The organism is Planococcus sp. APC 3906 (assembly GCF_030407685.1).
Classification (GTDB): Bacteria; Bacillota; Bacilli; order Bacillales_A; family Planococcaceae; genus Planococcus; species Planococcus koreensis.
Genome location: NZ_JASDCW010000002.1, coordinates 1 through 55,832, shown reverse-complemented (window position 1 = coordinate 55,832; position 55,832 = coordinate 1). Strand labels below are relative to the sequence as shown.

Below are 55,832 nucleotides of genomic sequence, written 5' to 3'. Positions count from 1 at the left end.
CATTCCGCTATCGCTGCCGTCTTTGTCAGCCACTGCTATCTTCCTGTTCGTGATGCATTGGAATGACCTGTTGTATCCCTTGCTGTTCATTACGGACAATGCGTATAAAACCTTGCCTCTTGCATTGCTTGAGTTCCAAGGCCAGTATTCGACAAACTACCCGATGCTGTTCACCGGCGTCATCATCGCCTCTGCACCGATGGTCATAGCCTACGTCTTCCTGCAGCGTTTCTTCGTTGCCGGCATGACGGCTGGAGCAGTAAAAGGCTAATCAAAGATGACAATAGAAAAAGACAATGCCTGGTGCGAATTCTCACCAGGCATTGTCTTTTTTTCGCTTCTTACCAGAAAGCAGGTTTCGCCACCATCAGCCACAGCATCAATCCCAGCAAAAGAACGTAAAGCCAAATTGAGCGGTTCAACTCGCGCAGCAATGCCCCGCGGTTGGCGCCTGGCTCCTCGAATTTCCGCAGCACCGGTTTAAAGGCCCGTGCCAGAAAGAAAATGGAACCGGCCATCACAGCGAGCGTCAAAGCAATCCAGGAATCTGTCCACGCCCAACCGCTTTGCCAGATGAGCAAGGCGCCGGTAGCCACCAGCACATGCCCGGCATGTTTGACGAGCCGGACAGCTGATCTGAAAGTGGCAATCTGCGAGCTTAGGACAACGTCTTCCGCGCCGCCCATCCGCTTCACCAGCGGAAGCAGCACAAAAAACGGGCCAATCGACAAAATCGCACTGAATATATGGAGATATAAAACTACGGTATACATATTATCTATTTCTGCAGCTCTTTAAATTCATGGACCCAGACGCCCATTTCAGGAAGCCATGGCATCCCCGGATGGAATTTCAAAATCGATTGCTTGTAGTCTTCAACGCTATCAAAGCCTTCCTGGCGCGCTTTCTCCTCGTTCAAATCGCCCAGCGTTTCCGCATAAACCCGTTCCACTGTGAATTCGCGCCCTTCCAGCACCATCACTTCTCCGATATCGGCGTAGCGGCCATTGCGCCGCGTAGCTGTTTTGGAGCCCGCCAGCACTTTTTGCACATCTTTTTCATTTGTTACCAAGCGTTCAATGCTGCAGGTTTTTGGCGGCAACCCGCCTTTTGTATGATCAGACATCTTTTATTCCACCTTCCATTCGTTCTTTTTCATTATATACGTTCTAGCCCAGCAACAGGCATTCCCACACAAAACATCCCATATTTCAAACTGCAAAAGCAATAAAAAAGCCGCCGGTTTCCCCGGCAGCTTGCCAGCTGGAACTTCCAGCCCTTTCACTTTTTCTTAATAGGCAAAAATATGCTTGCCGATTCTTTTGATCGTCGGGCGTGAATAAATCCATGAATCTGTAACACCGGCAGGATTGTAATAATATGTCGCGCCGCCGGACGGATCGGATCCCAACATCGCAGCCCGCGCCGCTTTATAAGCTGTTGAGTTCGGGTTCATCCGGTATTGGCCGTCGCTCACTGCGGTAAACGCATTGCGCTGAAAAACGACATTGTATGTAGAGTTCGGGAACTTGCTTGAAGACACCCGGTTCAAAACAACAGCTGCCACAGCCACTTGGCCAGTATAGCTTTCCCCACGCGCTTCCCCGTAGACTGTACGCGCCAACATTTCCACTTCTTTCAATTCACTGCGTGTCATCGGGCCGGTAAAGCCGGTTGCCGGAACGCCAAAATCACGTTGAAAACGAATGACCGCGTTTTTAGTAATAGAACCGTAGTACCCGGTCGGATTCGTATTGAAATACCCAAGTTTCTTGAGCTGGCTTTGCAAGGCAGACACTTCCTTGCCGCTCACTCCCGTATGCAAATCTGGCGCATGTGCTTCTGCTTCTGTTTGAGAAAAACTTAAAAAGAATACGGTCAATAGTCCAAATACAAGCTTCTTGAAGATCTTCATGTTTTCTCTCCCTTCTATTTAGGGAATAGTTAGACAATCCCTTCCATTCAGTATAAAGATTGACAGTAAAGGAAGAAACCCGACAGACCTACTTGATTTCAAACATATGGAACGTTCTAAAGTCGTACGATTACTTGCCAAGGGACAATTTTCTACCATTTTCGCAATATTTATATGAGAAAAGCCTTAAGTCCAGCTTTATTAAAAAGGAATCGCTCTGCTTTAAAGCGAATACCTTATGACACACGAATGTTCCAAGGAGGCAATGCCATGTTCATTCCACAGCCTTTTGATGAATTTCTTGAAGTGAGATACGAACGGATCACCGACACGAGCGTTAAAGTGACGTTGTCCATAAAGCCGGTTTTTACTGCCAGTTCCGGATTCATACGCGGCGGCATTATTTCTACGCTCGCCGACGCAGCGCTCCGCAACGCTGTTTCGCCCGATGAAAACGGCCGTCCGAAAGTCGCTGCTGTAGATGTGAATGTAACGTTTTTAAAGAAATCGAAATCCGCGATGCTGATCGCGCGTGCATTTGCCGTAAAAGAAGGCGCGAATCTCACTCACGCGGATTGCATCATCCACGATGAGCACGATCAAGTGATTGCCAAAGCGAAAGCGATTTTGTTCAATCATTAAAAAAATCCGAAAGCGCGAAGCTTTCGGATTTTCAATCATGCATCATTTCCTGACAAGGTGCAGTTGGGCGAATTGGCCGGTTTGTTTTGCGCTCAATAACGTGAACTCCGTTTCCATGTCCATCGGCCGGAACAGCGGAATGCCGTCGCCGATCAGCACCGGGGCATACGAGATGATCAATTCATCGATGAGCCGCTCTTTCAGAAAAGCGTGCAGCAATTGGCTTCCGCCAATGACCCAGATGCCTTTTCCGGGTTCTTTCCGAAGACGCTCCACAAAGGCTGGAATCGCTTCATCGGTAAAAGTGGCATGCTCATCAGAATCAGGAGCCGATTTGGAAAATACATATGATTTTTTATCGGTGTATGGATAGTTTCCGTTCTCATGCTCCATCACCCACTCATACGTACGGCGCCCCATAACAACAGTATCGATTGTTTCCATATACTCTCCATACCCAGCGTCCCCATCCATTTCCACTTTGAACAGCCAGTCCAGCGAATCACTTTTTGTCGCAATATAACCGTCCAGGCTCGCCGCAATGTAACAGCTGACTTTCCGTTTGCTTGTCATCCCGTTGCCTCCTTATCTTTTTCAATCTCAATCACTTGCTTCTATTTTGACGCTTTCCCTTTTTATAATCAATGGCTTCCGCCCTGGTCTTTTGGTAAAGTGTAAGAAATCCACTCTGAGGGAGGCTCTCACATGAAAAAGATTGTCATTGTATCGGATACGCACATTCCCGTCCGCGCCAAAAAGCTGCCGCAGGCACTGGTCGCTGAATGTGAAACAGCGGATTTCATCATTCATGCAGGCGATTGGCAGACGATGGATGTTTTTCATGAATTGTCGGCTTATGCCAACACAGACGGCGTCACGGGAAACGTTGACCCCTGGGACATCCTTGACCGCTTCGGCAAGAAGAAGATTTTCGATATTGAAGGTTTGAAAATCGGCGTCATCCACGGCGACGGCATCCGCAATACGACGGAACAGCGGGCGTTTGAGGCATTTGCTGACGACAATGTCGACATCATCGTCTTCGGCCATTCCCATATCCCCGTCATGCGCGATGCAGGCGGCGTGACGCTTTTCAATCCCGGTTCCCCTACGGATAAGCGGCGCCAACCCCAGTACTCGTTCGGCCTGCTGGAAATCGGCGACTCCTGGCAGCTCCGCCATGTATTCTTTGATAAAGAACAATAAGAAAAGTGGACTGGGCATCGCCCAATCCACTTTTTTATTTGTTTTCTCTTTTCAGCACAAAACCGAGTTTGCTTAAAGCCATTTCGAGGTTCGCTTCAATAATTTCGCCTTTTAAAGCTGCAGCAAAATGCGGCACTTTCAACGCCATAAATGGCTGGATGCCCGTAATTACCGGAGCGACGCCAATGATTTTCAGCGCACTGACAAGCATCAGTAAATACTTGCCCACTTCCGAGTTGAGTTGTGTGACGCCGGAAACATCGATGATTAAATACTCCATTTCTGCCCCGCATTTCTCCAGCACATCCTCAATGATCGCCTGCGCACGCCGTGGCGTGATATGGCCGATTATTGGCAGGATGGAAACGCCTTTCGTCACAGGCACAAGCGGAGAAGAAAGCGACTGGATTTGTTCGTTTGCTTTTTCAAGCTCCAATACATACGTCAAAAGTGCTGACATCATTTCAAAAGATTGTTGATGTTCTTCTGTAAAGTCGAAGGGCTGGTTATCCAATCCGCAAATCGTGCCATAGATGTCGCCATTTTCATAATAAACCGGAATCCCCATGAAAGAACCGTTATTGAATTGCGAAGCGATCTTGAGCTTTCCAGCAACTTCGCTTTTCGAGATATCGCCAATCTTCAATGGCTCATCGCCATAATTGACACTCAGACTGCAAAAAGTCTGTTCAAAAGGCGTAGAGCTCCCTTCTTGCACCAACTCTTCCCTGGTGTTGACCGCTTTGATGATTTTATTGGTAACGCCGTCGTTTTTCGCAATGAATAAGGTATTGATGTTCATTTGCTTGCTGAGCATATGCAAGATGTGTTCAGCAGCCTCGTCAAAATTTTGGAAGCTCCTCAGTTTTTTCATATCTTTCAAAGACATTTTTTCTTCCTCCTTCATGAGGCCGGCATGCATATACCGTTTTAGATTCTTTTTTAAACATACTATTTGTTTCTGGGATTTGCAAATTGATGCAGGATGCTTCAGGCGGCCAAAGAAAAGGTTCAGGAGTTTCCACAAGCGGGTATAGCCTAACATACCCTTTTAAAGGAGCTGAAGCGGATGAATGCGAAAGAAGATAGCTTGGAAATCGACTTGCTGCACCAGACAGATACAATCATCGAGTTTAAATGGACCCATACCGGCGACACATGCAAAGTGAAAAGAGATGCCGAAACCATCTACACGGGCACGGGAAATTCTTTTCAGGACACCGGCTTGGAGCCGGGGGAACTTTACACATACACAATCGAACGGCTCGATGCTGCTGGAACCGCCAAAGAACGGATTAAAATGCGGACTTCTACCGAAAATCGCTCTGAGGACTGCAACAACCTCCTCGAGCGGGCCGCAGTTACCGCCATTGTTTCCAAAGCAAAAATTTCATTGGCCTGGAGCGCTATCGAAGGGCTTCAGGAATTCGAAATTTATCGGGATGGGGAATTGATTGGCACTGTCGAAAAAAGCCAATTCTCCGATTACAGTGCTTCGAAAGACATTGGGCACACGTATCAGGTAAACGCCAAACGCCCTCTTGAAAAATCGGAATCCACATTCAGCGGCGAAAAATCGCTGGCTGCCCGCGTTTTCGGCATGCTCAATATTAAGTCTTCACAAGAGGAAGCAGCTATGGAAAAGTTCGGAATAACCTTTGAGTTAACTTCTGCCGACTATCTCTTATCGGGTTCACCGACAACCGATGTGGAAGACCAGAACCTGAAATGGGATTTCCGCTATAGCACCTTTTTGCCAGATGATTATTTGCTAAACCCCAACCTCCTGTCATTCAACCGCTATTTTTCAGGCGACGATCGGGGATTTGATGCCGACTCCTCCCATTACCGGACGCAAGTGAATTTCAACATCGACTTGAAAGAAAGCGACGCTGCGCTCAAATTCACGAAAGATGTCGGCATCAGCATCGCCTATGATTGGCGCAAGAAATTCCGGAAGGCAGATGTGGCTTCTGCTGAGGATGTCTATTTGGAGACAGTGGAAGAAGACGAACGCAACGTCACATTGCAATTGCACCATAGTGTCGGCAACCCGCTGACTCCATCTCCCAATATTGACTATGACGTTGCGGCAAGGTTTTACCGCGATGGCCATTACGACATTGCCGGGATGCACGATCAGGCGCCGAACCACGAAGTTTATCTGCGCAATAGCGGCGATAGCAACTGGAAGGAAATTCATCAGGCGGAAAGCAAAGGCCTTGCATGGATGTCCGACACTATTGCCAGCCAGTATTGGCGCATATTGAATTTTCATTGAACCTAATTGTATATGGCATAAAAAAAGAGCCGAAGCGCAATGCGCCTCGGCTCTTTGTCATTTATCCAAGAATCGTTTGCGGATATGCGGCGGCGGCAGCATGCAGCTATCAAGCTTGCCGAATACTTTATAACGGTTTTTGGCAATCACATCGTACGCTGCGTCTCCAATGAAACGCGGGAACGGCTTCAAGTAATAAGCGAGTTTCCACAGGCCCGTCAAATGATTGGAAATCATTAATGCGCCTTCCGATTTCACATAAGCCTGTCCGTCTTTAATGAGCACCAAGCTATCTACATCAGCTGGTACTTCGTGCTTTCTGCTCAGCTCTTTGCCGATATCGCTCTGCAATGAGGCGAATTGATAATAGCCTGCAGGATCGTGATTTATGATGAATTGAACGCTGGAGTCGCAGAAATTGCAATCTCCATCGAATAAAATAATCGCATGTTCCATTATTTTTTCCTCCTTCATTAAAAAACCCACATACATGGCCGGACCGGTTTTTCCGGTTCCAGCCTATATAGCTATTAAATAACCTCTTTTGCCCCTGCTCAAACACTATTCCCTTGCCACAGTCCCTTGATTGAAGAATAGTCTCCAGCCTGATGCCCTCTTTTTCCAGACCGAACTGCGCAGTGTTTCTCGCCCGCTCTGTTCGTTGACAATCTTATACGTCGTCAACACCGCTTCCGGTCCGAGCTCATGCAGCTGAAAATCGGAGATTGTCAATGGATCCGTAGACAATGCATGGTCACCCTCGATATCGGCCCGGTAGATCATGTATCCGGAACTGCCGATTTCAAAAAATTCATCATCCAGCACCGCCCCGATTTTCTCTTTGGAACTCCGCACTTCAGGCTTCAGGTGGCTGCATTCGAGGCGGTAAATCTGTTGTTTTAACTCTTCCATTTGGACACTCCCTTTAACGGCATTTCCTTAACTTTAGGCAACTGCCTGCCGCCAGTCAAGAAGACGCTAAAAAGAACATCCCCGCTTCTGCAAGCGGGGATCGATTTATTGTTTTTTCTCGTCATCGTAGAATTCGTCCATGTGTTTGCCAGGCTGGTCTTGCGGGCCGTCGGAAGAACCGAAATCTTCGACATCCTCAAAACTGTCATCGTAATCGCGCAGCCGGCTGTCGTCTTTTTTTGCTGGCCGGGAAGTTGAACTGCCCATGGCATCTTCTTCTGGCGGCCGTGTCGTCATATCCAAATTATGCTGGGCATGGTCGATACACGTCAATGCCGTCGGCAAAGCTTCAAGCCGCTCAAACGGAATGTCCTTTCCGCATACAGCGCATTTTCCGTAAGTCCCTGTTTGTATTGCAGCAAGTGCGTCGTATGTTTCGTCCAGTTCTTCTTGCTTGAACTGATTGATCGCCATTCCGCGTTCCTGGTCGAACAAGTCCGTCGCATTGTCTGCCGGGTGGTTATCGTAATTGGAAAGCTCGGTGCGCTCGAATTCCTCTTTATGTTCGATGCGCCCCTCAAGTTTATTTTTTTGTTCTATCAATATTGCCTGCATTTGTTTTAACTGTTCGTCTGTCATCATTATTCCTCCTCAAAAAGCTGCTTGTTCTGTATATTGCCTTTTTCAGCAAAATCAAACCTGGCGGGGGTTTCCCCGCCGGCAATTCATGATTTCAAGCTGCCGGCTGAAAAATGGATTTGACAGCATTCTGAAAGTCTTTTACTATGAGTGAAGCTATTGAAAATTCATAAGCCGGCAACGGGAGAGGTTCATAGCATTTCACCCTCTATAAAAAACTATGGATCGACGAATTCAGCCGTCTACAGACGCAACCGGCTTTTTCTTGTTCCTTATTTTATAGGCCTCTCTCAAGCCCACACACTTGAAGGAGGCCTTTTCATATGGCAGGACGCAACGAAGAGACATTGGATCACCTAGCACTTCTCGGCAATCAAAACACGAAATACAAATTCGAGTACGATCCGGATATCCTGGAAGCAATCGATAATCTGCATACCCGCGATTATTTCGTGAAATTCAATTGCCCGGAATTCACATCGCTATGCCCGCAAACCGGACAGCCTGATTTTGCGACAATTTACTTAAGCTTTATCCCTGATAAAAAATTGGTGGAGAGCAAATCGCTGAAACTGTATTTATTCAGCTTCCGCAACCACGGCGACTTCCATGAAGATGTCGTCAACATCATCATGAACGACTTGATCAAGCTGCTCGATCCCCGCTATATCGAAGTTTGGGGCAAGTTCACGCCGCGCGGCGGCTTGTCGATCGATCCTTATACGAATTACGGAAAACCGGAAACGAAATACGAAGAAATGGCTTCCTACCGCATGATGAACCACGACATGAACCCGGAAACAATCACCAATAGATAATAAAAATCGCCTGCATGAGCTACATGCAGGCGATTTTTCGTGTATATATCCAATTAAAGGCTTCTCCGCTTTTCATCAAATTTTTTGGGGAGTCTTTTTTGCCGGCTTTTTGGTGCCGACTTTTGCAGGCACTAAGAGAAAGTCAGCCACAATCGGCAAATGATCCGATACATCGGTATGCATGATTGCGCTTTGAATCACTTCAAGCTGGGAACAAGAGAAAATATAATCGATTCGCGTCGCCGGTTTAAAGATTTCCCCGGTTTCTTCATTTGTATAAGGGGCGGGATACGTATACGCATCCCCTCTTTTCATCTTCAAAAAAGCGTCCGAATAATGGCTGTGAAGTTTTTGGATATGGGGATGCTGCGGCGGCGCATTAAAATCACCAAGCACGATGCGCGGCAATTGGCGCCTGCCCGAAATATTCAGCAGCTCCCCAATATTGACTTTAAGTTCTTCTTCTTTTAAAGCGAGGTGCGTATTAAAGACATGGATATGCTTGCCTTTCACTTCCACGACCGCTTCCAGGATTCCGCGCTGCTCGTTTGTGCCAAAATCACTTTTGACAGGTGTCAGGGAATGATTTTCCGAGTATTTGATCGGGTATTTGCTAAGAATGGCATTACCGTATTGGCGGCGCGGCTGGTCGGCTGCTGCCGGTTCGATGTCCAAGTTCGCTCCGAATGCAGCATGCATCCCAAGCCTTTCGCTGAGCCAGTCCACTTGGTCCATAAACGAGCTGCGGTCCGAGAAGAACCGGTCCACTTCCTGTAATCCAATAACGTGGGCGCATGAGTCTTCTATGATCGAAGCTGTTTTTTCCAAATCCACAATACCGTCCATACCCAAGCCATGAGCAATATTGAATGACATGACTTTCACCGAAATATTCGCTTCCATTCTTCCTGCGTGCATACAAACATCTCCTTTAGAATCAGGCAATTCACCGGCAAGCACCCGAGTTAAAGTTATTGTAGCAGGTGATTGTTGCGTATTAATATCGCACATGTTAAGGATTGTAAAGAAAGTGTAAAAGGCAGCTCCGGGAAAAATCGGAACTGCCTTTTGCGTTTGGTTATTGGTGAAATCCGACGTATACATGAATGGCATCGCGCAGGAATTCGGCTGCTCCCGGGCGGACCTTCTCGTAATAGGCTGAAAAACGCGGATCATCGACATACATCTGCGCAAGTCCGGCATGTGCTTCTTTGCTATAAGCGGGCCAAGTGAAGTCCAGCCATTCTTTATGCAATGCAGCCGCTTCCTGAGCTGCTGCGCCCGAAGCATTGCCGGCTTCCATGGCTTCCGCGAGTTTGGCCAGCAGCCTCTTTTCCGTCGCCATGAATTCTTCGTACTGCGCTTCACTCATATTGAACATTTTGGCATTCGACTGGGCAACGACATCATCGCCGTAAGCCTCCCGTACTTCCTTGCCGTAGCGCTGCTCATTGTCCTCAATCATTTCTTTCTTGAAGCCTTCGAATTTTTCGTTGTCGCTCATGCTAATGGTCCCTTCCTTTGCGGATATTGTTCCCTCCACAGTATTGATCAGGCGGTCGAGCTGCGCGCGCCGCTCAAGGAGCTGGCGGCGGTGCGCTTGCAAAGCTGCGGTCCCGTCGAATGACGGATTGTTGACGATTTCTTTGATGCTTCCGAGATCCATCCCGAGTGCACGGTAAAAAAGGATTTGCTGAAGCTTATCCACTTCCCTGCCGCCATAGATCCGGTAGCCCGCGGAGTTTTTCCGCGCAGGCTCAAGCAATCCGATTTCATCGTAATACCGCAATGTCCTTGTACTGACACCCGCTATATGCGCGAGTTTTTTGATTGTGTACTCCATCTGCCCACCTCCTGATGGATCTACTTTACACCTTGACGCAACGGCAAGGTCAAGCCGCAAATTCAAGTTAATTGCTGTTCCGCAAATTCTTTATAGAGCGCATGCGATGCAGCCAATTCCTCGTGTGTGCCCGTTCCGGTAACACGCCCTTTTTCAATAAAGACAATCTTGTCAGCGTCGACAATCGTCGACAATCGATGGGCAATGACAAATGTCGTGCGCCCTTCCATCAAACGGCTGAGCGCTTGCTGGACAATGCCTTCTGACTGGCTGTCAAGGCTCGCTGTCGCTTCATCCATCATGAGGATTTTAGGATCCCGTAAAAAGGCGCGCGCGATGGCGACCCGTTGGCGCTGGCCGCCTGATAATTTAACCCCTCTTTCGCCGACTTCTGTGTCGAGTCCATCCGGGAATTCCATGATAAAGCCTTCCGCATAAGCCATGCGGGAAACACGCCATAACTCTTCATCAGGAATCTTTTCCGCTTCAGGCAGGCCGTAAGTCAGGTTCGCCCTTATCGTGCCACCCATCATGGCGCTTTCCTGCGAAACGTAGCCGATTTGGCTGCGCCACGATGCCAGCGAAATGCTGCTGATGCCCACACCGCCGATGGTGATTTCACCGGCAGCCGGTTCATAATAGCGTTCAAGCAAACTGAACACCGTCGTTTTGCCGCCTCCGCTTGGCCCTGCAAAAGCGATCATCTCGCCCGGCTGCGCTTCAAAAGAAATATCCGCGAGCACCGCTTCTCCTGTTTCATAAGAAAAACTGATGTTTTCGGCACGCAAGGTTTTTCCGGCGATGTCCATATTGCTGCCGCCCTGCGCTTCTTCTAGCGGCACTTCCAAGATGCCTATGATGCGTTCTGTCGCACCTTTCGCTTTTTGCAATTCCGTAAAGAAACGCGCGAACGTCGCAAGCGGCACAATGATTTGGAACAAATACAGCAGGAACGCGACAAGCGATCCCGTCGACATGGACCCTTCTGCTACACGGATTCCGCCGTAGCCCAAAATCATGACAATGACCAGCATGACTGCCAAGTACATGAGCGGCGCAATCCATGCATATATTTTCGCTTCTTTCATGCCGATTGCGTACAAGCCGGCAATCCCCTGCAAGCCTCTCTTTTCTTCAACTTGTTCAGCGGTTGATGATTTCATTAAACGGATTTCACTTAAAGTTTGCTGGACATGGCCGGTGAATTGCGCCGTTTCATCCTGCAGGCTGCGGGAAATCTTCGCCATGCGCCGGCCAAGCGGAATCATGATCGCCACTGTCATCGGCACTGATACCATCATCAATAACGTCATTTTCCAGTCCAGCACAGCTAAGATAACGACTGCGCCGATAATGGAAATGATGCCCGTGACAAATTGCGGGAAATGGTCGGTAATCAGATTTCGCACAATGCCGGTATCATTGACCACACGGCTCACTGTCTCGCCGCTCGATTGCTGGTCAAAATAGCTGACGCGCAAACGGATCAAATGGACCCACATGCGCTCCCGCAATCCCGCAACGATGCGCTGGCCCACTTTGCTCAATAAATAAATCGAGACGCCGTTAATAATGGCCTGCAGGATAAATGCCGCCCCGATGCCGATCATCAGCGGCACACTCAGTGAATCGAGCGAGAAACCGTCCACCAAATCTCTGGTCAATAACGGCACGGCCAATCCGACCAGCGTCGTCACTAAACTGGCGGCCAGCCCGAACGCCAACGCCCCTTTTGGAATCTTTAGCGACAGCAACAAGGATAAAAACGGCTTTAAGCCGATTGTTTTCTCTTTTTCTTTCATCAATTAAAACTCCATTCCATCCTTTTAATCCGCACCGATTCTTCCCTATTAAGCAGCTGTGATTTTCCGGTCTTTCGGCAACGCCATTCCCGCCAAGCCCATAATCGGCAAAAAGGACACAACGACCATCGTTTCATATATCCCGATGGCGTCCATCAAGACGCCAATCGCTACGCCGCCGATCGCTCCCATGCCGAAAGCCAGTCCGACCGTCAGCCCAGACATTGTCCCTATCTTGCTGGGCACCAATTCTTGCGCGTAAACGACTGTTACCGAGAAGCTCAGCATAATGAAAAACCCGATAAATGCCAGCAGCACAACAACGAACCCTACCGATACATAAGGCAAAACAAGTGCAAGCGGAATCGGCACCAACAGCGATAAGACAATGACATTCTTGCGTCCGATGCGGTCCGCCAAAGGCCCTCCAAAAAAGGTCCCTGCCGCTCCCAATGCCAGGAACAGGAATATGTAAAGTTGGCCCTTCTGAATCGTCAATCCGTATTGTTCTATCAAATGGAAAATATAAAAGCTTGTTATGTTCGTCACATAGAACGAACGCGCGAAAATGATGATAAGCAGCAGCGCCAATGCAACGCCAACCTGCTTTTTTGACAGCTCCGGCAGTGACGACAACAGCGCTTTCCTGCCATTGCCTGCCCGTTGACGCGCCAGTTCCGCTTTGTACCACATCGAAATGCGCGACAGGATGAAAATCCCAAGCGCCGCCACAAAAAGGAACAACGCCGCTCCTTGCTGGCCGAGCGGCACCAAGATAAATGCGCTGATCAACGGCGCCAGCGCCTGCCCCGAGTTGCCGCCCACCTGGTAAATCGATTGCGACAAGCCGCGGCGATGCCCCGCCGCCATGAACGACACGCGGGATCCTTCCGGGTGAAACACCGCAGACCCCAAGCCGAGGAACATCACGGACACCACAATCATCCAATATTCCGGCGCGAACGCCAGCCCCGCCATACCCAGGAACGAACTTGCCATACCGAACGGCAGCGCGAAAGGCATCGGTTTTTTATCGCTGATAAATCCGACAACCGGCTGCAGCACGGACGCGACCATATTTAGCGCAAACGCAATCAGTCCAAGCTGTGTGAAGGTCAGGCCAAGGTCCGCCTCCAGAATCGGAAACATCGCCGGAATGACCGCCTGCAGCGAATCATTTAAAAGATGGCACGCCCCCATCGCGAACATGACAGGGTATACCGGATTCCCCAACACGGGGGATGTCGCTATCTTCGCCATAAACCTGCCTCCTCTCCGAAATCCTAATCACTTTCATTATAGAATATTTCCCCGCACCAAGACATTTCCAACAATGGGCTTTTTTCTCGTTGGAAAAACTTCATTTATATATTATTTATCAAGTTGCTAAGTGAGCCGATATTCCGCAAAAAAGTCCCGCTAAAACATGTGCTCCTGCATCGCTGCGCTAGCTTCGAGACATGAAAGTACGTTGTAGCGCAATGAAAAGATATAAAAGAAATGAAAAACACCCGCAGACTCGTGTCTGCAGGTGTTTTAAACAGCCTTTGCTTGCTGCCAGTCTTCAAGGCGTCGGTCCAGCACGAAATTTCCGAACGGGATGAAAGCGACTGCCACTGCAGCCACTGAAAAACGGAATGGCCATTTGAAGACGAACGTCATATAGGCGATCATCACACAGTAAAGCGTGAACAGCCCTCCGTGGACGGCGCCGACTACACTGACAGCCTCCGGAAAACCAAAGAAATATTTTAACGGCATGGCCAAAAACAATAAGATCAACAATGAACTTCCTTCAAGCAAACCCATGAACCGGAATTTGCCCAATGCATTTTTTATCATCTTTTCCCCTCGCTATCTATTTTTTCATTATAGAAGGGACAGAGGGATGGAGACAAGCAGGAGAACAGCAAAAGGCGTTTTTTAGCCGTCCACCCTTCAACATTCCGCCACATTTCCCGTTAGCCCAATTTCACGAACAAGACTTTCAGGTAATCGCCTTCTTTGAACTCTTTGCGCACCCGGAAATCTTTCGGCAATGTGAACTCTTCGACGATCTTGTATGATTTGCCTTCTTCTTTGAATGCTTTTTCGATAAAGCCTTTGAATTTCTGCATGCCGAACGATGCGCTATTCGTCGATGCCACGATGACGCCCTTGTCTTCAGTGATGGCGATGGCTTCCCGCATCAGGTGCGTATAGTCTTTCGATGTGCTGAACGTGTATTTTTTCGAACGCGCAAAGCTTGGCGGATCGAGGACGACCAAGTCGAATTTCATTTCTTTGCGCTTGGCGTATTTAAAGTAATTGAAGACGTCCATCACCAGGATGTCCTGGCTTTCGTAATCGATGCCGTTGACGCTGAATTGCTCAATGGTTTTGCTGTTGCTGCGCTTCGCCAAATCGACGCTCGTCGTCTTCATGGCACCGCCGAGTGCAGCTGCCACCGAGAATGCCCCTGTGTACGAGAACGTATTCAACACCGTCTTGCCTTTCGCGTAGCGCTCTTTGATGGCGTTGCGGACATCGCGCTGGTCCAAGAAAATGCCGGTCATTGCACCATCGTTCAAGTAAATCGCGAAGTTGATGCTGTTTTCTTTGACGATCAGCGGGAATTCGCCGCGTTCGCCCGCTACGAAATCATCTTCTTCGATGTATTGCCCTTTCGCATCAAAGCGTTTTTTTTGGTAAATCCCTTTGCAATCCGCCACATTCTGCAGCGCCGCAATCACTTCGTCTTTAAACGAGTAAACACCTTCGCTGTACCAGCTGACAAGGTAAAAACCGCCGTAATAGTCGATCGACAAGCCGCCGAAGCCATCGCCTTCGCCGTTGAAGACACGGAATGCTGTCGTGTCGGGATCATCGTAAAAGCTTTTGCGCTCCGCGATGGCCGCGGCCAGCGTCCGTTCGATAAACCCTTGGCTGATGGCTTCGTCTTTATTGCGCGTCAATACCCAGCCGTAGCCCTTATTTTGTTTGCCATAATAGCCTTTTGCCAGGAACTTATCATTCTTATCCACCAAATTGACAATGGTGCCTTCTGTTTCAAGCACATCCACATTTTCAAGCGCTTCTTTCGCAATCAGCGGATAGCCCCTTTGGAACTCTGCTTTCGCTTTATCATTCACTTTGATCGTAAGTTCTTGTCTCATCATCACTCATCCTATTCTTTAAAATCGATTCTCTTCTCTTCAGTGTATTACAATCACGCGGCTAATCATACCGCAGTCTGGAATGCCCTACTGCAAGATCGGAAGCAGTAAAGCGATATATTGCATAAAGCATATTTAACATTTCCACAAATTGGTGTATACTTTTAGTATTAACAGCAAGAGAAAGGGTGCACCTGCAATGCCGATTCCAGTAAATCACGCAAAACCGATTCGTATGACTGCGAAAGAAAACGCGTACAACCAATTACAGCAATGGATTATTGATGGCACTTTACAGCCTGGTGAAAAGCTGGTTGATACGGAACTTGCCCAAGCGCTGAATTTAAGCAGGACCCCCATCCGCGAAGCGCTTCAATTATTGGAAGTCCAGGGGTTCGTGGAAATGTTCCCCGGCAAGGCGACCCGTGTGACAAGCGTTGACAAGGAAGACCTGAAAACCTTGCTGCCGCCGCTTTCTGCGCTGCAGGCCTTGGCTGCCGAATTGGCAATCCCCCGCCTCGACAGCGAATTGATCGATCTGCTTACCGAAACGAATCAGCGTTTTGCTGATGCCATAAAAGCGCGGGATAATTTCTCGGCATTGAAAATCGACCAGGAATTCCACCAGCACATCGTTGATGCAGCCGGAAACCCTTATGTCGATACCATCCTTGGCCGTCTGCAAGCCCATGTCCGCAGACAGTTTTTCCACCATTCATTGATTTTGACCCAGCAATCGGTCGAAGAACACAGCGAAATCATCGCGGCATTAAAAGAACAGGACGCTGAAAAAGTGTGCCTGCTGATGAAAGCCAATTGGAATCGCACAATCGATGAGCTGTCGTTATAGGTTTCTGATGCCATTGAAAAAAGCTGTCCCCTGCGCGCTAAGCGCGGGAGACAGCTTTTTTGATATGGAAGCCAGCCCGATTTTTCGGATCAGCCTATATCCGGGCAATTATGCTTCATTGCGCGCCGTTTGAACACGGACGCCTTTCCGGCTTCGAGCAATGACGGTAAATATGGCAATAGCAACCAGTGCTGGTACAAGCCAGCCAAGCCCATCAGTGTAAAGTGGCAATGATGCAGCATAGAAATCGATGATCGATTGCAGCCAAGCAGGATTGGCAATGCCAAGTGACGCAGTCAGCGTCTTCAATCCATCGATGATTGCGATAAAGAATGTTACTGCCATAGCGCCAACGTAGACGATCCGGTCATGCTTGAACACCGGCGACAGGAACGCCAAGATGATTAAAACAATCGCCAATGGATACAAGAACATCAATACAGGAATGGAATAGGCGATGATATTCGAAAGGCCTGCGTTTGCCACTACTAAAGAGAAGACAGAGAAAATGACCACATAAACTTTGTAGCTGATTCTCGGCATCAATTTATGGAAGTATTCCGCATTAGCAACGGTCAAGCCGATAGCAGTCGTCAGACAGGCAAGCGTAATGATGACCGCAAGCAAAAGCGTACCGAATGTTCCGAAGTAATGGGAGGATGCTCCACTTAATACGGGGCCGCCTGTTTCAAAAAGCCCTAAAGTGCTTGTGCTGGTTGAGCCTAGATAAGCGATTCCAGCATAAACGACTGCCAAAAGACCAGCAGCGACCACTCCGCTTTTCAGCGTTGCGGATAAAATCCCTTTTGGCGAAGTAACACCCAATTTACGGACAGTAGCGATGACGATAATGCCGAATACCAAAGAGGCCAAGGCATCCATCGTGTTATAGCCTTCTGTGAATCCTTTTAGGAAAGCGCCGCTTGCGTAGGCTTCCTGTGGAGCCGCTGCTTTGCCCATCGGGTTTACAATTGCCATGATCAATAGTGCAGCCAGCGTAATAAGAATTGCCGGCGACAGGAATTTGCCGATGCTATCGACCAATTTCGAAGGATTCAGGGACAATAACAGTGAAAGCCCAAAGAAAATCACTGTAAAAACCGGTAATCCGATCGATGCGAAGTCTCCGCCAACGAAAGGAGCAATGCCAATTTCATACGATACGGCGCCTGTTCTCGGAAGTGCAAAGAACGGTCCGATCGTTAAATACAAAAGTGCTGTAAAGATGACGCCGAATACGGGATGCACACGGCTTGAAAGGTCTTGCAAATCACTGCTTTTCGAATAGCCGATCGCTAAAATTCCAAGGAGCGGCAAGCCGACGCCTGTAATCAAGAAGCCCAGAATGGCCCATGCGACTTCAGAGCCTGCAGCTTGTCCAAGTTGGGCCGGAAAAATCAAGTTCCCTGCACCAAAAAATAATGCAAACAACATCATTCCAATTACAGCATACGCGCTAAACGATAACTTTTTATCCATTTCCTTTTTTCCTCCTAAGCATTAAGCTATTCATTTTCTATGACAAAAGAAATTTTAAGATAATATTTCGACTCACTAATCTTTGTATGCAATATATCGCATAAAGTCATAATACAATATCTAAAGAAAAATGCAACATAATTTACTTTAAATTTTCAAAAAAACAGTTAATTTCGTAAACTTGTTGATGGAACTCATTTTTTCGGAATAGCTTTTCTCAAAAAAAGGAAATCTTGCAGGAATTTAGAAATCGCCGCAAAAAAACCCGGGCGCAAATGCCCGGGTGTCCACATCTTATAAAAACCTTAGCCAAATCATGTCACATTGCCGCTAAGGTACACTTCTTCGAATGGCTGAACGATGACAAAGCCTTCTCCTGTAAATTCCATCTGAATCGACTCCCCGCTTCCGCGCCCAAGAAATGTCCGCAGCGAAACATCGGTGCGGAACTCAGGCGTCAAATTGCCTGACCAGGCAACAGTAGCGTTCGGATCGGTCAGCACCGGCTCTCCCGGACGCACAAGCAGCGTCAATGGCTCATAATGGGAAGTGATCGCCACCCGCCCTTTGCCCTTCAATGTCACATTGAACAAGCCGCCGGCCATGACGCCAGCCATTTTCCGCATCATCTTGATTTCCCACTGAATGCCCGGTTCGAAAGCCAGCAAATCATTGCCGTTGACCGTAATGGCTTCATCGTTCAATTCAAAAATTGTGATTTTTTTCCCTTTGTCCGCCAGATACAGCCGGCCGCGGCCGACAGCTTTCATCAACGAAGTTCCTTCACCGGTCAATGCTTTTTTGAACATCGTGCCGACGCCGTGCTCAAGAACACCTTCACGCTCGAACTTGATTTGTCCGGTATAAGAAATCATCGAACCTGCTTTTGCCCACACCATATCTGCTAAATTCACTTCCAGGATGCGTGGTGTTTCCAGCTCGAAATAATCGTTTTCCCGTTCGTCTTGCTTGGTCAGCCGGATAAATTCATCAATCGTATAATTCGCCATATGCCATTTCCCCTTTCCGTCTATAGTATCTATCTACGGATGCTGCATCTTGAAGGTTTCATTAATCTATCTGCAGTGTTTCTCGGATTGCGCAAATCTTATGCCCCGCTTCCGTGTGAAAATGTTGTAGAATAACTAATTATGGAAAGAAGCTCGTTTTGTTTTGCCAATTTTACCGGAAGGCGCGATGTTCAATGAAATTTTTGATAACCTTTACGCAGCTGATCGTATTATACGGATTTTACGTCGCTGGCGAATGGCTGCGGGATTTTTTCAATTTGCCGCTTCCTGGCAGCATCGTCGGCTTCTTGCTGCTTTTTATCGCATTACTCCTGAAAATTTATCCGCTGCGGTGGATCGAATCCGGCGCTCAATTCCTTCTCGCTTTTTTATCCTTGTATTTTATCCCGGCCACGGTCGGTGTTATGCAGTACGGCGATTTGTTTACAGGCAAAGGCCTATGGCTGATTGCCATTGCGATGTTCAGTACATTGATGACAATGGGCGTATCCGCTGTCCTCAGCCAATGGGCTTCCCGGCGGCGTACTGACGAAAGGAGCTTGTGACGCTTATGAATCTTGTCCTGTTGTCGTTGCTGTTCGCCGCATTGACCATTGCAGCCTACTTGTTTTTGAACACTCTTTACCTGAAATACCGCTGGACGCTGCTGACGCCCGTGTTGACGACGACCGCGGCGCTGATCGTCATCCTATTGCTGTTTGACATCCCTTACGAGCGCTATATGCTCGGCGGACAGTGGATTGGCGCACTGCTCGGACCCGCTGTAGTGGCACTTGCAGTCCCTCTTTACAAGCAGCGGAAACTATTGGCGCAAAACTTGGCGCCCATCATGCTCGGTGTATCAGCAGGCGCATTGGTCGGCATGCTCAGCGGTGCGCTGCTGGCAAAAGTGATGGGCTTTTCCGCCGAAATGATTTTAACGATTCTGCCAAAATCGATTACTACACCAGTTGCCATGCAGCTCGCAGATTCGCTTGGCGGAATCCCGTCGTTGGCGGCGGTATTTGTCATGGCTGCCGGATTCACCGGCATCCTCACGGGTCCTTGGCTCTTGAAAACGCTCCGCATCGATTCAGCCATCGGGCGCGGCATCGGCCTTGGCACATCCGCCCACGGGCTTGGCACCGCAAAAGCTTTTGAATACGGCGTCGAAGACGCCTCGATGAGCTCAGTAGCGATGACATTGAGTGCAGTCGTCGGTTCATTTGTCGGCCCGGCGATTGTCTGGCTATTGTTTATGTAAACAACAGAACCCCCATGCGCAGCTGGCGCATGGGGGGTTGTTATGGCAAATTCAATTGCCAGGAGACGCCGAAACGGTCGATCAGCCAGCCGAATTTCCGGCTGAACGGATAGTCGCCGAGCGGCATCAATTCTTCACCGCCTTCAGACAGCTGGCTGAAGGCGCGATCAATTTCCCTCTCGCTGTCGCATGTTACATAGAGTGAAATGGCAGGCGTAAAACTGAAATCATGCTTGATCGTGCTGTCAATGCACAAAAGGACTTGGTCGGCGAGCCTGAATTGGGCCAGCATCACCGAACCATCTTCGTTATACGTAACATTGTCGATAGCGGAATCCTCAAACACCGCCGTATAATATTTCATCGCTTCCTCCGCTTGCCCAGTAAACATTAGAAAAGTGGTGACTTTCGGGAGTTGACGTTCCAATGCGATCCTCTCCTTTACGATTGGCTGATGTCTCTTTTATTGAAGCCCATAAATCCAATGATTAAAAGTACGGCAGCGGCAGCGGCCAATGCGCTTAGAATGCCCCAATCCACGGCTTCAACCGGCACTTGCGCGACATAGCCGTAAGGCGTCAGCTTTTGCACCCAATCCGGGAATTGAAACAGCTCGCCAAAATAAATGGCAATAAAAGAAAATGCGATGTAAAGCCACATCAAACCGGTGAACCTCGGCGCCCAGCCGAGCAATAACACTGCTATGCCGACCATCACCCATGCCGCCGGCAAATAAGCCAGCGCAGCCTTCATGAACATCGCGAGCCGAAGATCTTCCTCGATGACCGAAATGCCGACTCCGCCAAGGCCGAGGCCAGCGAGCCCCAAGATCACGAAGCTTGCCAACACCGCAAGCAGCACATAGCTGCCAAGCAGCCGATTTTTCGATACGGCCTTGCTCAGGATGTGCTCCAACCGCCCATTGGTTTCTTCCCCTTTCACTTTCAGCACCGCCATCAGCACAGGAATCGTCCCGAGTATGGCCATAACCGACATCAGCACCGGGATGAATTGTTCGGTAATGGAAAATCCGGATTGCTGGACGATCAGCTGCTGCATCAAATCGATGTCTTCAAAGAAAGATTCCATGTCGCCGAGCACCGAGCCATAGGAGGCGCCAATCAGCAGCAACCCTGCGGCCCATGCGATGAGTCCCGTCCGCTGAAGCCGGAATGCCAGGCCGAACGGGTTCGCCAGCCCCTTGGAAGCATGCGCCCGCCCTGCACGCACCGGCAAAAAGCCGGAGCCGAGGTCACGCACCGAATTCAAATACAGCGCCAGCAGCGCGAGCGCCAACGCCGCGCCGGCCGTCAAGAAAATGGGCCACCAATAATTAGTGACATAGGCTTCCGTGCGGAGAATCCAGCCGAGCGGTGAAAACAGCGACAGCGTTCCGCCTGACAGATCCCCGATTGCGCGGATGATATAAGCCAGCAGCAATGCCGTAATCGACAAGCCGACAGTGCCCCTCGAACTCTGGGAGAGCTGGGCGAAAACAGCCGCTAGTGCAGCGAATACCATGCCGGCCGATCCCAGCGCAAAACCATAGACGAAAGACCCTTCGGCATCGATGCTGTCAATGTTCAGCGCCATCAATGAAAGCGCGGTCAATACCGATAACAGAACATTCACGCCGAATAGCACGAGCAGCACCGACAGCAAATTCGACAGCCGACCGACCGGCAGCGACCGGATCATTTCCAGCCGGCCATCTTCTTCGTCCGCGCGCGTATGGCGGGACAGCAGAAGGATATTCATGAGCCCGACCACCACAGCCGTCATCAGCAGCATTTCATGGCTCAGCATCGCCCCGATTGTGTAATTATCCAAACCATAGCCCGGGCCGACCATCGCCGTCATCGCCGGATTGCGCATCGTCTCCGCCATCGCCTGCCGTTCCGCATCATTCTGGTATAAACCGGTGAACGCAAAAGCGATGATGCACGTCATCGCGATGAATGACAACAGCCATAAAGGCAGCCGCAGGCGGTCGCGCTGGACGATAAAACGCATCAAAGCGCTTGTGCCTTGCACTAACCCTTTGTCCATTAGCCCCCGCCCCCCGGATGATCGGCTTTTTCATAATGCCGAATGAACAACTCCTCCAATGTCGGCGGGGAACTGTCCATCCGCGTAATGCCAAAAGCGCTGATATGGCGCATGATGGCGTCAAGCTCTTCCGTGTCCGCCTGAAACGATACCGCGCCGTCTTCGTCCGTGACGCCGCTGACGCCTTTCAACTCCCGCAAACCGGCAATCGGCACTTTCGTCTCGACTTGGACGATGGTGCCGGTCAGGTGCCGGAGCTCTTTCAATGTTCCTGTTTCGATGATTTTCCCTTGCTGGATGATTGCCACCTTGTCGCAGATCTTTTCCACTTCTGACAAGATGTGGCTCGACAAGAGCACGCTTTTGCCTTTTGCTTTCACTTCCATAATATAATCCTGGAAAACCCGTTCCATCAGCGGATCCAATCCGGAAGTCGGCTCATCCAAAATATAAAGGTCCGCATCCATGCACAGCGCAGCGACCAGCGCCACTTTCTGCCGATTGCCTTTGGAATAGGCATGGCATTTCTTGCGCGGGTCCAGATCGAATCGGCGGATCAGCTCTTCCCGCTTGCCGTCCGGTTTGCCGCCGCGCAATTTGATGAACAAATCGATGACTTCCCCGCCGGTCAGATTTGGCCATAAATTGACGTCCCCGGCACATAGGCGACCCGCTTATGGATTTCCAATGCATCTTTCCAGGCATCCAGACCGAAGATTTCCGCCTTCCCTTCGGTTGCTTGGAGAATGCCGAGAAGCACGCGCAGCGTCGTCGACTTTCCTGATCCGTTCGGACCGATAAAACCGAAAACCTCGCCCGCCTCCACTTCCAAATCAACTCCGTCAAGCGCCTTGAAATCTCCGAACATCTTCGTTAAACCACTTGTTTTCAACATCGCCATGTACGCCACTCCGTTCTGGCCATTTCACTCCAGCCCTTTGCTCTTATGGAATTAATTCGATGCATTGCCAGCCATCCCCTGCAATTGAATTGAAAGAATAATTAAACTTATCGGGAAGTTGCAAGAATACTTTGCCCCCTTTCGTTTATAATGCTATGTTTTTAAAGGATTACATTTCAAGGAGGGACCAAACGATGAAGCATTTATTGAAAAAACAGGGTTGGGCTTTGCTAGCAGGCACATTATCCCTTTCACTTTTAGCAGGCTGCGGATCTTCTGGCAGCGACAGCGGTTCTGAAGAAGCCAAAACGGCGTGGGACGAAATCAAAGAAGAAGGCACATTGACGGTTGCCACTTCCGGCACATTGTTCCCGACTTCTTACCGCGAAGAAGGCACCGACAAATTGACTGGCTTCGAAGTTGAAGTCGTGCGCGAAATCGCTGAACGCCTCGAGCTTGAAGTCGAATTCTCGGAGCTCGGCTTCGATGAAATGCTGACGTCTGTGCAAACAGGCCAAGTCGACCTAGCAGCGAATGACATTGAAGCAACGGAAGACCGCAAAGAGAAATTCGCTTTCTCGACGCCATTCAAATTTTCATACGGCACAGCGATTGTCCGCAAAGATGATTTGTCGGGCATCAAGACATTGGAAGATTTAAAAGGCAAAAAAGCGGCTGGCGCTTCCACGTCGGTCTATATGGAAACGGCCCGTTCTTATGGCGCTGAAGAAGTGGTTTACGACAACGCGACGAACGAAGTGTATTTGCGCGACGTCGCCATCGGACGCACGGACGTTATCTTGAACGATTATTATTTGCAGACATTGGCTTTGGCGGCTTTCCCGGAATTGAACATCACCATCCACCCCGACATCAAGTACAGCCCGTCGGAAGTGAGCATGGTCATGAACAAAGACAACGAAGAATTGGTTGAAAACGTCAACGGCGCTATCGAAGAAATGCTGGAAGACGGCACGATTGCCGAAATTTCAAAAGAATTTTTCAACGGCGCTGACGCAACACAGAAAATCGATATCGAAGAATAAAGAAGGAAGCTGTCCGCGGTTGCGGATAGCTTCTTTTTGCCTTTAACGGCGTCTTCCTCCAATGAATCTCCGCATTCCCTTCCATTCATCACTGCAAAGCCATATAATTGAAAAAAGTAATTCGAATAATCAGAGGATGAGGTGGCAGCATGAGCTTTACGTTCACCCCGCTTGGGGACCAGGCGATCATGATCGAAGCCGGCAACGAAATAACCGAAGAAGTGCAGCAGCAAATCCGGAAAGCGGCGGCCTTGCTCGAAGGCCGGCCTCCTGTATGGATGGTCGAATCGATACCAGCGTTCACGACGATCGCGGTCTTCTACAACCCGCTTGCCGTTTTATACGATGAAGCGAAAAGTGCTTTAGAAGAGCTCTTGCAGCATGCCAGCGGGGTTCCTGTACCAGAACCGCGCATTGTGGAAATTCCCGTATGCTACGGGGGCGAGTTCGGTCCCGACCTGGAATTCGTGGCACAGCATAATGGATTGACTGCTGAAGAAGTGGTTGCCATCCACAGCGCGGGCGACTATGCGGTGTCGATGATCGGTTTTGCCCCCGGCTTCCCATTCATCAGCGGCATGTCCGAGAAAATCGCAGCGCCACGCCGGGAAAGCCCGCGGCTGCGAATACCGGAACGAACCGTCGGCATCGCTGGCATCCAGACCGGCGTCTACCCGATTGAAACACCGGGCGGCTGGCAATTGATCGGCCGTACACCGCTGCGCCTGTTCCGGCCGGAGCAGGAAATGCCCAGCTTGCTGAAAGCCGGCGACACCATTAAATTCCGCCGGATTTCAGAACAGGAATACTACGAATGGGAGGAACATGATGATGCTGAAGATTCTTAAAGGCGGCATGCTGACATCCGTACAGGACCTTGGACGCTACGGCTTCCAGAAATACGGCGTCATCGCGAGCGGCGCAATGGATCCATTTGCGCACCGCATCGCGAATTTGCTCGTGGGGAACCACGAAAATGCAGCAACGCTTGAAATTTCTCTTGCCGGCCCTTCCATTGAGTTCGAAGAAGATGCAATCATCGCGTTATGCGGCGGAGACCTGTCCCCTCAACTCGACGGCAAAGAATGCCGCATGTGGCGCACGCTTGCAGTCAAAAAAGGATGCACCTTGTCATTCGGCGCACCGAAGAAAGGATGCCGAACCTATCTTGCCGCAGCTGGCGGCATCAATGTGCCTGAAGTCATGCACAGCAAATCGACCTATTTGCGCGCAGCGATCGGCGGATTTCAGGGGCGGGCGCTGAAAACGGGCGACCGTGTGCCATTGAATCCGGTGGACCCAAAACGCGCGGCAGCGCTGTTGAAAGCGGCGAACTCCGGCCAGGAATGGCAGATTCCGGCCATCCGCTATTTCAATGAACCCGTAGTCCGCATCATGAAAGGCCGCCAATTTGACTTGTTCGATGCACAAAGCCAAGAGCGGGTCTTTAACAGCCAGTTCACTGTTGGCGCTCATTCCGACCGCATGGGTTACCGCCTTGAAGGCACACCGCTTACACTCAGCAAAGCTGAGGAATTGATTTCGGAGCCTGTGGCATTCGGTTCGATTCAAGTGCCGCCGGACGGCAACCCCATCGTCTTGATGGCAGACCGCCAGACGACCGGCGGCTATCCGAAAATCGGCCAAGTGGCAAGCATCGACTTGCCGCTCATCAGCCAATTGAATCCGGGAGATAAAATCCGCTTCAAGGAAATTTCGCTCGATGAAGCGCAAAAGCGGTTGATTGCGCAGGAACAGCATATCCGCCAAATGAAAATTGGAATCGACTTGAAAATGGAGGAATGGAAATGACGTTTAAAGTGGATTTGAACTGCGATATGGGAGAAAGCTTCGGCGTTTACCGAATGGGCAATGACGAGGCCATCCTGGACTACATCACATCAGCCAATATCGCCTGCGGCTTCCATGCGGGGGATCCGGCAACGATGCGCAAAACCGTTCAGCTCGCGCTCGAGAAGAACGTCGGCATCGGTGCCCACCCCGGGCTTCAGGACCTGGTCGGCTTCGGCCGGCGCAACATCAGCTTGTCGCCGCAGGAAGCCTATGACCTGGTCGTTTACCAGATCGGCGCTTTATCAGGCTTCGTCCAAGCTGAAGGCGGCAAGATGCAGCATGTCAAAGCCCACGGCGCCCTTTACAATATGGCTGCGCAAAATGCCGGATTATCGGAAGCGATCGCGGAAGCCGTGTATAAAATCGATCCTGAACTTATTTTATTCGGCTTGTCCGGCAGCGAATTGGTGAAAGCCGGGAAAAAGATCGGTTTGCGCACTGCCAACGAAGTTTTCTCGGACCGCACCTACCAGGCCGACGGCAGTTTGACACCGCGCACCCAGCCGGATGCACTCATCACCGATACCGGGACGGCACTCGAACAAGTCATACGTATGGTCAAAGAACAAAAAGTCATGAGCACCCAGCAGCAGGAAATCCAAATTACAGCCGACACCATCTGCATCCACGGCGACGGCGCGACGGCACTCGATTTCGCAGCTGCCATCTCGAGTTCACTGGCCGGTGCAGGAATCGACATCACCAAAGTAGAAGAGTTTCTGTAATTCCATTACAAAGGAGGCAATACCATGGACAAAGATGCGAAAATCATTAAAAAAGCGAACCGCAGCGTCCTGCTCGGTGCCGCTTTCCTGATGGCGACTTCCGCCATCGGGCCTGGGTTCCTTACCCAGACGACCGTTTTTACTGACCAATTGATGGCTTCGATGGGCTTTGTCATTCTCATTTCCATCATCATTGATATCGGAGCCCAGACTAATATTTGGCGCATCATTGCCGTCTCTGGAAAACGGGCACAGGATATTGCCAATGATGTGCTGCCTGGCCTCGGTTACTTTTTAGCCCTTCTTGTTGTCATGGGCGGCCTGGCCTTCAACATCGGCAATGTCGGCGGCGCTGGCCTCGGGATGAACGTTTTGTTCGGCATCGATGCCAAAACCGGCGCCATTTTAAGCGGCTTGCTGGCCGTCGGCATCTTTGTGGTCAAAGAAGCAGGCAAAGCGATGGACCGGTTTGCCCAGGTTCTCGGGTTCGTCATGATCGCCTTGACAGTTTACGTCATGATTTCGGCCCAGCCGCCGATCGGCGAAGCCGTAGTGAAAACCTTTGTACCGGATACCATCGATATTTTTGCCATCGTAACGCTTGTCGGCGGGACCGTTGGCGGCTATATCACATTTGCCGGCGGCCACCGGCTGATCGATGCCGGCTTGACCGGCAAAGAACACGTACCTGCTGTTACGCGCAGCTCGATTGCCGCCATTCTGATTGCGTCATTGATGCGCGTCCTTCTTTTTCTGGCGGTGCTTGGCGTCGTTTCGCAAGGTTTGCAGCTGAATCCGGACAACCCGCCGGCTTCTGTATTCCAATTGGCTGCCGGCAATATCGGCTACAAGATTTTCGGCGTGGTTATGTGGGCCGCGGCTGTGACATCGGTTGTCGGAGCGGCCTATACGTCCGTGTCGTTTATCCGCACATTCAGCCCGGCGCTTGAAAAATACAACCGCCTGCTGGTCATCAGCTTTATCGTCATTTCAACTTCCGTTTTCGTCATCGTCGGCCAGCCTGTGCTGATCCTCTTGTTGGTGGGCTCGCTGAACGGCTTGATTTTGCCGATTGCCCTCGGCGTCATGCTGATTGCTGCGCATAAGGCGAAAATCGTCGGTGATTACAAGCACCCGCTCTGGATGACCATCTTCGGCGTCATCATCGTTATCGCAATGGCGTGGATGGGGATTTACACGTTATCGAACGGCATCCCACAACTATTTAAATAAACGACAGAAAACCGGCCAGAAGGCATTCCTTCTGGCCGGTTTTTGTTTTCGCTTCAATCCGTAACAACTGCCTCAACTTGGTAAAGAAATTGTTTCGTCCGCTCTTCTTTCGGATGGAGAAAAATTTCTTTGGATGTCCCCTGCTCTACAATGACGCCCTCATCCATAAAGACGACGCGGTCTGCAACTTCTTTCGCAAAATTCATTTCATGTGTGACAATCACCATGGTCATTCCTTCTTCAGCTAAACTCTTAATAACCAGCAGCACTTCACGGACAAGCTCCGGATCGAGTGCGGATGTGGGTTCATCAAACAGCATGACCAGTGGATTCAATGCAAGCGATCTCGCAATCGCCACCCGCTGCTGCTGCCCGCCTGACAACTGCGCTGGAAAATGGTCGCTGCGGTCACCTAAGCCGACTTTGGCCAACAACACTTCAGCGACTTTTTTCGCTTCTTCCGGTTTCATTCCGTGAATGGCAATAGGCCCTTCCATGATATTTTCAATGGCCGTCTTATGCGGAAATAAATTGAACGATTGAAACACAAAACCCGTTTTTTTCCTCAATTCCCTGATGACCTTCTTGCGCTGCCTGTCAATTTTTCCACCGGCATGGACTTGGTATTCACCAATTTGAATGACGCCTTCCGTCGGCTCTTCCAAGAAATTCAAGCAGCGCAGCAACGTGGATTTCCCCGAGCCGCTCGGACCCATAATGACCACCACTTCGCTTTTATCTATTGTCAGATCAATGCCTTTTAAGACTTCATTGTCGCCAAAGGCCTTTTTTAAATTCTCTACTTGGATCATTGTCATGGCAACCTCCTACCGGGTCAGCGGACTAGATATTTGGAACTCTGAATTTCCAGCCTGTCCAATAGCTTGGTGAAAAACGAAATCAAAATCCAGTAAATCGCCGCTGCCACTAAATAAATTGTCAGCGGTTCAAATGTTTTTGCGATGATCAAGCTCGACATTTGCAATAACTCCGTAACGGTAATCACCGATACAAGCGATGTATCTTTTATCAGCACAATAAACGAATTGGACAGCGTCGGAATCGCAATCCGCAGGCTCTGCGGCAAAATGATGCGCTTCAATGCTTGGCTATAGGTCATTCCCATTGAGACCGAAGCTTCCATTTGGCCGCTGTCCACCGCCAAAATGGAGGCGCGGAAAGACTCCGAAAGATATGCCCCTGCATTTAAACTTAACGCCAATACACCGGAAGAAATCGGATCCAAAGCAATCCCTATTTGCGGCAATCCGTAATAGATGACGAATATTTGAACCAGCAGCGGTGTTCCCCGCATAAGGGAGACATACGTATTCGCCACTTCATTTAACACTTTCACTTTCAGGATCCGGATGATGGCTGTAAAAAAACCAATCACCAAGGCAATAACGATGGAAATCGCTGCTAAGAAAATTGTCATTAATGTCGCTTTTAATAATGATGGCAATGAATCGATAATAATCGTAAAGTCCATAGTTCCTCCATTCAGACAAGCGCTATGATTGTTATTCCGATGAAATGAAAACTTCTTCTTTATAGTCAATATCGATTCCTAAACGCTTTAATTCATCAAGAAATGGCTGGAATCGATCCCGAATAATCAAGCTTTCGATCGGAATAACCCCTGTCTCGGTTATTTTCTTTGTCGCAATCAGTTTCGCTATAATGAGCGCTGGAAGCGCGGTCGTCTTAGCCATCGAGGTAATATCCCGTTGATGATCATATAAATCAACCATCTCCCATCGATGCTTTGTCCGCTTTCCGTCTTTTGTGCCCGTCACTTCCACCCGCAGGACGGTAATGTCCTCATGCGAATCCCCTTTCATTTTCGAAACCAGCACTTTCTCGGCAAAAGCACGAGGTGTGGTCACGATCCCTTCAAGCGCAATGGGTATGTCATCAAGAAAGCCGAGCTCACCAATCACCTTCATTTTTTCCCAGTGCCCGGGGTAGCGGACCGTTTTTTCATACAAATTTTTCACTTTTCCTTTTAACACGAAAGCCGTACTATGGGCATCGGTGATTACCGTTTCACATAGCCCGACCGGTTCGGGGAAAGTGATTTCCTGCAGATTGGAAAGCGGCGCCAATTCGACAAGTTCCCCTTCTTCAATGGCCGTTGCCGGTTTCGTATACAGCCGCAATAAACTTTCGAGGCGGTAAACCACTTGATACCATAACGGTGGAATCGGGTGCATCGGAATTCCGCCGCACGTCATGACTGCCTCGTCCGCTTCATCCAAGAGGTCTATGCCTTGGGCCGCTAAGAAATTTGTAATTCCGGGTGCGACACCGCATCCGGGCACAATAATGACGCCTGCCTGCTTCGCTTGTTCGTTCAAATCCATTTTCTCCATGAACTGAGAGCCCACTAGATCCACTAAATGGCAATGGGAGGCAATAGCTGCTTTTATGGCGGCCAAGCTAAGGGAATGAGGAAGACAAGCTATAGCCAAGTCAGCGCCAGTCAATACGTGCGCAATATCTTCTTCTGTCTTTAACGCAGCTACTTTGCCGATCACTTTTGCGCTACCGGCAATGGCCAAGCATTTATCGATGCTGGCTTGATTAACATCCACAGCCGTAATAACGTCGATTTCCGGAAATTTACTCATTTCCGTCACTACCGTTGTGCCAATCATCCCGGTGCCCAAGACAAAGATATGCAAGCTTCTCACCCTCCTTCACCATGCTTTGCTTCAATTAAAGGGAAAGCACAAAGGAATCAAAGATGTTCCTTTGGCCGCTTCCAGCCTCCGTCAATTTTCTAACGGCTCAGTGCCGAACCATTTTTTATAGATTTCATTGTATGTTCCATCTTCTTTCATTTCTCCCAGCGCCACGTTCACTTTTTCAATAAAATCGTCATTGCCTTTATTGACTGCCATACCGATTTCATCTTTATTTAGAATATCGCTCGCAATCTTGATCGGCAGACCCTCTTCTTTAATGTTGTAGCTGATCAGCAATTGGTCGTTGATGATGGCATCCAGGCGCTTGTTTGTTAAATCCTGGATATAATCACTGACCGCTTTGTATAATTTCACATCAGCACCTTCAACGCTATTCGCCACTTCTTCAAAAGTAGTTCCCCCGCCAACGCCGACTTTCTTCCCTTTAATGTCTTCAAGTTTCGTAATATCAGTCGTATCCTCGCGCGTCACCAGCACCGAGCCCGTAATTACGTATGGATCCGTAAAATCGACGCTTTTTTTGCGCTCTTCTGTCACGGTCATTTGGCCGATGATGATATCGAATTTATCAGCTTTCAAGCCGCCGATCAGCCCGTCCCATTTCGTGGCAATAAAATTCGCTTCAACACCAAGGCGTTTGGCGAGTTCATTTGAAATATCGACATCGAATCCTTGGAACTCATCATTGTCGTCCAGGAAATTAAATGGCGGATATGTTCCTTCAAATGCAACATTCAATTTTTTGGATTCTTCAATCCGGCTGAGGACAGTTTCTGCTCCGCTTTTTTTCTCCTCTTGCGCCGTTTCTTCGGCATCCCCAGAACCACAGGCTGCCAACATACTGATGATTAATAAAAGAATGAACGACCACACAACATTTTTCTTCACCTTATTTTCCCCCTTCTTTTTTAGCACTGCTCTTTTCTTTTGATGTGGAAAAATAACATTCTGCCGATTTGCCCATGAAGCAAACCCATTAACGATAAATCGGAGAACATGAATGGATGGCTTTTACGAAGAAAAGATTTAACCGAAAAGATTATACAAGCGAGGGAGTTCGAACGTCATTTTTCTCTTCCTTTTTTTAGAAGTTATTCTCTCCATTATTCTTCAAAAAATACCAAAAGTCAATTGAACTTTCAGATTTTTCAGATAAAATTGATTATTTCAAAGCTCATTTGGAATAAACGAAATAGTTGGGGCTGTTTTAGGAAAAGAAAAAAAGCTTACCCTAAGGCAAGCTTTTCTCTCTAGAACTTGTGTTAATTGACACCGAGCACTTCTCCCGGTGACGCTTTCGGCGTCCGCACATCCTGAAGCCAGCATGCCGCCGTATGGCCTTGCTCCACTTCGGTATCCTGCGGCGTATACGAATGGCACACTTTCATCGTATGCGGGCATCTCGCCGCAAAAGCACAGCCTTCGCCGAGCGTCGCGAGCGTCGGTGGAGAGCCGGCAATCGGCAATAGCGGCTGCCCTTTGTCTTCATTGAGCTTGGGCATCGATTTCAAGAGCCCCAGTGTATATGGGTGCTGCGGATTATAGAAAATCTGATCCAGCGTCCCTTGTTCGACGATCTTGCCGCCGTACATGACAGCAACACGGTCCGCCATATTGGCGACGACCCCAAGGTCATGGGTGATCAAAATAATGGCCGTGTCTGTTTTTTGCTGCAAATCTTTCATCAAATCCAGAATTTGTGCCTGGATGGTGACGTCAAGCGCAGTTGTCGGCTCATCCGCAATCAGTACTTTCGGATTGCAGGCAAGCGCCAAAGCGATGACGACGCGCTGGCGCATCCCGCCGGAGAACTGATGCGGGTAATTGTCCAGCCGCTGCTCTGCTTTCGGAATGCCCACCAATTTCAGCATCTCAAGCGCGCGGTCGCGTGCCTGTGCTTTCGTCATGTTCTGATGGCGCTGAAGGCCTTCCATGATTTGCTTGCCGACTTTCATCGTCGGATTCAGCGACGTCATCGGATCCTGGAACACCATCGAAATTTCGGAGCCGCGGATATCGGTGATTTCTTTGGCAGACAGGCTCAGCAGGCTCTTTTCGCCATAGAGAATATCGCCTTTGCTGATTTCGGTATTGTGTTTAGGCAATAAACGCATGATCGATTTCGCCGTCACGGATTTCCCTGAGCCCGATTCACCGACAATTGCCAGTGTCTCGCCTTTTTTCAGCTCAAAGTTGACCCCACGGACAGCAGTGACTTTCCCGGTTTGGGTCTTGAATGAAACATGCAGATTATCAACCGTCAAAATATTTTCTTTCATCGGATAGGACCCTCCCCTATTTTCTCATTTTCGGATCTAATGCATCGCGCAAACCGTCACCCAGCAAGTTGAAGCAAATCATAATCGTACTGATGACAAGCGCCGGGAAAATCAATTTATACGGGAAATACCTCATCGATTTATAGCCGTCTTCAATCAGTACGCCGAGTGATGCAAGCGGCGCCTGCAAGCCGAGGCCGATAAAGCTCAAGAAGGCTTCAAAGAATATCGCTGTCGGAATCGTGAACATGACCGTGACAATGATCGGCCCCATGACGTTCGGGAGCAGATGCTTCGTGATCAAGCGGCCGTTCGACGCGCCAAGCGTGCGGGAAGCCAAGACGAATTCCTGGCCTTTCAATTGCAGGATCTGGCCCCGCACAACCCGTGCCATGCCGACCCAGCCGGTGATGACCATTGCCAAAATGATGGAACGGACACCCGGTTCGAGCACCAGGATAAAGAGGATGATGACAATCAAGTTCGGAATCCCCATCAGCACTTCGATGATCCGCTGCATGACGTTATCCACCCGTCCGCCATAGAACGATGAAATCCCGCCATAAATCACACCGATAATCAAATCGAGCGCAGCTGCCACCACCGCAATGAATAAGGAGATTTGCGTACCTTTCCAGACACGCGTCCATAAATCGCGGCCGAATTCATCTGTGCCGAACCAGTAATTGGTTTCTACTTGGCGCTCAGCGTAGACATCTGTGCCCTGTGCATTCAATCCATTAAAGCCGAGCCATTCCAGCCCTTCCACTTTCGGCGGCATATTGGAATGCGCCAAGTTTTGTTCGCGGTAGGTGAATTCATTCATGCTCGGCCCGATCAGCGCCAAGACGATCAAGAACACCAATAGCACCAACGAAATCATGGCACCTTTATTTTTAGCGAGCCGGTGGAACGCTTCTTTCCAGAACGACTGGGAAGGCGTGCCAATTTCTTCGCTTTTGCTTTGGTCAAGCGGCGATTTCACAAAAAGATCGGCGGGAATGCCGTCCGGCGTGTTGCCGCTTTGCAATTCGCTCCCTTGCCTGCGCGGCAATTTTGCGTCTAGTTCTGTCATGCTGATTCCCCCCTAAAATTGATGCGGGGATCCAGGAATCCGTAGATGATGTCGACGACAAAGACGACAAAGATGAACAGCGCGCTATAGAAAATCGTGATCCCCATGATAACGCTGTAATCGAGCACCAGGATAGACAATGTGAATTGCTCCCCCAGCCCCGGCACCGAAAAGATTTTTTCAATGACCAGCGTACCGGTCATAATGGAAACCGCCAGCGGTCCAAGCATCGTAACAACCGGAATCAGCGCGTTGCGGATAACGTGCTTGACCACAACCTGCTTTTCGGTCATCCCTTTTGCGCGTGCAGTAATGACATAATCCTGGCCGATAACTTCAAGCATTTCACTGCGGATAAACCGCGCGACTGTCGCCGTTACAGTCACTGACAGCGCAATCGACGGCAGCAGGGTGCTCGAATAGCCTTCCCATAGCGCGACCGGAAGCCAGCCGAGCTTAACGCCTACATAATACTGCAGCAAAGCTGCGAAGACGAATGACGGAATCGACATCCCCAAAACGGCAAGAGCCACAGAACCGTAATCGAAAAGCGAATTATGCTTCAATGCGGAAATGATGCCGAGCACCATGCCGACAATCGCTCCAATGATCAGCGCCTGCAAGCCGATAAATGCCGAAGGTCCGATCCGGCTGCTGATCATGCTTTCCACAGTCCGTCCTTCATGCTGAAAAGAATAGCCCAAGTCGCCTTGCACCAAGTTGCCGATATATCGGAGATACTGGATGCCAACCGGCTGGTCCAGCCCATATTTCGCATTCAATACTGCCATTTGCCCAGCCGTCAATTTTTCCGGGTTGGTGAATGGAGTTCCTGGAAGCAGCTGCATGAGGAAAAATGTTGCAGTAACAATGATAAAAAGCGTAATAATCATGTAACCAATCCGCTGGATCAGATACCGTTTCATAGGAACACCCCTATTTCTGTATGGTAAGTCTGTTCTATATAAGTTGAATTAATAATTGTAGATATGGAGCAAAACAGCTACGCTTGCCGCGGGCGAGCGCCAAGCCTGCGAGGGCAAGTCTTTGCGACGAAGCGCATAGCGCTGCAGGAGCAGTAAGGTTTTCTCCGCTGTTTTTCTCCATATCGAGATATCTCTTAGCGGAGGCGCGTTAAAGGGCTAGGCGAAGTAATGAGACGAGTGTTCTTCTCGTCTCATTACGAGAGCCATGCCCAAAGCGTCCGAAGCGGTGCGTAAATATTAACTTCTTTAGTTCAACTTATGTAGATGAAAAAATACGAGGGGCGCCGATCACTCGGCTACACCCTCGTATCTATAGCTGCATAATCTGCAAATTATTCTTCGATAGATGTCCACTTATAAGAGAATGTAGCACCAGTCGGGTGGACGATTAAACCTTTGATTTTATCTCTCATCAAGATAGCTGATCCATCTTGGTAAAGCGGTGCAATTGCAGCATCTTCTTCCAAGAGGATTTTTTCAATGTTCAACAGCATTTCGTAGCGCTTCGCAGCATCAGTTTCAGTGCGTGCCTGTGATACCAAAGCGTCAAGTTCTGGGTTGTGGTAGTCCATGCGGTTAGCTGAACCGTCTTTCAACCACATATCCAAGTACGTCATCGGGTCACTGTAATCCGGGCCCCATGAAGACAATGACAAATCGTATTCAATCGCTTTTTCGATTTCCAAGCGTTGTGCGAATGGCACTGCTTTGATTTCAAGCTTAAAGCCAGGAAGGTTTTCTTCAAGCTGTGCCTGAAGGTATTCTGCCACTTTTTTATGGTCGTCAGAATCTGAAATGTTGATCGATGCCGTTACATCTTCAACGCCAGCTTCTTTAAGGCCTTCAGCAAATAATTTTTGCGCTTCTTCAACTGTACCTGTGTTGAAATCGCCGTTCAATTCGCGGAAGTCTGTCCCATCCGGGTTTGTAAAGAATCCAGCTGGCACCACTCCGTTAAGAGGTGTAGAACCATCTTTCAGAATAACATCAGTCAAGCTCTTTTTATCGATTGCCATATTCACTGCTTGGCGGACTTTCTTGTTGCCAAGCACCGGGTGGTTATGATTGAAGCGCAAGAAAATCAAGCTTGGCTCCAAGATTGTATTGAAGTTCGCATCGTCTTTGAATTGCTCTACAGATTCAGAGCTTAGGTCGACGCGATCCACTTTATTTGTTTCGTACAAATTGACGCCAGTAGTTGAATCTTTTACAACATAAGCATTGATTGTGTCCAATTTAACCGCTTCTGCATCCCAGTAGTCGGCATTTTTTTCGTATTTCCAGCCTTGCTCGTGCGTCCATTCAACTAATTTGAATGGTCCGTTGAACAATAGGTTTTCTGCTTCAAGTGCGTATTGATCGCCTTGCTCTTCAACGAATTTCTGGTTTTGCGGCAAGAATGTCGGGAAAGTCAACAACGATTGAAGCAATGGGTTTGCGCTTTCCAGCGTTACTTCCAATGTTTTTTCATCGATAGCTTTAACACCCAATTCCTCAGCATCCATTTCTTCGTTCATGATCGCTTCAGCATTTTTGATGCTTGCTGTAACGAACATGAAGTTATACGGGCTCGCATCTTTCATGACGCGTTTCCAAGCGTATTCGAAATCTTGTGCTGTAACCGGTTCGCCATTGCTCCATTTGGAATCACGCAATGTGAACGTATGTACAGTCTGGTCTTCATTTTCTGTATGTTCTGCTACTAAAGCCTCGATCGGCTCATGATTTTCATCTTGGCGGTATAGGCCTTCGTTGACGTTGTTCAGCACAGTGAATGCTACGCCATCGTGTGCTTTTGTAGAATCCATTGTCGGAATATCAGCCACAGCTGAAACATTCAATACTTGGCCCGCTGTTTCTTCGCCGCCTTCTGATCCTGTACCTTCTGAAGAGCTTTCAGAAGAGTTAAAGTTACATCCGGATAATATTAAGACGAATGACATTAAAACGAATAAAACCTGGGCTTTCATCTTTTTCCCCATTTTTCTACCCCCTGTGTTTTCTAATAATTCTTTTTAATCATAATAGTAATTTACAATTTAGGCAACAAAATATTTAAATTTTCTAAAATTAGAAATGCATGGTAACCTATAATTATTCAAGGAAAGGAACATATATATGACTTCAAAATCAATACTGCTCAGCGCTTCAATCTTTTCTTCAATTATTCTGTCATTTATGCTGTATACTCCGTGGAGCTTCCTCAAATGGCTGGATGCCGTATTCTTGGTGGGACTCATTCTCCTTATGGCAGCGGCGGCGATGTCGCTTATCGAAGGAAAATTTTTCGAAGCGTTCATCCACAGCACAAAAAACTTTTTTGCAAAAGTAAATAAAAAAGAACAATTGATTCGGGAAAGCGAAAAACGTTCGTTTGAAAACCCCAGCTTCGATAAAGTGTTTCCGGCGCGGAAAAACTTTTTTATCATCGGCATGCTGTTAAGCGGCGGTTCGCTTTTACTTTCTGCTGCATTCTATTATTTTTAAGACGGTGAAACATAAACAGGCGGGAAAAACTCATTGAGTTTTTCCCGCCTGTTTATGAATGGATTTAAAGGTTCTCCTGGAATCCTTTTTTTAGAGACCAAAAAAGCAGCTCTTCATCCGACCCTGTGCGGTGCATACCCAGCTTTTCCAGCACTTTAATCGATGCCGCATTGCTATGCGTACATTCGGCGATCACCCGCTCTACTTTTCCCGTATGAAACGCCCAGTCGATCAAGCCTCTGACCGCTTCTGTCGCAAACCCTTGATTCTGTGCTTCCGGTGCGATGCCGTAGCCGAATTCCACCACGCCGGCGCTATCTGGTGGTCCTTTAAAACCGGCGTCGCCTATGGTTTTTCCATTATCCCGGCGCACAACCATCCATACGCCCCAACCCAATAGCTCCGGCTTGTCTTCTAATTCTGCCACATGCATATTAATATGCGGCCCCATTTCGTATTGCGCGGCAAAATCGCTGTAATTTTCAGCCGTACACGGCATCAAATCCAATCGCTGTGTTTGAATTTTCATATGTTCTCCTCTCTATTCCCTCACCTAACGTAATGGTCTATCCATTATTCTCATTTAAATCGTGCAATGCTTTGGCCATGCGATAGTTTTTCAAGCGGACATCTCGCCGCTCGATCGTCTGGGGTTCAATGACCGTAAACCCGCAATGCTCAAAAAAAGGTTTCGCCGTTATGCTTGCTTCCACCTTCAGCTCCACCACTTTTTGCCGCCTCGCTTCTTGCTCGATTTCCCTAAGCAGCCGCCCTGCAATTCCCTGTCCTTGATAATCCTGGTGGACATACAAGCGGTCCAATTTTCCGTCCGCTGCCAAGTCGGCGAATCCGGCAAGCTTGCCGTCTTTCCAAGCGACAAATGTCTTGTTCTCAGCAAGAGAAACGCGCCATTGTTCCACCTTCTCTTGCCTCAGCGCTTCAGGCGCCCATGCAGCGAGCTGTTCCGGCAAATAATCCGCCGCATTGACCGAATGGACCGTGCCGTAAAAAAGCGCAACAATCTCCTCGGCATACAAAGGTTCAAATCCGCTGATTTCAATTGCATCGTTTGCAACCAGCGCAGGCAATTGCTGTAAATGGCTGATTTTAAAGTCGGCGGTTGGCGCCTGGCCATGCGGGTTTTCCATCCAAATCGCCGACATGCCTACCGCTTTGGCCGCCGCTATATCATTTTCCGGATGGTCGCCGATATACACTGCTTCATGGGGTTTAACACCTAAAGCCTCCAGCGCTTTTTCAAATATGCGCGGGTCGGGCTTCGATATGCCTTCAATCCCCGACACCAAAGCTACGCTAAAATAATCTTCTATGCCAAGGGCTCGGATGCTGTCCAATTGCAGCTGTCCCGGCCCATTTGTAATTAGGGCCAGTTGCACGCCGTTCTTCTGCAATTCCCCTAGCATATCTGCCAATCCCGGAAAGCCCACACAATGTTCTTTAAAACGGCTGAGGTAATCCGCCAGCATTATTTCCCAGGAAATACCCGTTATGCCGAATTCCACATCCAGCTGCTGATACACCTCATCTTTCCAACGATAGCCTCTTGCATCAAGTTCAATGAACCGCTGCATAAACTGCTCTTTCGGGATGTGTCCGAGCTCTCCAGGGAACCGGTCATAATGACTGTCTATAAAAGAAGCAAGCGAACGCTCCCGGTCCAATAAGGTACCGTCTAAATCAAATATTGCCGCTTTGAACATCCGCTTTTCACCTCTTTTCCATTGCTTTGTAAATCTTCAGCGCCTCTAACAGGAATTCCCTGTCATATCCCGTTTTGCTGCGGATCCGTTCTGCCCATTCGCTAAGGTCTGCTGCCGGAGGGTCAGGGAAAAGACCCTCTGACGTGCTGAGAAAGCTTTTCCAATCATCGAACTCCCAATGCGCCGTTTCATTTTTATAAGGTACGCGCACTTCCAGAAGCGGTTTCGGGTAGACATGGTTTTGAGAAAATTCCGCAGCTTGCCAGAACACGCCGTCCTCCACTGGGTCCAAGTCATAGGCCTGCTGCGACCGTTTGCCTCCCGGCCGGTGATAGACGACTTCTGCACTGCGGTGTGCTGCGGACACTTGTATTTCCGCTCCCGGGAAAAAACCTGCGAGCCTTTCCCTGCTAAAGGCCGGATCGTCTGCATCCAACAGTACCGGCTGCAGCCATTGGTCGCCAAGGTCGCATAAATAGCGCCGGTTTCTCTTGTCTACTGCCACTACTGCCGCATGAGCTTCCTCGCTCCCCAATTCGCTGCCGACCGGATAAGCCTTAATCCCTTCTTTCCGGAATTCGTCCAACAGCCACAAAGCCAGATCAAAGCAATTCCCCGTAATGTTATATTGCTGGCGGTGCTGCTTCATCAATTCAACAGTACGCTGCTTTTGTCGATCGGTTCTTTTGAAAAACCAAGCCTTCGTCAAGGTTTCCATCGGGAATCCATCAAAGCGGTTCCAGACTTCCAAAATTTCATCCGATGCTTTCATGCCATCAACCTTCTTTGCTGATTTTCTCATTTAATATGCGATGCTATCTTCTTTACTTTCGATTTTGCCGAGGCGGAATCCTTTAAAGCGGCGCTGCCAATCTTAAGTTCTTGCATCTCGCCTGCTATATACCCCATACTGTATATAATTGTGTTGAATAAGGAGTGTTCCGAAATGACTTTGTACCAAATCGGCAGCATCACAATGCCTGCTGTGTGGATTGCCACCCTCATTGCCCTTGCCGTTTCCGCTGTCGCCTGGCGCATCATCAGCGGTGAAAAAATCGGTGAATGGTATTGGAACGCGTTCACTTTATACTTTTTGGTCTGGAAAGCAAGTTATATCCTTTTTAACTTTGAGGAATTCATGAACTTTCCAATGTCCGTGCTGTACTTTAACGGCGGTGCGTCCGGCCATATGCTGGCATTAGCTGCGCTTGCCGTTTACCTATGGATGGCCGTAAAAAAACACGCCGCCCTTTCCCGGGATGCTCTGCCAGTCCTGCTGCTGTTTTTTGTCGGATTTGAAGCTGCGCTTGCCATGCTTGAACAGCAATTGGCGGCTTCTGTTCTCCATACGATTCTTTTTGTCAGCATTACCGCCTTCCTCTACATTTCCCGCAAAAGAGCCATTGCTGGCAGCACACAAATCTATATTTTATTCGTCCTAGCTGAGCTGTTGAGCTTGAGCCTGTTCCAGCCGCTCTTCTCGGTTGAGCCGCTGACCTTCAGCTGGCTTGCCCTTACCGCATTTGCCTTGGCACGATTCCGAAAAAGTGAGGTCATCATCAATGAATAAAAACACATTGTCCATCGCCATCATCGTTTTGCTGCTTGCCATTGCGGCTGTCAATTTCCTCGGACCGTCTTTTGCCGAAGAAAAGCCAGCCCAACCCGTGGCCAGCGGAGCTGCTAATACTGCTGACTCGTCTGCGCCGGCAGAAGGAGAAGCCGCTCCGGACTTCGTGCTTACGTCGTTGGATGGCGAAGCGGTCCGCCTGTCGGATTACCGCGGCAAAAAAGTCATCTTGAACTTCTGGGCCACCTGGTGCCCGCCCTGCAAAGCCGAAATGCCGCATATGCAAAAATTCTATGAAGACAATAAAGACCAGGGAATCGAAGTGCTCGCTGTCAATTTGACGAGCATCGATAAAGGCGAGGAATCGGTCCAGGCATTCGTTGAGGAATTCGGCCTGACGTTTCCGATCCCAATGGACCGCGACGGACAGCTCGGGCCACAATACCAGGCCGTGACGATTCCGACCACTTACATCATCGACACCGAAGGCATCATCCAGAAGAAAGTTGTCGGTCCCATGGATGAAGCCATGATGCAAAAACTGACCTCTTCTATTAATTGATCGACAGCCCGGAATCCGTTAGCGGAAATCCGGGCTTTTTTATGCCTCATCCTGATCGCGGCGTCCGCCCCGCTTTTTTGCAGAAAGCTTATAGGCTGCCATGATCCTGGCGTGGAGCTCTTCAATCGGCCATGAGCTGTCGAGCTTCAGCACCGGGCTCTTGGCTATCGCCATTTGATGGGCATGCTCCGCATACGTTCCGACCATTTCCTTGTCTTCAGCTTTCAAATACGTCTGGCACCATTCCAAAAACTCATTCGTCATTTCTCCTTTTTCATTAAGCGAAAATGGGCTGTTCCGCTCGGCTTCCCTCGCGCGCAGCCGTTGCAGCCGGAGATCTTCATCAAGAAAAAGAAAAACCAGCAGCTCCCGGTCATTGAAGCCCTCTTTGCACCAGGCATAAACCGAACCCGAAGCCACATAGCCTTCTGAAGATTCCATGTCCCGCCGGTACATCGCCAAGCGCTCTTCCACAGCATAGCTTTCGATGAAGCCATCGCCTTTCCAAATATAGCGATCGGTATCGATCCATCTCACACCTTCTCTTTCACCGATATATTCCCCCAACGTAGTCTTTCCCGTACCGGACCCGCCAATAATCTGGATTTTCATAAATAACTCCCCCTGTTTCACGCACTCTCTTCTTCCATAATACGACAAAAAAAGCATTCGTAAAGTGACTTCACACTTTACGAATGCTTTTCCTTTTCAAGGTTTTGAAATTCTTTTAATACTATATCGAGAGATACCTTAGCGGAGGCGCGTCAAAGGGCTAGGCAAGGAAATGGCCAAATAGAATTTGGTCATTTCCTTTGCTTCGAAGCTAGCGAAGCGATGCAGAAGCAGAAAGGTCTTAGCTATAAGACGGGTGTTCTTCCCGGCTTATTACAGGAGCCATGCCCAAAGCGTCCGAAGCGGTGTTCAAAATACCTCTTCTTTCGTTCAATATAGACAGCCTTCTTATAATTCCTCGCCATTCGTCTCAATCACTTTTTTATACCATTCAAACGAATCCTTCTTGGAACGCTTCATCGAGCCATTCCCTTCGTTATCGCGGTCGACGTAAATCATGCCGTAGCGTTTTTTCATCTCGCCGGTTGTGAACGACACGATATCAATGATGCCCCATGGCGTATAGCCCATCAGATCAACGCCATCGTAAATCACGGCTTTTTCCAATGCTTCGATATGGGATTTCAAGTAGGCAATTCTTTGCGGGTCATGGATTGAGCCGTCTTCTTCGACTAGATCAATTGCGCCAAAGCCGTTTTCGACGATGAATAACGGAATCTGGTAGCGGTCGTAAAGGCGGTTCAATGCATACCTCAATCCCGTCGGATCGATCGCCCAGCCCCAGTCGCTTGATTTGATGTATGGATTTTCTACAACATTTGGCAATCCGCCCGTCACAATATTGCCGTGATTGCCATTTTGAACAGCACTGTTCACCGTTGTGGACATGTAATAGCTGAATCCTAAATAATCCACTATGCCGTTTCGCAGGATGTCGTCATCCCCCGGCTCCATTTGGATTATATAGCCTTCCCGTTCAAACTCTTTCAACACGTAGCTCGGGTAATAGCCGCGCACGTGGACATCCGGGAAGAAATAACGCTGCCTCATTTCTTCTTCCGCCAGCATCACATCCGCAGGGTTTGAAGAATACGGATAAATCGGCACATGGGAAACCATGGCCCCGATCTTGAATTCAGGATTGATGGCTTTTCCGGCTGATACGGCAAGTGCGCTTGCAATCAGTTCATGATGACCCGCTTGGTACATCACTTCCCGCGCATTCTCACCCTCCTCGACAATCACACCTGAGTTGGTCCATAAGAATATCGGGTTATTGACGTCCATCTTGTTGTTGATCTCATTGAAGGTCATCCAGTATTTCACTTTGTCCTGATAGCGGGCAAAGCAAACTTCCGCGAATTTGACGAAATGGTCCACTACTTTGCGGCTTCTGAATCCGCCGTATTCCCGAGCCAAATGCAGCGGCATTTCAAAATGGGACAGCGTGATGACCGGTTCGACTCCGTGCTTCAGCAATTCATCGAACACATTGTCGTAGAATTTCAAGCCTTCTTCGTTCGGCTCCGCTTCGTCGCCTTTCGGAAAAATCCGGCTCCAAGCGATGGATGTACGCAGGCATTTCAAGCCCATTTCAGCAAACAGAGCGATATCCTCTTTGTATTTGCTGTAGAAATCAATGGCTTCGTGGTTCGGGTAAAATTTGTCAGCTTCAACTGTATCGGTTATTTCCCGGGCTACGCCGTGCGCGCCCGCCGTCATAACGTCAACAACGCTCGGCCCTTTTCCGCCCTGGTCCCATCCTCCTTCAAATTGGTGGGCCGCTAAAGCGCCGCCCCATAAAAAATCATTCGGTAATTTACTCATTTTATCTCTCTCCTTCTTTGAAGACTTTCCGTGTTTTATTTGAATACTCCTCCATCTTAATTGTACCGGTCTAATTAATCAAGTATCAAACAATTATATTGTGAGTGTTATATTTGATTAGATGAGCACTAGTGCATTATATGGTATAATTCGATTATCTTTCAGACCATAAAGCAAAGAGGTATGCCCATGTTAAAATATCAGCACATTGCAGACGAACTAGAAAATTACATAGAAGAGCATAAGCTCCAGCAAGGCGCCAAGCTTCCGGTGCTGCAGGATTTGATGCGCCAATTCAATGTCAGCAAAAGCACCGTGACGAAAGCATTGGAGTTGTTGGAGAAAAAAGGGGTCGTGTTCCAAGTTCGGGGCAGCGGCATTTTTGTCCGAAGGCATAAAAGAAATGGCTATATCAGCCTGCTGTCGAATCAAGGCTTTAAAAAAATGCTGGAAGAATTTCAGCTTGCCTCTAAAGTGATTGCGCTCGATGTCCGAAAGCCGACAAAAGAAGCTGCGCTGAATTTGAATATCAGCACCGATGACGATGTCTATTACGTCAAAAGAATCCGTTTTATCCACGGACAGACGCTATGCCTCGAAGAGTCGTATTTCACTAAATCGATTGTCACTTATTTGAACAAAGAAATCATCACCGAATCGATCTTCAATTACATTACGGAAGGGTTGGGCTTGAGCATCGGATTTGCCGATACATTTCTCCATGTCGACAAATTGACCGCTGAAGAAGCCCAGTACCTAGAGCTGAAAGAAGGCGATCCCAAACTTTATGTGGAATCCATTTTCCACTTAAGCAATGGCCAGCCTTTCGACTTTTCCAAAGTGACTTATAATTACGTACAATCGCAGTTCTTCATTCAGGCGGAACTATAGGCTATGAAAAATGTGTCAGCCCTCTCTTAGCAGAGGGCTGGCTTTTTCTATTCCAGAACCTAAAAAAAGACGTTCGCAAAAGTGGCTAGCCACTTTGCGAACGTCTTCTTATATACATGATTTTATTCGACTGTAACGGATTTCGCCAAGTTACGCGGCTTGTCAACGTCGCAATCGCGGTGAAGCGCTGCGTAATAGCTGATCAGCTGCATCGGGATAACCGAAACAAGCGGTGACAGCAATTCATTGACCTTCGGAAGCACAAGGCTGTCGCCTTCTTCCTGCAAGCCTTCCATTGAAATGATGCATGGGTGAGCGCCGCGTGCCGCTACTTCTTTGACGTTTCCGCGGATGCTCAGGTTCACCGCTTCTTGTGTTGCAAGAGCGATGACCGGTGTGCCTTCTTCGATCAAAGCGATCGTTCCGTGCTTCAATTCGCCGCCGGCAAAACCTTCTGCTTGGATATACGAAATTTCTTTCAGTTTCAATGCGCCTTCAAGGCCCACGAAATAATCCATTACGCGGCCGATAAAGAAGCAATTGCGTGTAGTTGAAAGGAAGTCACGGGCGATTTGCTCCATTTCTTCTTTCATGTCCACTTGGGCTTGGATTGCGTTTGCCACAATTCCCAGTTCCTGCACAAGGTCAAAGCCGATATCAAGGCCTTTGGACTGTGCTGTTACAGCTGACAAAATCGACAACACAGCGATTTGGGCTGTGTATGCTTTTGTCGACGCAACGGCAATTTCAGGGCCTGCGTACAACAATAACGTGTAATCCGATTCGCGTGAAAGCGTAGAACCGGCAACGTTTGTGATCGTCAATGACGGGTGGCCCAATTCTTTGATCTTCACAAGAACTTGGCGGCTGTCAGCCGTTTCGCCTGATTGTGAGATAAAGATGAACAATGGTTTTTCAGACAGAAGCGGCATGTTATAGCCGAATTCGCTCGCTACATGCACTTCTACTGGAATTTGCGCCATTTTCTCGATGTATTCTTTGCCGATTAAACCAGCGTGGTAGCTTGTACCTGCTGCAATGATGTGGATACGGTCTGCATTTTTCATCGCATCCAGAATTTCCGGCTGGATCGTCAATTGGTCTTCGCCGTCCTGGTAGGCTTGGACGATTTTACGCATAACTGCAGGCTGCTCGTCAATTTCTTTTAACATATAATGAGGGTATGTCCCTTTTTCGATATCGCTCATGTCAATTTCCGCTGTAAACGGCTGGCGGTTGATCACTTCGCCGTCCAACGTTGAAATTTCAACACTGTCTTTGCGGACGATGACGATTTCTTTGTCCATCAATTCCACGAATTGATCGGTAACTTGAAGCATTGCCATTGCATCACTTGCGACAACGTTGAAGCCTTCACCAAGTCCAACAAGCAATGGGCTCTTGTTTTTCGCAACGAAAATTGTCTGCGCTTCTTCAGCGTCCAATAACGCGATTGCGTATGAACCCTTAAGCAATGTCAACGTTTTGCTGAATGCTTCTTTTGTTGTCATGCCTTCTGCAACAAGCTTGCCGATCAACTGGACGATGACTTCTGTATCCGTATCGGATTCCATTTCCATTCCAGCTAAATAATCGCGCTGCAAATGGTGGTAGTTTTCGATAACGCCGTTATGGACAATCGTGAAACGGTCTGACGTATTTTGGTGTGGATGAGCATTCACTTTATTCGGCTTGCCGTGAGTTGCCCAGCGCGTATGCCCGATTCCAGTTGTGCCGACTACTTCATCTGCTACGATTGCACGCAAATCAGCAATGCGGCCTTTTTCTTTGAATACTGTGACGCCTTCTCCGCCGCGCACTGCAATGCCCGCTGAATCGTATCCGCGGTATTCCAATCGTTCCAATCCTTTTAACAAAATTTCCTTTGAATCATTTTCTCCAATATAACCGACAATTCCACACATGTTTAAATTCCTCCATTTTCAAGTCAAAATGAGCGTTTGCTTACGTTCGCAAACGCTTCCGATGAGCCCATCTCCACCGTTGTCCAGCCGATCGCTCAGCTGTTTTGGGTGCAAGATATTACGACCGGGCTTCGCGGCCGGGAGGTATCCGCCGAAACATCGATACTCCTCCTCCTCGTCTACTGGAAACTGATTTATCCATCCGATTTTTCCAGTACAGGCGCTTCAACTATTTTCCTTGTACGCTTTACTATCCCCCTTTTTCTGCGGCCTCAAACAGGCAATTTCATCATACCTCCTAACACTTGGGAAGTCAATGAAACCCCATTGAAATGGGGCTTCAGCACCGTTGCGAGGCTCTTTATGCCCCCTTTCTTTTTGGATGCGCTTTTTTTTATTGGCGATAAAAAAAGAAAGCTCTTGCAAGCCATTTCCATGGCTTGCAAGAGCTTTCCCTAAGTTATTTTATTTCATGCCCATTTCTGCACGCACGACTTCAGCGATGCGTTCCACGTATTCTTCACAAGCTTCAGCAGTCGATGCTTCAACCATGACGCGCACCAATGGCTCTGTCCCGGATGGGCGCACGAGCACACGGCCGTTGCCGCCCATTTCCGCTTCGACTTCTGCGATTTTCGCAGCGACTTTCGCATTGTCGGTTACCGCGTGCTTATCTGTGACGCGGATATTCACCAATTTCTGAGGGAAAATTGTCATCTCTCCTGCAAGCTCCGACAATTTCTTGCCGGTCACTTTCATGATGTTCACCAATTGAAGGCCCGTCAACAAGCCATCTCCGGTTGTATTGTAATCCAGGAAAATGATGTGGCCTGATTGCTCGCCGCCCAAATTGTATTCGTTTTTCTTCATTTCTTCCACCACGTAGCGGTCGCCGACAGCGGTCTGTCTGCTTTCCATTCCGTGCTCTTCCAAAGCTTTGTAAAAGCCCATATTGCTCATAACCGTGGAAACAACTGTGTTCTTTTTCAAACGGCCTTCACCGTGCAAATATTTCGCGATGACGTACATGATCTGGTCGCCATCGACAATCTTGCCTTTTTCATCCACGGCGATCAATCGGTCGCCGTCGCCGTCAAACGCAAGGCCGATGTCAGCATTTTTAGCCAATACCAATTCCGCTAATTTTTCAGGGTGCGTTGAGCCCACTTTATCGTTGATGTTCAAGCCATTCGGTGAAGCCCCCATTGAGGAGATGTCAGCATCCAAATCTGCGAAAACATGCGTTGCCAATGTGGAAGTCGCACCGTGTGCGCAATCCAGCGCTACATGGATATCCGTAAACTCTTCGTCCACGGTCTGCTTCAAATACTGGATGTATTTTTGACCGCCTTCGAAATAATCCGTAATGCTGCCAAGGTCGCCGCCTGTCGGACGCGGCAATAGATCTTCTTCGCTGTCCAGAAGCGCTTCGATTTCCGCTTCTTGGTCATCGGACAATTTAAAGCCGTCCGATCCGAAAAATTTGATGCCGTTGTCTTCTACCGGGTTATGCGAAGCTGAAATCATGACGCCTGCTTCAGCGCTCATGACACGCGTCAAATAAGAAACTCCCGGAGTGCTGATGATGCCGAGGCGCATAACTTCCGCCCCTACTGACAGCAAGCCTGCAGCCAAAGCGCCTTCAAGCATTTCCCCTGAAATCCGCGTATCGCGGCCGATCAATACCTTCGGCTTTTCTTTAGAGCTCTTTGTTAAAATATATCCGCCGAAACGTCCTAATTTAAAAGCTAATTCAGGTGTCAGTTCGCTATTAGCTACACCTCGCACACCATCAGTTCCAAAATATTTACCCATTATGTTCTCTCCTTTTGACTCTATCTTCGTTACAGAATAATCCATTTTTATACTTTAATGCATTTTGTGCAAAACAGCAAAATTCAAGAAAGGTTTTTTTCTGAAGGCGGCAGACTTCAAGCGCCTTCAGGCAGCTCAAGTTCATTCTCGACCGTTATATCCGCTTCGACTGTGATTTTTTCCGGATCCAGTGAAGTGATTCCGTTTGGCAACGGCAAATCGATATCGAGCTCTGTATTAGCTGCGGTGATGTCTGCCACATCAACCTCTACCGGTAATTCCGCAATCTCATCGACGATGTTTTTCGGTCCGTAAATTCGCACATTCTCTACTGAGGGTTCAAGTGAATTGATGATGATGCCCGCTGGCGGCTCGCCGCTTTGGCTCAGCGCAACAGGCACTTCCTTGCTGTATTCTTCGATGCCGACTGCTACTTGGACCGCTTCAGGCTCAATCGTGACATTTTCCAACTTCGTCAAATCATTGGCCAGCACCCGCACGCGCGCCTCTGTTTCAAATGACTCGTTGATGCCGGGTTCACCTGTGATGGTCGCTTTGACGAAGCTGATTGAATCGATGACGCTTTTCGGACCGGTGACGGTCACGGAATTCGGATCTGCCACCATGCTTTCGAGCACGAAGCCTTCCGCAAGAAGGCGTTCGTTCAATTCCGGATCGATGCGGAATTCCTGGCTTACCCGTTCTTCGATATTGATTTCGACAAATGCCGGATCCATCTGCACCCGCAATTGCTCAGATAAATTCTCTGTCTGAATCGAAATACGGTGTTCGCCCATTTCCAAGTCACGCAAATCGACGAATAATGTGAAATCCTTTAATTGGCGCGTAGTCTGCACGACGCTCGTCGGACCTGAAATCGTCAAGTCGACCGTTTCAGGCAGGCCGCTGACCATTAAATTGGTGTCATCGTAATAAACTTCCAATGCCACATCTTCAATTTTTTCAGTAATTGTTCCGCTGTCGACGGCGCTATTCGTATCATCAGCCGCTTTAACGGAAAAGAATAGCAGGAATGCGAGCAACAATGCCATAATCCGTAAAAACCATGGGCTGTCCATCAAATTATCCATTCTTTTTTCCCCTCCAGTTCCACCAGGAAGAATCCGCTTGCTGCTGCTGTTCGGCTCCGAACCAGATTCTGCGCAATTTCGCTTCAAAATCTTCAAGCGATAAGTTGCGGTGCAGATCGCCATTGGCTGTCAGGCTGATTGCGCCCGTCTCTTCTGAGACAATGACTGTAATGGCATCTGTCACTTCACTGATGCCAAGCGCTGCCCGGTGGCGCGTTCCCAGCTCTTTTGAGATAAAAGGGCTTTCTGACAGCGGCAAATAGCAAGCCGCCGCTGCAATCCGGTTGCGTTGGATGATCACTGCACCATCGTGCAAAGGTGTATTGGGAATGAACAAATTGATCAACAACTCTGACGTAATGTCGGAGTTCATCGGAATTCCCGTTTCGATGTATTCACTCAATCCCGTCTCGCGTTCAATTGAGATTAACGCACCGATGCGGCGTTTTGCCATATAGCTGACCGACTTGACCATCGCTTCAATCAATCGGTTGCGCTCGGATTCTTCATTCAGCGTGCTGCTGGAAAATAGCTTTCCTCGCCCCAACTGCTCCAATGCACGGCGCATTTCCGGCTGGAAAATAATGATGATCGCCAAAAAGCCCCAATTCAGCACTTGCTGCATAATCCAGCCGAGCGTCTCCAAATTGAGGGCTTGGGTAATCAGATACGCAATGACGATGAAGAATATCCCCTTCAATAACTGGACAGCCTTCGTCCCTTTGATGAGGGTGATCAATTTATAGACAACGAACCATACTAATAAAATATCAATGACATTCACTAAAAGTTCGAGTGGTGTTTGATTTGTTAAATTATCCAAAAACGGCATCTGCAACCCTCGCTTTTCAACATCTGCATATACTTTAGTATATCATAACCCGATTTCACTTGCCCCGAAAGAAAAAACCTATCCCCGGAAGGATAGGTTCTATTGGTCTTCATTATCGGCGCTGCTGAAAATAGCAGCAGCATCTTTTGAAACTTCCTTGATGCCGTACCATAGCCATTCGAAAATCTGGTCGATTTCTTCGATTTCACCGGTGATTACACCGCTCGAAGCCATGTACTGTCCGTTGACGATTGTCACGTCGCCGTTCAGTTCGCCTTCGACCCTCAAATCGCCATTGCGGATGGTCAGATCGCCGTCGACGACCATTCCTTCCGGTACAATGACCGTTTCGCCTTCTACCTGCAGATTCGGCTGTTTGGTGAATGCGAATTGCTGGTCTTCATTGAAACTCGTAAACAGCGCTGCGCTCATCATCAAGATGAATAACGCTGCTGCTGTTACGAACGGGTGCTGCCTGAACCAGCGCTGGGCACTGCCGCGTTTCTTTTCTTTCGGCAGCCGCTCCATCGTCTTCTGGACAAAACTGGCAGGCGCCTGTATATGCGAAGCACTTTGCACTAAGGCAATCGTTTTGGTCAATTCATGGTACATCTTGCGGCAATCGCTGCAGCTTTCCAAATAGCCTTTCAGCACCGCTTCATCTTCAGGATTTAAATCCCCGTCTAAATAATCATCCATGAATCGGATGATTTCTTCCGGACACGTCGTCATCGTGCTCGCCTCCTACAAATTGCTCAATTGCTTCCGAAGAGCTTCTCGCCCCCGGTGTATACGCGTTTTCACGGTACCAAGCGGCAAATCTAAAATTTCGCTGATTTCCGCCAGCGGCAATTCTTCAATATACTTTAATACAATAGCGGCACGGTACTTATCTGGCAAGCGGCTAATTTCATATTGTACCCGTTCCTGCACTTCCATCCTCATCAATTCTTCTTCAGGAAGTTGGTCCTCGTTCGCAATCGACGAGTACATATTCAGCCCTTCTGTGCCGCGTACTTCTGCGTCGAGGTAGTAATCCGGCTTTTTCTTGCGGATCCGGTCAATGCATAAGTTTGTCGCAATGCGGTAAAGCCATGTTGAAAACTTCCGCTGCTGGTCAAAGGTGTGCAAATTTACATAGGCGCGCGTGAAAGCTTCCTGGGCAATGTCTTCCGCTTCGTGCCGATTGCCAAGCATGCGATAGCAAATTTGGAACAGCTGGTGCTGGTACAATTCAACAATCTCTGCAAATGCCTGTTGATCCCCTTTTAACACTTGTTTTATTCGTTTATTCACTAAAGCATCCATGCTCTCATTTCCCTCCGCCTATGCGGCTGTCTTTTATATACGGATTACTTTTCATAAAGTTTCATTTTATTTCTCAACTTCTATCCTAACAAATCTCGCCCAGAAAATCCCATCTTATTTCAATTTCACTGAATAAAAAAGCCCATAAAAAAAAAACAGGCTTTCGCCTGTTTTATAGTAGTTTTTCCCCTAATAAGGAGCCGATCAGCGCGACAGCAACATCCGCTGTGCGGTTTTTCTCGTCTAGAATCGGATTGACTTCCACAAATTCCGCAGAAGTGATAATTCCAGCATCGAATAATAATTCCATCGCTAAATGGCTTTCGCGGTACGTGATGCCGCCTGGAACCGGTGTACCGACGCCTGGCGTGTACATTGGATCGATGCCGTCGAGGTCAAGCGATAAATGTACAGCATCCGTACGGCGTTCTTCTTTCAAGTACTGGATTGCATCATCGATGACTGCGTGCATGCCCATGCTGTCGATTTCGTGCATGCTGTATACGCGGATGCCGCGTTCTTTGATCAATTCACGTTCTCCCGGGTCAACCGAACGCGCACCGATGATGACGATGTTCTCCGGCTTCACTTTCGGTGAATAGCCGCGGATATGCGTCAATTGCTCATGGCCAAGGCCGAAGCTTGCTGCAAGCGGCATGCCATGGATGTTGCCCGATGGTGATGTGTCGCTCGTGTTCATGTCGGCGTGCGCGTCGTACCAAATGACGCCCAAGTTTTCATGGCGTTCAGAAATTCCGGCCAATGTGCCGATGGCAATGCTGTGGTCTCCACCAAGTACGAGTGGGAAATTGCCCGCTTCTGCCACTTCAAAGACTTTCGCACCCAACGCTTCAGTCGCTTCCGTGACAATCCTCAAATTGCGCAAATTCGTGTCAGCATCAAGTTTGCCGTCTGCCTGTCCGATTTGGATGTCCCCTTCATCTTTCACCGAGTAGCCCAGGCTTTCAATGCGGTCTACAACGCCCGCATAGCGGATTGCGCTTGGCCCCATGTCGACGCCGCGGCGGTTTTGTCCATGGTCCATTGGTACACCAATAATCGAGATGTTCTTTTTATTCATTATTTTATACCCCCTTTGAAGTCTAAGTCCATTGTAACTTCTCTTGTTGCAATGGCTCAACCTGACAAAATCAAGTATATTTATTCATTTTTTCAATCAATCGTTTTTTAGCTTCAGGCCATTCACTGTCGATGATCGAGTACATCACGGCATCCCTAGGTTTTCCTGTCGACCGGATCCGTTCATTGCGGATCACGCCTTCTTTGACAGCACCGAGCCTTTCCAGCGCTCTTTGGGAACGGTGATTTTCCGCATCGGTCTTGAATTGTACGCGGATCATGTCCATTTCTTCGAAGCAATGCGCCAGCATCATCGTTTTTACCGCTGTATTGACATGGCTGCGCTGTACGGATTCCGCGTAGAAAGTAGAACCGATTTCGCAGTTCTTGTTGTTGTGGTCGATCATGGCAATCCGTGTCGTGCCGATGATTCTTCCAGTATCCATGTCTTCTACGGCAAAGCCCAGCACATCGCTGCGGCCGATTCCTGCCTCGAGCCACACTTTCATCTCATCGAAACTCTGCACTTTCGTCAGCATATGCTCAAAAATAGCCGGTGTATGGAGTTCCCACAAAGCCGGTATATCGCTGTGTTCCAATGTCCTTAGACGTACCCCTGAATGTTCCATCAGTGCAAATCACCCCTTCTAGCTGAAATGGACCGCTTGAATGCGTGCTAAAAATTCACGCTCCAATGCGCCCATCTCCTTCACTAAATAATAAGTCAAAATTTCAGGAAGCGGAAACAAATCGAAATGGGCATCCATCAGCCTGCCTTCGATCAATTCGCGCCGCACCATCGAAGCTGGCAGAAATGACATGCCAAGCCCTTCCTGGATAAAGCGTTTGGCGATATGGGCTTGCGTCACTTTCATCGTCCGAAGTCCCGGTATGCCCCGGCGCAGCTTCAACAGCAATTCCTCCCAAAAGACCGGATGGTGGTGGGTAAAGAGAAAACCGGATTGCAGCACCGTTTCAATTGAAATCGCAGGCCCGCCCTCGTCGTCGTATGCATCCCTAGGCAGGATGAACAACAGACGGTCGCGGTAGGCCGTTTCGTGAATGACGCTGCGCCTCACGGAAGGCAGAGCAGAAAGTCCCGCAGATACTTCTCCGCTGTCCACAAGCTCTTCGATCCCTTCTGACTCTTCTACGCGGATAACCAGCTCAATGTCCGGATGGTCCCGCATGAACGACTTCAGTATATACGGCAGCACCGTTTCCGCCATCAGTGGCGAAATTGCCAATACCCATTTCTGCCGGTAGCCTTGTTCAAACGCATGAAGACCTTCGATGCTTTCCTCCAGTTGATTGAGCACCCCCAGTGCCTGCGGTCTGAATTGCCTGCCCGCTTCCGTCAGCGCCACTCTGTTCTTTTCCCGTTTAAAAAGCGCGATGCCCAGCGATTCCTCCAATAACTTAATATGCACCGTGACATTCGGCTGTGACATCAGCAAGCGCTCCGACGTCTTGCGGAAATTCCCTGTTTCAGCAGCATCAACAAACGTTTTCAGCCACGCCAATTCCATACTTCCCTCTCCCTCAATTAAGTATTTTGATTGATTTAATTATATATCTTTAATTTTCATTATCAAAGATTCGGCGTATGCTAATAAAAAAGGAGGAATTCATATGTTCCAAAAAGGCTTGAAAGGCGTAATAGCTGTACAAACGAAAATAGCCTCGGTCGATGGGGATAAAGGCGAGCTGAAGTACCGCGGACTGCTGGTGGACCAGGCTGTCGAAGGAAAAACGTTTGAAGAAACCGCATTTTTCCTGTGGAACGGTGCATGGCCGGAAAAAGATGAATTGCATGCACTCGTGGAGGAGCTGAAAAAAGAACGCATCTTGCCCGTACACGTAACAGCGATTGCAGAATTGCTGCCGGCCGATGTTTCGATCATGGACAACCTGCGGACGCTCGTCTCCGCTTTCAGCAGCCGCGAGTTCGGCTTGCGCAGCCCGAAAGGCCAAGCACTTGCACTGACCGCAGCACTTCCGGTGATGGCTGCTATGCTTTATCGCCTAAAACACGGCCTGAAGCCCGTAGAAGCGCGCCAAGATCTCGGCCACACTGCGAACTTCCTGTGGATGCTGAACGGCCAGGAGCCGCTAAATGTGCACATTGAAGCTTTGGACACTTATTTGAAACTGACCATGGAGCACGGCATGAATGCGTCCACGTTCGCTGCACGCGTCACCGTGTCCACAGAATCCGATATGGTCGCAGCCATTACTTCCGCACTTGGAACGATGAAAGGCCCTTTGCACGGCGGAGCTCCTTCCGGCGTCATCGACTTGCTGGAGGAAATCCAGACGCCGGACCGCATCGAAAGCGTCATCCGGACCAAGCTCGACCATGGAGAAAAAATCATGGGCTTCGGCCACCGCATTTACCGCACCGAGGACCCGCGTTCGATCATCCTCCGCAAGCAATGCCTGGCTTTGCAAGGTGAAGACGAATGGCTCGACCTCGCGACGGCCGCTGAAACCGAAATCATCCGGTTGCTGAACCTCCATAAACCGGGACGCGCGCTGCACACGAATGTCGAATTCTATGCCGCCGCCATCATGCGCTCGATCGACATGCCGCCGGAACTGTTCACGCCTTCCTTCAGCATTGCCCGCATCGTCGGATGGACTGCACATGTTCTTGAGCAGCAAAGCGACAATGTCATATTCCGGCCGCAATCGGAATACATCGGAAACTAAAAAAAGGCCGCATCCAATTGAATGGATACGGCCTTTTTACACATGGATAGTACAAATACACATGGAACAATGGAGCCTAGGGGGCTCGAACCCCTGACCTCGTCACTGCCAGCGACGCGCTCTCCCAGCTGAGCTAAGGCCCCGCGCTGAACAGGCGCAAGGAATAAAAGATGAGCCATGAAGGATTCGAACCTTCGACCCTCTGATTAAAAGTCAGATGCTCTACCAACTGAGCTAATGGCTCATAAAAAATGGCTGGGGTACCTGGATTCGAACCAGGGCATGACGGGATCAAAACCCGTTGCCTTACCGCTTGGCTATACCCCAATGCCTGATATAAAACTGGTGGTGGGGGGCAGATTCGAACTGCCGAACCCGAAGGAGCGGATTTACAGTCCGCCGCGTTTAGCCACTTCGCTACCCCACCGCTATTTACCTGAAAAAAAAACATGGTGGAGGATGACGGGATCGAACCGCCGACCCTCTGCTTGTAAGGCAGATGCTCTCCCAGCTGAGCTAATCCTCCATAATGGTGACCCCTACGGGATTCGAACCCGTGTTACCGCCGTGAAAGGGCGGTGTCTTAACCGCTTGACCAAGGGGCCTTGATCATTTTTTGCTTAATCTTTTTACAGAAACTTCTTTGTAAAAATAAGCTCCCAACCGGATTCGAACCGGTGACCTCTTCCTTACCATGGAAGCACTCTACCTGCTGAGCTATGGAAGCATGGCATTGGAGAATTAATTAAGGCAAAAAATATAA

The 55,832-nt window shown here is 48.9% G+C and carries 58 protein-coding genes, 7 tRNA genes and 1 pseudogene (1 of these 66 running past the window's edge); 18 read left to right on the top strand and 48 right to left on the bottom strand.

The features are described 5' to 3' along the window. Positions 1–271, top strand: the end of a protein-coding gene (locus QMA09_RS01650) for a carbohydrate ABC transporter permease (protein WP_290211777.1). 539 nt of this gene lie to the left of the window's left edge; only the last 271 of its 810 coding nucleotides appear in the window; the start codon falls outside the window, past its left edge; the stop codon is at positions 269–271. Positions 272–341: 70 nt separating this feature from the next. Here the strand turns inward: QMA09_RS01650 and QMA09_RS01645 are convergent, their stop codons facing one another. The 3 genes from QMA09_RS01645 to QMA09_RS01635 form a co-directional block, all read right to left on the bottom strand. After that, on the bottom strand, positions 342–773 hold the full coding sequence (locus tag QMA09_RS01645) for a DUF2269 family protein (protein ID WP_290211776.1): 432 nt from the start codon (positions 771–773) through the stop codon (positions 342–344). A gap of 5 nt (positions 774–778) precedes the next feature. Then, a complete protein-coding gene (locus tag QMA09_RS01640) occupies positions 779–1,126 on the bottom strand; it encodes an ASCH domain-containing protein (RefSeq protein ID WP_290211775.1) in 348 nt (115 codons plus the stop codon). 165 nt (positions 1,127–1,291) lie between these two features. Continuing rightward, on the bottom strand, positions 1,292–1,915 hold the full coding sequence (locus QMA09_RS01635; RefSeq protein ID WP_290211774.1) for a cell wall hydrolase: 624 nt from the start codon (positions 1,913–1,915) through the stop codon (positions 1,292–1,294). A 270-nt stretch (positions 1,916–2,185) separates the two neighbouring features. Between QMA09_RS01635 and QMA09_RS01630 the strand changes: the two genes are divergently transcribed. Further along, entirely contained in the window at positions 2,186–2,557 is a 372-nt protein-coding gene (locus tag QMA09_RS01630) for a PaaI family thioesterase (protein ID WP_290211773.1), read from the top strand. Between the two features lie 42 nt (positions 2,558–2,599). On the opposite strand, the gene QMA09_RS01625 is transcribed toward QMA09_RS01630, so the two are convergent. After that, positions 2,600–3,130: a dihydrofolate reductase family protein gene (locus tag QMA09_RS01625; RefSeq protein ID WP_290211772.1), complete on the bottom strand. Its 531-nt coding sequence runs from the start codon at positions 3,128–3,130 to the stop codon at positions 2,600–2,602. Positions 3,131–3,262: 132 nt separating this feature from the next. Between QMA09_RS01625 and QMA09_RS01620 the strand changes: the two genes are divergently transcribed. Continuing rightward, a complete protein-coding gene (locus QMA09_RS01620; RefSeq protein WP_290211771.1) occupies positions 3,263–3,763 on the top strand; it encodes a metallophosphoesterase family protein in 501 nt (166 codons plus the stop codon). A gap of 34 nt (positions 3,764–3,797) precedes the next feature. On the opposite strand, the gene QMA09_RS01615 is transcribed toward QMA09_RS01620, so the two are convergent. Further along, positions 3,798–4,652, bottom strand: a complete 855-nt coding sequence (locus QMA09_RS01615) for an STAS domain-containing protein (protein ID WP_290211770.1) — start codon at positions 4,650–4,652, stop codon at positions 3,798–3,800. A 180-nt stretch (positions 4,653–4,832) separates the two neighbouring features. On the opposite strand from QMA09_RS01615, the gene QMA09_RS01610 reads away from it, so the two are divergent. After that, positions 4,833–6,044, top strand: a complete 1,212-nt coding sequence (locus QMA09_RS01610) for a DUF3238 domain-containing protein (protein WP_290211769.1) — start codon at positions 4,833–4,835, stop codon at positions 6,042–6,044. A gap of 57 nt (positions 6,045–6,101) precedes the next feature. Here the strand turns inward: QMA09_RS01610 and QMA09_RS01605 are convergent, their stop codons facing one another. The 3 genes from QMA09_RS01605 to QMA09_RS01595 all read right to left on the bottom strand — a co-directional run bounded on the left by QMA09_RS01605 (position 6,102) and on the right by QMA09_RS01595 (position 7,595). Beyond that, positions 6,102–6,500 (bottom strand): thiol-disulfide oxidoreductase DCC family protein, encoded by a 399-nt coding sequence (locus QMA09_RS01605; protein WP_135503463.1) that lies wholly within the window; start codon positions 6,498–6,500, stop codon positions 6,102–6,104. A 105-nt stretch (positions 6,501–6,605) separates the two neighbouring features. Next, positions 6,606–6,956, bottom strand: a complete 351-nt coding sequence (locus tag QMA09_RS01600; protein WP_290211768.1) for a nuclear transport factor 2 family protein — start codon at positions 6,954–6,956, stop codon at positions 6,606–6,608. A gap of 105 nt (positions 6,957–7,061) precedes the next feature. Next, complete coding sequence (locus QMA09_RS01595; RefSeq protein ID WP_290211767.1) at positions 7,062–7,595, bottom strand: TraR/DksA C4-type zinc finger protein; 534 nt, start codon at positions 7,593–7,595, stop codon at positions 7,062–7,064. 323 nt (positions 7,596–7,918) lie between these two features. On the opposite strand from QMA09_RS01595, the gene queF reads away from it, so the two are divergent. Continuing rightward, the gene (queF, locus tag QMA09_RS01590; protein WP_290211766.1) at positions 7,919–8,413 is read left to right on the top strand and encodes a preQ(1) synthase; all 495 of its coding nucleotides are present in this window, start codon (positions 7,919–7,921) and stop codon (positions 8,411–8,413) included. A 75-nt stretch (positions 8,414–8,488) separates the two neighbouring features. Here the strand turns inward: queF and QMA09_RS01585 are convergent, their stop codons facing one another. From QMA09_RS01585 to QMA09_RS01560, 6 genes are all read right to left on the bottom strand, one after another. Beyond that, entirely contained in the window at positions 8,489–9,331 is an 843-nt protein-coding gene (locus QMA09_RS01585) for an endonuclease/exonuclease/phosphatase family protein (RefSeq protein WP_290211765.1), read from the bottom strand. 160 nt (positions 9,332–9,491) lie between these two features. Beyond that, the gene (locus tag QMA09_RS01580; protein ID WP_290211764.1) at positions 9,492–10,256 is read right to left on the bottom strand and encodes a MerR family transcriptional regulator; all 765 of its coding nucleotides are present in this window, start codon (positions 10,254–10,256) and stop codon (positions 9,492–9,494) included. A 62-nt stretch (positions 10,257–10,318) separates the two neighbouring features. Continuing rightward, positions 10,319–12,058, bottom strand: coding sequence for an ABC transporter ATP-binding protein (locus QMA09_RS01575; protein ID WP_290211763.1), 1,740 nt, complete (start codon positions 12,056–12,058; stop codon positions 10,319–10,321). Between the two features lie 48 nt (positions 12,059–12,106). Further along, complete coding sequence (locus tag QMA09_RS01570) at positions 12,107–13,318, bottom strand: MFS transporter (protein ID WP_290211762.1); 1,212 nt, start codon at positions 13,316–13,318, stop codon at positions 12,107–12,109. 276 nt (positions 13,319–13,594) lie between these two features. Beyond that, positions 13,595–13,900, bottom strand: a complete 306-nt coding sequence (locus QMA09_RS01565; RefSeq protein WP_290211761.1) for a DUF3817 domain-containing protein — start codon at positions 13,898–13,900, stop codon at positions 13,595–13,597. 119 nt (positions 13,901–14,019) lie between these two features. Beyond that, the gene (locus tag QMA09_RS01560) at positions 14,020–15,213 is read right to left on the bottom strand and encodes a class I SAM-dependent rRNA methyltransferase (RefSeq protein ID WP_290211760.1); all 1,194 of its coding nucleotides are present in this window, start codon (positions 15,211–15,213) and stop codon (positions 14,020–14,022) included. Positions 15,214–15,412: 199 nt separating this feature from the next. Here QMA09_RS01560 and QMA09_RS01555 point away from each other — a divergent pair, with 199 nt between their 5' ends. After that, positions 15,413–16,063 carry a GntR family transcriptional regulator gene (locus QMA09_RS01555; protein ID WP_290211759.1) on the top strand — a complete coding sequence of 217 codons (651 nt, stop codon included), beginning with the start codon at positions 15,413–15,415 and terminating at the stop codon, positions 16,061–16,063. A 108-nt stretch (positions 16,064–16,171) separates the two neighbouring features. Here QMA09_RS01555 and brnQ read toward each other — a convergent pair whose 3' ends face one another. Together brnQ and QMA09_RS01545 are read right to left on the bottom strand one after the other, a co-directional pair. After that, on the bottom strand, positions 16,172–17,542 hold the full coding sequence (gene brnQ, locus QMA09_RS01550) for a branched-chain amino acid transport system II carrier protein (protein ID WP_290211758.1): 1,371 nt from the start codon (positions 17,540–17,542) through the stop codon (positions 16,172–16,174). 314 nt (positions 17,543–17,856) lie between these two features. Next, positions 17,857–18,552 (bottom strand): AIM24 family protein, encoded by a 696-nt coding sequence (locus QMA09_RS01545; RefSeq protein ID WP_135503486.1) that lies wholly within the window; start codon positions 18,550–18,552, stop codon positions 17,857–17,859. A gap of 194 nt (positions 18,553–18,746) precedes the next feature. On the opposite strand from QMA09_RS01545, the gene QMA09_RS01540 reads away from it, so the two are divergent. Continuing rightward, positions 18,747–19,118 carry a CidA/LrgA family protein gene (locus QMA09_RS01540; protein WP_135503488.1) on the top strand — a complete coding sequence of 124 codons (372 nt, stop codon included), beginning with the start codon at positions 18,747–18,749 and terminating at the stop codon, positions 19,116–19,118. Between the two features lie 5 nt (positions 19,119–19,123). Then, positions 19,124–19,816 carry an LrgB family protein gene (locus QMA09_RS01535; protein WP_135503490.1) on the top strand — a complete coding sequence of 231 codons (693 nt, stop codon included), beginning with the start codon at positions 19,124–19,126 and terminating at the stop codon, positions 19,814–19,816. A gap of 40 nt (positions 19,817–19,856) precedes the next feature. On the opposite strand, the gene QMA09_RS01530 is transcribed toward QMA09_RS01535, so the two are convergent. The 3 genes and pseudogenes from QMA09_RS01530 to QMA09_RS01520 form a co-directional block, all read right to left on the bottom strand. After that, positions 19,857–20,243, bottom strand: coding sequence for a VOC family protein (locus QMA09_RS01530; RefSeq protein WP_290211757.1), 387 nt, complete (start codon positions 20,241–20,243; stop codon positions 19,857–19,859). 14 nt (positions 20,244–20,257) lie between these two features. Continuing rightward, complete coding sequence (locus QMA09_RS01525; protein WP_290211756.1) at positions 20,258–21,865, bottom strand: ABC transporter permease; 1,608 nt, start codon at positions 21,863–21,865, stop codon at positions 20,258–20,260. Further along, positions 21,865–22,766, bottom strand: a pseudogene (locus QMA09_RS01520) (ABC transporter ATP-binding protein). The gene QMA09_RS01525 and the pseudogene QMA09_RS01520 overlap by 1 nt, the downstream one beginning before the upstream one ends. 194 nt (positions 22,767–22,960) lie before the next feature. Between QMA09_RS01520 and QMA09_RS01515 the strand changes: the two are divergent. The 5 genes from QMA09_RS01515 (at position 22,961) to QMA09_RS01495 (ending at position 27,624) form a co-directional block, all read left to right on the top strand. After that, positions 22,961–23,812 carry a transporter substrate-binding domain-containing protein gene (locus tag QMA09_RS01515; RefSeq protein WP_135503498.1) on the top strand — a complete coding sequence of 284 codons (852 nt, stop codon included), beginning with the start codon at positions 22,961–22,963 and terminating at the stop codon, positions 23,810–23,812. Between the two features lie 149 nt (positions 23,813–23,961). After that, a complete protein-coding gene (pxpB, locus tag QMA09_RS01510; RefSeq protein WP_290211755.1) occupies positions 23,962–24,660 on the top strand; it encodes a 5-oxoprolinase subunit PxpB in 699 nt (232 codons plus the stop codon). Continuing rightward, positions 24,644–25,624 (top strand): 5-oxoprolinase subunit C family protein, encoded by a 981-nt coding sequence (locus tag QMA09_RS01505; RefSeq protein WP_290211754.1) that lies wholly within the window; start codon positions 24,644–24,646, stop codon positions 25,622–25,624. Before pxpB ends, QMA09_RS01505 begins: the two co-directional genes overlap by 17 nt. Next, positions 25,621–26,391 (top strand): LamB/YcsF family protein, encoded by a 771-nt coding sequence (locus QMA09_RS01500; RefSeq protein WP_290211753.1) that lies wholly within the window; start codon positions 25,621–25,623, stop codon positions 26,389–26,391. Before QMA09_RS01505 ends, QMA09_RS01500 begins: the two co-directional genes overlap by 4 nt. A 24-nt stretch (positions 26,392–26,415) precedes the next feature. Continuing rightward, entirely contained in the window at positions 26,416–27,624 is a 1,209-nt protein-coding gene (locus QMA09_RS01495; protein ID WP_183736516.1) for an NRAMP family divalent metal transporter, read from the top strand. A gap of 53 nt (positions 27,625–27,677) precedes the next feature. On the opposite strand, the gene QMA09_RS01490 is transcribed toward QMA09_RS01495, so the two are convergent. The 8 genes from QMA09_RS01490 to QMA09_RS01455 all read right to left on the bottom strand — a co-directional run bounded on the left by QMA09_RS01490 (position 27,678) and on the right by QMA09_RS01455 (position 36,657). Beyond that, a complete protein-coding gene (locus tag QMA09_RS01490) occupies positions 27,678–28,436 on the bottom strand; it encodes an amino acid ABC transporter ATP-binding protein (RefSeq protein WP_290211918.1) in 759 nt (252 codons plus the stop codon). 23 nt (positions 28,437–28,459) lie between these two features. After that, complete coding sequence (locus tag QMA09_RS01485) at positions 28,460–29,116, bottom strand: amino acid ABC transporter permease (protein WP_183736515.1); 657 nt, start codon at positions 29,114–29,116, stop codon at positions 28,460–28,462. Positions 29,117–29,147: 31 nt separating this feature from the next. Beyond that, positions 29,148–30,311: a saccharopine dehydrogenase family protein gene (locus tag QMA09_RS01480; protein ID WP_183736514.1), complete on the bottom strand. Its 1,164-nt coding sequence runs from the start codon at positions 30,309–30,311 to the stop codon at positions 29,148–29,150. 90 nt (positions 30,312–30,401) lie between these two features. Further along, entirely contained in the window at positions 30,402–31,223 is an 822-nt protein-coding gene (locus QMA09_RS01475; RefSeq protein WP_290211752.1) for a transporter substrate-binding domain-containing protein, read from the bottom strand. A gap of 374 nt (positions 31,224–31,597) precedes the next feature. After that, the gene (locus QMA09_RS01470; RefSeq protein WP_135505850.1) at positions 31,598–32,614 is read right to left on the bottom strand and encodes an ABC transporter ATP-binding protein; all 1,017 of its coding nucleotides are present in this window, start codon (positions 32,612–32,614) and stop codon (positions 31,598–31,600) included. Positions 32,615–32,630: 16 nt separating this feature from the next. Beyond that, positions 32,631–33,689: an oligopeptide ABC transporter permease gene (opp3C, locus tag QMA09_RS01465; RefSeq protein ID WP_290211751.1), complete on the bottom strand. Its 1,059-nt coding sequence runs from the start codon at positions 33,687–33,689 to the stop codon at positions 32,631–32,633. Next, positions 33,686–34,615 (bottom strand): ABC transporter permease, encoded by a 930-nt coding sequence (locus tag QMA09_RS01460; protein ID WP_135505847.1) that lies wholly within the window; start codon positions 34,613–34,615, stop codon positions 33,686–33,688. Before QMA09_RS01460 ends, opp3C begins: the two co-directional genes overlap by 4 nt. A gap of 392 nt (positions 34,616–35,007) precedes the next feature. After that, a complete protein-coding gene (locus tag QMA09_RS01455) occupies positions 35,008–36,657 on the bottom strand; it encodes a peptide ABC transporter substrate-binding protein (protein ID WP_135505845.1) in 1,650 nt (549 codons plus the stop codon). A 136-nt stretch (positions 36,658–36,793) separates the two neighbouring features. On the opposite strand from QMA09_RS01455, the gene QMA09_RS01450 reads away from it, so the two are divergent. Further along, positions 36,794–37,162: a DUF3899 domain-containing protein gene (locus QMA09_RS01450; RefSeq protein WP_290211750.1), complete on the top strand. Its 369-nt coding sequence runs from the start codon at positions 36,794–36,796 to the stop codon at positions 37,160–37,162. A 64-nt stretch (positions 37,163–37,226) separates the two neighbouring features. On the opposite strand, the gene QMA09_RS01445 is transcribed toward QMA09_RS01450, so the two are convergent. From QMA09_RS01445 to QMA09_RS01435, 3 genes are read right to left on the bottom strand one after another with little or no spacing between them, the layout of a single operon-like run. Then, entirely contained in the window at positions 37,227–37,691 is a 465-nt protein-coding gene (locus QMA09_RS01445; RefSeq protein WP_290211749.1) for a GNAT family N-acetyltransferase, read from the bottom strand. A 37-nt stretch (positions 37,692–37,728) separates the two neighbouring features. Then, positions 37,729–38,883 carry a GNAT family N-acetyltransferase gene (locus QMA09_RS01440; protein WP_290211747.1) on the bottom strand — a complete coding sequence of 385 codons (1,155 nt, stop codon included), beginning with the start codon at positions 38,881–38,883 and terminating at the stop codon, positions 37,729–37,731. A 7-nt stretch (positions 38,884–38,890) separates the two neighbouring features. Then, complete coding sequence (locus QMA09_RS01435) at positions 38,891–39,655, bottom strand: hypothetical protein (RefSeq protein WP_290211746.1); 765 nt, start codon at positions 39,653–39,655, stop codon at positions 38,891–38,893. 174 nt (positions 39,656–39,829) lie between these two features. Here QMA09_RS01435 and QMA09_RS01430 point away from each other — a divergent pair, with 174 nt between their 5' ends. Together QMA09_RS01430 and QMA09_RS01425 are read left to right on the top strand one after the other, a co-directional pair. Next, on the top strand, positions 39,830–40,453 hold the full coding sequence (locus QMA09_RS01430) for a hypothetical protein (RefSeq protein WP_290211745.1): 624 nt from the start codon (positions 39,830–39,832) through the stop codon (positions 40,451–40,453). After that, the gene (locus tag QMA09_RS01425) at positions 40,446–41,015 is read left to right on the top strand and encodes a redoxin domain-containing protein (RefSeq protein ID WP_290211744.1); all 570 of its coding nucleotides are present in this window, start codon (positions 40,446–40,448) and stop codon (positions 41,013–41,015) included. Before QMA09_RS01430 ends, QMA09_RS01425 begins: the two co-directional genes overlap by 8 nt. A 39-nt stretch (positions 41,016–41,054) precedes the next feature. Here QMA09_RS01425 and QMA09_RS01420 read toward each other — a convergent pair whose 3' ends face one another. Both QMA09_RS01420 and bglA read right to left on the bottom strand, forming a co-directional pair. After that, positions 41,055–41,627, bottom strand: coding sequence for a P-loop NTPase family protein (locus QMA09_RS01420; RefSeq protein WP_290211743.1), 573 nt, complete (start codon positions 41,625–41,627; stop codon positions 41,055–41,057). Between the two features lie 348 nt (positions 41,628–41,975). Next, positions 41,976–43,415: a 6-phospho-beta-glucosidase BglA gene (bglA, locus tag QMA09_RS01415; protein ID WP_290211742.1), complete on the bottom strand. Its 1,440-nt coding sequence runs from the start codon at positions 43,413–43,415 to the stop codon at positions 41,976–41,978. Between the two features lie 189 nt (positions 43,416–43,604). Here bglA and QMA09_RS01410 point away from each other — a divergent pair, with 189 nt between their 5' ends. Continuing rightward, positions 43,605–44,306 (top strand): GntR family transcriptional regulator, encoded by a 702-nt coding sequence (locus QMA09_RS01410; RefSeq protein WP_290211741.1) that lies wholly within the window; start codon positions 43,605–43,607, stop codon positions 44,304–44,306. 122 nt (positions 44,307–44,428) lie between these two features. On the opposite strand, the gene glmS is transcribed toward QMA09_RS01410, so the two are convergent. From glmS to QMA09_RS01365, 9 genes are all read right to left on the bottom strand, one after another. Next, positions 44,429–46,231, bottom strand: coding sequence for a glutamine--fructose-6-phosphate transaminase (isomerizing) (gene glmS, locus QMA09_RS01405; RefSeq protein WP_290211740.1), 1,803 nt, complete (start codon positions 46,229–46,231; stop codon positions 44,429–44,431). A gap of 465 nt (positions 46,232–46,696) precedes the next feature. Then, positions 46,697–48,046 carry a phosphoglucosamine mutase gene (gene glmM, locus QMA09_RS01400; protein WP_135502827.1) on the bottom strand — a complete coding sequence of 450 codons (1,350 nt, stop codon included), beginning with the start codon at positions 48,044–48,046 and terminating at the stop codon, positions 46,697–46,699. Positions 48,047–48,162: 116 nt separating this feature from the next. Further along, positions 48,163–49,137 (bottom strand): CdaR family protein, encoded by a 975-nt coding sequence (locus QMA09_RS01395; RefSeq protein ID WP_290211739.1) that lies wholly within the window; start codon positions 49,135–49,137, stop codon positions 48,163–48,165. Next, positions 49,130–49,969 carry a diadenylate cyclase CdaA gene (cdaA, locus tag QMA09_RS01390; RefSeq protein WP_135502831.1) on the bottom strand — a complete coding sequence of 280 codons (840 nt, stop codon included), beginning with the start codon at positions 49,967–49,969 and terminating at the stop codon, positions 49,130–49,132. Before cdaA ends, QMA09_RS01395 begins: the two co-directional genes overlap by 8 nt. 99 nt (positions 49,970–50,068) lie before the next feature. Continuing rightward, on the bottom strand, positions 50,069–50,701 hold the full coding sequence (locus tag QMA09_RS01385; protein ID WP_290211738.1) for an anti-sigma factor family protein: 633 nt from the start codon (positions 50,699–50,701) through the stop codon (positions 50,069–50,071). Between the two features lie 12 nt (positions 50,702–50,713). After that, positions 50,714–51,277, bottom strand: coding sequence for an RNA polymerase sigma factor SigW (gene sigW / locus QMA09_RS01380; protein ID WP_135502835.1), 564 nt, complete (start codon positions 51,275–51,277; stop codon positions 50,714–50,716). A 172-nt stretch (positions 51,278–51,449) separates the two neighbouring features. Then, positions 51,450–52,358, bottom strand: a complete 909-nt coding sequence (rocF, locus tag QMA09_RS01375) for an arginase (protein WP_290211737.1) — start codon at positions 52,356–52,358, stop codon at positions 51,450–51,452. 70 nt (positions 52,359–52,428) lie between these two features. Beyond that, complete coding sequence (locus QMA09_RS01370) at positions 52,429–52,986, bottom strand: GNAT family N-acetyltransferase (RefSeq protein WP_290211736.1); 558 nt, start codon at positions 52,984–52,986, stop codon at positions 52,429–52,431. An 18-nt stretch (positions 52,987–53,004) separates the two neighbouring features. Then, positions 53,005–53,886, bottom strand: coding sequence for a LysR family transcriptional regulator (locus QMA09_RS01365; protein ID WP_290211735.1), 882 nt, complete (start codon positions 53,884–53,886; stop codon positions 53,005–53,007). A 103-nt stretch (positions 53,887–53,989) separates the two neighbouring features. Here QMA09_RS01365 and QMA09_RS01360 point away from each other — a divergent pair, with 103 nt between their 5' ends. Further along, on the top strand, positions 53,990–55,069 hold the full coding sequence (locus QMA09_RS01360) for a citrate synthase/methylcitrate synthase (RefSeq protein ID WP_290211734.1): 1,080 nt from the start codon (positions 53,990–53,992) through the stop codon (positions 55,067–55,069). A gap of 70 nt (positions 55,070–55,139) precedes the next feature. Here the strand turns inward: QMA09_RS01360 and QMA09_RS01355 are convergent. From QMA09_RS01355 to QMA09_RS01325, 7 genes are all read right to left on the bottom strand, one after another. Then, positions 55,140–55,212 (bottom strand) — tRNA-Ala (locus tag QMA09_RS01355). Between the two features lie 28 nt (positions 55,213–55,240). Then, positions 55,241–55,313 (bottom strand) — tRNA-Lys (locus QMA09_RS01350). A gap of 8 nt (positions 55,314–55,321) precedes the next feature. Then, a tRNA-Gln gene (locus QMA09_RS01345) sits at positions 55,322–55,396 on the bottom strand. Positions 55,397–55,412: 16 nt separating this feature from the next. Then, positions 55,413–55,496 (bottom strand) — tRNA-Tyr (locus QMA09_RS01340). A gap of 23 nt (positions 55,497–55,519) precedes the next feature. Beyond that, a tRNA-Val gene (locus QMA09_RS01335) sits at positions 55,520–55,595 on the bottom strand. A 4-nt stretch (positions 55,596–55,599) separates the two neighbouring features. Further along, positions 55,600–55,674 (bottom strand) — tRNA-Glu (locus QMA09_RS01330). A 49-nt stretch (positions 55,675–55,723) separates the two neighbouring features. After that, a tRNA-Thr gene (locus QMA09_RS01325) sits at positions 55,724–55,796 on the bottom strand. Positions 55,797–55,832: the final 36 nt, after the last annotated feature.

Excerpts from the sequence above, each read along its gene's own strand:
- QMA09_RS01580 (WP_290211764.1), bottom strand. The coding sequence starts at position 10,256 with ATGGAGTACACAATCAAAAAACTCGCGCATATAGCGGGTGTCAGTACA.
- QMA09_RS01625 (WP_290211772.1), bottom strand. The coding sequence starts at position 3,130 with ATGACAAGCAAACGGAAAGTCAGCTGTTACATTGCGGCGAGCCTGGAC.
- cdaA (WP_135502831.1), bottom strand. The coding sequence starts at position 49,969 with ATGCCGTTTTTGGATAATTTAACAAATCAAACACCACTCGAACTTTTA.
- QMA09_RS01525 (WP_290211756.1), bottom strand. The coding sequence starts at position 21,865 with ATGGACAAAGGGTTAGTGCAAGGCACAAGCGCTTTGATGCGTTTTATC.
- QMA09_RS01560 (WP_290211760.1), bottom strand. The coding sequence starts at position 15,213 with ATGAGACAAGAACTTACGATCAAAGTGAATGATAAAGCGAAAGCAGAG.
- QMA09_RS01630 (WP_290211773.1), top strand. The coding sequence starts at position 2,186 with ATGTTCATTCCACAGCCTTTTGATGAATTTCTTGAAGTGAGATACGAA.
- QMA09_RS01435 (WP_290211746.1), bottom strand. The coding sequence starts at position 39,655 with ATGAAAGCATCGGATGAAATTTTGGAAGTCTGGAACCGCTTTGATGGA.
- QMA09_RS01505 (WP_290211754.1), top strand. The coding sequence starts at position 24,644 with ATGCTGAAGATTCTTAAAGGCGGCATGCTGACATCCGTACAGGACCTT.
- QMA09_RS01535 (WP_135503490.1), top strand. The coding sequence starts at position 19,124 with ATGAATCTTGTCCTGTTGTCGTTGCTGTTCGCCGCATTGACCATTGCA.
- QMA09_RS01600 (WP_290211768.1), bottom strand. The coding sequence starts at position 6,956 with ATGGAAGAGTTAAAACAACAGATTTACCGCCTCGAATGCAGCCACCTG.
- QMA09_RS01545 (WP_135503486.1), bottom strand. The coding sequence starts at position 18,552 with ATGGCGAATTATACGATTGATGAATTTATCCGGCTGACCAAGCAAGAC.
- QMA09_RS01450 (WP_290211750.1), top strand. The coding sequence starts at position 36,794 with ATGACTTCAAAATCAATACTGCTCAGCGCTTCAATCTTTTCTTCAATT.
- queF (WP_290211766.1), top strand. The coding sequence starts at position 7,919 with ATGGCAGGACGCAACGAAGAGACATTGGATCACCTAGCACTTCTCGGC.
- QMA09_RS01515 (WP_135503498.1), top strand. The coding sequence starts at position 22,961 with ATGAAGCATTTATTGAAAAAACAGGGTTGGGCTTTGCTAGCAGGCACA.
- QMA09_RS01455 (WP_135505845.1), bottom strand. The coding sequence starts at position 36,657 with ATGGGGAAAAAGATGAAAGCCCAGGTTTTATTCGTTTTAATGTCATTC.
- opp3C (WP_290211751.1), bottom strand. The coding sequence starts at position 33,689 with ATGACAGAACTAGACGCAAAATTGCCGCGCAGGCAAGGGAGCGAATTG.
- glmM (WP_135502827.1), bottom strand. The coding sequence starts at position 48,046 with ATGGGTAAATATTTTGGAACTGATGGTGTGCGAGGTGTAGCTAATAGC.
- QMA09_RS01365 (WP_290211735.1), bottom strand. The coding sequence starts at position 53,886 with ATGGAATTGGCGTGGCTGAAAACGTTTGTTGATGCTGCTGAAACAGGG.
- QMA09_RS01540 (WP_135503488.1), top strand. The coding sequence starts at position 18,747 with ATGAAATTTTTGATAACCTTTACGCAGCTGATCGTATTATACGGATTT.
- QMA09_RS01385 (WP_290211738.1), bottom strand. The coding sequence starts at position 50,701 with ATGACGACGTGTCCGGAAGAAATCATCCGATTCATGGATGATTATTTA.
- sigW (WP_135502835.1), bottom strand. The coding sequence starts at position 51,277 with ATGGATGCTTTAGTGAATAAACGAATAAAACAAGTGTTAAAAGGGGAT.
- brnQ (WP_290211758.1), bottom strand. The coding sequence starts at position 17,542 with ATGGATAAAAAGTTATCGTTTAGCGCGTATGCTGTAATTGGAATGATG.
- QMA09_RS01585 (WP_290211765.1), bottom strand. The coding sequence starts at position 9,331 with ATGCACGCAGGAAGAATGGAAGCGAATATTTCGGTGAAAGTCATGTCA.
- QMA09_RS01610 (WP_290211769.1), top strand. The coding sequence starts at position 4,833 with ATGAATGCGAAAGAAGATAGCTTGGAAATCGACTTGCTGCACCAGACA.
- QMA09_RS01395 (WP_290211739.1), bottom strand. The coding sequence starts at position 49,137 with ATGGATAATTTGATGGACAGCCCATGGTTTTTACGGATTATGGCATTG.
- QMA09_RS01620 (WP_290211771.1), top strand. The coding sequence starts at position 3,263 with ATGAAAAAGATTGTCATTGTATCGGATACGCACATTCCCGTCCGCGCC.
- QMA09_RS01430 (WP_290211745.1), top strand. The coding sequence starts at position 39,830 with ATGACTTTGTACCAAATCGGCAGCATCACAATGCCTGCTGTGTGGATT.
- QMA09_RS01490 (WP_290211918.1), bottom strand. The coding sequence starts at position 28,436 with ATGATCCAAGTAGAGAATTTAAAAAAGGCCTTTGGCGACAATGAAGTC.
- QMA09_RS01575 (WP_290211763.1), bottom strand. The coding sequence starts at position 12,058 with ATGAAAGAAAAAGAGAAAACAATCGGCTTAAAGCCGTTTTTATCCTTG.
- QMA09_RS01635 (WP_290211774.1), bottom strand. The coding sequence starts at position 1,915 with ATGAAGATCTTCAAGAAGCTTGTATTTGGACTATTGACCGTATTCTTT.
- QMA09_RS01360 (WP_290211734.1), top strand. The coding sequence starts at position 53,990 with ATGTTCCAAAAAGGCTTGAAAGGCGTAATAGCTGTACAAACGAAAATA.
- QMA09_RS01470 (WP_135505850.1), bottom strand. The coding sequence starts at position 32,614 with ATGAAAGAAAATATTTTGACGGTTGATAATCTGCATGTTTCATTCAAG.
- QMA09_RS01605 (WP_135503463.1), bottom strand. The coding sequence starts at position 6,500 with ATGGAACATGCGATTATTTTATTCGATGGAGATTGCAATTTCTGCGAC.
- QMA09_RS01565 (WP_290211761.1), bottom strand. The coding sequence starts at position 13,900 with ATGATAAAAAATGCATTGGGCAAATTCCGGTTCATGGGTTTGCTTGAA.
- QMA09_RS01425 (WP_290211744.1), top strand. The coding sequence starts at position 40,446 with ATGAATAAAAACACATTGTCCATCGCCATCATCGTTTTGCTGCTTGCC.
- QMA09_RS01555 (WP_290211759.1), top strand. The coding sequence starts at position 15,413 with ATGCCGATTCCAGTAAATCACGCAAAACCGATTCGTATGACTGCGAAA.
- QMA09_RS01370 (WP_290211736.1), bottom strand. The coding sequence starts at position 52,986 with ATGGAACATTCAGGGGTACGTCTAAGGACATTGGAACACAGCGATATA.
- glmS (WP_290211740.1), bottom strand. The coding sequence starts at position 46,231 with ATGTGTGGAATTGTCGGTTATATTGGAGAAAATGATTCAAAGGAAATT.
- QMA09_RS01420 (WP_290211743.1), bottom strand. The coding sequence starts at position 41,627 with ATGAAAATCCAGATTATTGGCGGGTCCGGTACGGGAAAGACTACGTTG.
- QMA09_RS01570 (WP_290211762.1), bottom strand. The coding sequence starts at position 13,318 with ATGGCGAAGATAGCGACATCCCCCGTGTTGGGGAATCCGGTATACCCT.
- rocF (WP_290211737.1), bottom strand. The coding sequence starts at position 52,358 with ATGAATAAAAAGAACATCTCGATTATTGGTGTACCAATGGACCATGGA.
- QMA09_RS01495 (WP_183736516.1), top strand. The coding sequence starts at position 26,416 with ATGGACAAAGATGCGAAAATCATTAAAAAAGCGAACCGCAGCGTCCTG.
- QMA09_RS01445 (WP_290211749.1), bottom strand. The coding sequence starts at position 37,691 with ATGAAAATTCAAACACAGCGATTGGATTTGATGCCGTGTACGGCTGAA.
- QMA09_RS01595 (WP_290211767.1), bottom strand. The coding sequence starts at position 7,595 with ATGACAGACGAACAGTTAAAACAAATGCAGGCAATATTGATAGAACAA.
- QMA09_RS01460 (WP_135505847.1), bottom strand. The coding sequence starts at position 34,615 with ATGAAACGGTATCTGATCCAGCGGATTGGTTACATGATTATTACGCTT.
- pxpB (WP_290211755.1), top strand. The coding sequence starts at position 23,962 with ATGAGCTTTACGTTCACCCCGCTTGGGGACCAGGCGATCATGATCGAA.
- QMA09_RS01440 (WP_290211747.1), bottom strand. The coding sequence starts at position 38,883 with ATGTTCAAAGCGGCAATATTTGATTTAGACGGTACCTTATTGGACCGG.
- QMA09_RS01500 (WP_290211753.1), top strand. The coding sequence starts at position 25,621 with ATGACGTTTAAAGTGGATTTGAACTGCGATATGGGAGAAAGCTTCGGC.
- QMA09_RS01645 (WP_290211776.1), bottom strand. The coding sequence starts at position 773 with ATGTATACCGTAGTTTTATATCTCCATATATTCAGTGCGATTTTGTCG.
- QMA09_RS01410 (WP_290211741.1), top strand. The coding sequence starts at position 43,605 with ATGTTAAAATATCAGCACATTGCAGACGAACTAGAAAATTACATAGAA.
- QMA09_RS01615 (WP_290211770.1), bottom strand. The coding sequence starts at position 4,652 with ATGTCTTTGAAAGATATGAAAAAACTGAGGAGCTTCCAAAATTTTGAC.
- bglA (WP_290211742.1), bottom strand. The coding sequence starts at position 43,415 with ATGAGTAAATTACCGAATGATTTTTTATGGGGCGGCGCTTTAGCGGCC.
- QMA09_RS01640 (WP_290211775.1), bottom strand. The coding sequence starts at position 1,126 with ATGTCTGATCATACAAAAGGCGGGTTGCCGCCAAAAACCTGCAGCATT.
- QMA09_RS01485 (WP_183736515.1), bottom strand. The coding sequence starts at position 29,116 with ATGGACTTTACGATTATTATCGATTCATTGCCATCATTATTAAAAGCG.